The organism is Helicobacter rodentium ATCC 700285 (assembly GCF_000687535.1).
GTDB lineage: Bacteria > Campylobacterota > Campylobacteria > Campylobacterales > Helicobacteraceae > Helicobacter_D > Helicobacter_D rodentium.
In genome coordinates this window covers 1-56,210 of sequence record NZ_JHWC01000011.1, presented here as the reverse complement: position 1 = coordinate 56,210, position 56,210 = coordinate 1, and the positions used below count along the sequence as shown (strand labels likewise).

Below are 56,210 nucleotides of genomic sequence, written 5' to 3'. Positions count from 1 at the left end.
TCAATATAGTGCTTAATCCTCGACATAGCGGTTTGTGTGCCGACAGATTCTGCCCAAACTTTGATTTTACCCTCTTGCGCGATAGTGCCAGATAGCACCTTATCGCCTTTGCTTTTTTGCACGGGCGTCGCCTCTCCTGTCATTGAGATTTGATTGACTAACGCCTCTCCCCAAACAATATGCCCATCTACAAGAATCGTATCCCCTGCACCAACCACGACAATATCGCCGACTTTCAAAGATTCGCTTGGAATCTGCTCTAGCGTATGTTTGCCATTTTCTATATGTTCCACCCACGCCAAACCACTCTTTTGTTTCGCAAGTTCTTTAACTAAATCATCGCTTTTATACATTGCAATTTCCTCAATGTATTCGCCAAGTGCCAACATAAAATTCGTAGAATTTGCGGTCTTAAAGTCTTTTAAATACAAAGAAATCGCAACCGCCATTGCTTCTAGTGAGCGGGAGTTAATCCCGTGTTGCAAGGTTTCTTTCACTCCGCTAAAAAGTAGGGGTGCAGAGGCAACAAGGGAGAATCCAAATTGTGCTGTCGTGCTTCGCAGAAAGGGTGAGATAAGCAATGCGCTTAAAGCTCTAGCAACCTCCGAAGCACTTGGAATCTCATCTCGTAAAGCAAGATAACTTTCCTCTTTTTTGGACTTTTGCGACTCTAATAAAACAGATTGCAAGGTTTCATAAAGCGTTTGCCCTAAGGATTCCAAATCCCCTTCATAGCACACGATAATATTTTGCAAAATCGCATTGATACGCACATTGCTAATATTTGGCAAGCTCTCTAAAGCAATGCGCAATTGCAAGGGGTCAATGCGGAATCCGCATTCACAAACATATTTAAAACGTGCGCGTTTGGAAGTAGCGTGGATTAGGAATAATTGCATTTTAAAACCTAGTGGGATTCCGCATCGCTAACTTCTGCTTTTGCGTCCTCATATCGCTCTTTTAGCTCCTCCACACCCGCTTCAAAGAGATTAGTAATCTTTGCAAAGCTTTTAAAAATCGCTTTTTGTGCGTTTTCGTTGGTTAGAATAAAAGTCGCAGCTGCTCCAATGAGCGCACCTTTTAAAAAATCTTGATTAGAATTTCCAGAATTTAGCAAACCACCTAAGAAATTGTTTGACGCATTTTGTGTATTTTGCGTGTTGTTATCCGCATTATTTGTGCGGTTGATATAGGGATTGTTAGGGTTTGGTTGTGTCATATTAGTCCTTTTGAATTAATTTATTGTTTTTGTTGAGAATACAATTTTCTTTGCGTATCAGTGTTTGGATTCCATAAACGCTCGCAGCACCTACTGCCACAAATGTTGTAGCCTCCACTAAACTTTGCGCAGAAGTTTTTGCGCTATTGCCAAGTGCATTTGCTGCTGCCACTCCACAGGCGGTGATGATTCCACCCTCTAAAGTCGCCTTAAGTGTGTCTGTGATAGCTTCTTGCTTCGTAATTTTATTGTCTTTGTATTTCCTATATGCATACGCTCCGCTTAACATTAATGCGATGAATCCTCCGCTAATCGCGTGTCCTGTGATAGACCTAGGTGTTCCTGTGTTTATTATCATAGATTACCCTCCGTTATTTTTGTTTCTTGTGTCTTTTTTGTTGTTTTTGTTGCGCGTGGTTTTCTTGCTTTCTTAGTCGTTTGCGCTGCTTTGTTCGTGCGTTTGGATTCCTTTATGGAATCTCTTGCGCTCGTCAAAGAATTAAAATTGTCCTTTGCATATTGCAAGGCTTTTGTAGAAAATTCCTTGCCTCTATCCAAGCCTACTTGCACACTCTTTTGGATATTTTCACACACCGCGCTATTGTTTAGTGCCTCTTTTACTTTTTTGCGTTTTGTAAATAAAAGTGCAGCTCCTGCGCCCATTGCGATTCCTGCGATAAATGGTAACATACTCTACTCCTTGTTTTGATTTAAAAATTCATTTAAAACTGCTACACCCAATACACCCGCGACAACGCCACCGACGAGGGAATAATTCAGTCTCCCCAAAAAACTCTCCAACTGCTCTTGTTGCAATGTACCTTCTTTTAACTGCGTAATCATCGCGCCTGTTTCTTTTAAAATTTCCTTGCCATTGCTAAGAGCTTCCATTGCGTTTTGGATATTTTGTAAATTCTGTGGATTCTGCGTTTTTGTTAGCGCATTTTGTAATGCAGGAATGTGTTGATTAAAACTTGCCGCTTGTAAGCGATAAAAAGTATCTATAATAGTGGAATCCTGCTCGTTTGCAAGAAGCGCATTATAAAGCGCGACATTTTCATTTTCCCGCATTATCGCAGTTTGAATCACCTCCTCTAAGGAATTAGGAAGTATCAAAGTATTTAAATAAGGATTCTCTGGAATCGCGACATTCAGCCTTTGGAGATGAAACTTAAGGGCTTCAATATGCGAGGATTCCGCGCTTTGTAAATTTGCAAATATTTCTCCCAAAGCACTCGCTCCAAAAGAACTTGCAAGGGTATAGTAAGCATAGGCTCTACACTCGTCGTCCAACGCGTTTAACAGATTCTCTGCGCTCATACAATCTCCTTTAAATTAGTGTTGATAATCTCCGCAATTTGCTCCAAAGATTCGCCTTTGAGGCAATCCTCCCAAAGCTTTGGCTCAATGATATTAGAATCGTAATGAATCGTCAAAGACCCAATTAGCGCATTAAACTTGATAGAGAGAATGCAAGGGATTTTTTCCAAAAGCTTTAAAAGCTCTTGCGGATTGGTGGTTTTGGCGACTTCTTTAAGTTTCAAACTTGCCCTCAAGCGGATTCTACCCTTGGTGTGATGCACGATAGAGAAATAATCGCTTAAAATTTCTAAATCTTTAGGGGCAACTTTGAGTGTTTTTAATTGATTGACCAATTGCGATTCCATCTTTAAACTTTAAAAATAAATTGACTGCGATTCTAAAACAAAAAGAATAAAATTATCCTTAATAAAATAATAATGGTTTTTATATAAAGCGATTATAACCACATAAATTAAGATATTTTATACAATTAAAAAAATATTTAAAATAAATAATAATAATTAATAATTCTATTGATTCTCTGAATCAAAAAAACAAAATCTTTAGCATACTGCTTGAAGCTTGTCAATCTTAAAAATTTGTTTGGTAAAATAACACTATTTTATTGTTTAAGGCTTTTATGTTTTCAAAACTCAAGTTTATTCTCTCTAGTTACGATAGGCGTTACATTTATGGTTTGCTTTTGCTTTCCTTGCTTGTTTCTATGGTAGAGTTAATTGGAATCTCGGCGATTGCCCCTTTTATTGCTGTGGCAAGTGATTTTAACTTAATCCATAGTAAGGCTTATTTTTCCTTTTTTTACGAACTTTTAAACTTCCATTCCCCTTATGAATTTGTTTTTTGGTTTGGTATTGCTTTGCTCATATTTTATATTTTTAGAAGTTTTATTAATTTGCTCTACCAACATCTTTTGGCTCGTTTTACTTTTGGACGCTATCATCTCATCGTTAAAAAACTATTCCAAAATTATTTAAAAATGAATTATGAAGAATTTATCACAAAAAACACTAGCTACCTAACAAAAACCATTACAACTGAAGCGCATAACCTTACGATTCTACTTGCAGCCTTTTTGTTTATGACTTCTGAAGTTTTTGTTGTCCTTTTAATCTATGGCACTTTATTGTTTGTGGATTTTAAAATAACGCTTGGACTCACATTGATTTTGGTTACTTTGGGATTCCTTTTGGCGCGTTTTATCGCATTAAAAATCAAAAGGCAAGGCAGAGAAAAAGAATCACACCAAAAAGCCTTTTTTGAGACACTCTCCTCTAGCTTTGGTAACTACAAAGTTATTAAGCTTCAAGGCGATTGCGTTTCTATTTGGCAGAATTTTTCGGAATCTTTGTCCGGATATTCTTTGGCAAACATTAAAAATCAAACCTTTTTTCATATTCCACGATTGCTTTTAGAGGCGGTTGGGTTTTGTATGATGATTTTAGTTGTGCTTTACTTGTTTATCCAAAACCCTAACAATGTAACAAGTTATTTGCCATTACTTTCTATGTATGTATTGGCACTCTATCGTCTTTTACCTTCTATTAATCGCATTTTAGATTCTTACAATAAGATTCTATTTAACTTCCGCTCTTTAGAGATTATCTACCAAGATTTAAAAATACAAACACAGGAGCTAGGCGATAGTGTGGCGGAATTTAAAGAAGAAATTAAACTAGAGAATCTCTCTTTTGGTTATCAACAAAAACTTGTGCTAAAGGAAATTAATCTCACGATTCACAAAGGTGAGAAAGTCGCCTTTATTGGAGAATCTGGAAGTGGCAAAAGCACATTGGTGGATTGTATTATTGGCTTGCTTTCTCCAAAAAGTGGAACAATTTGTGCAGATAATGTTAAAATTAACGAAACAAATTTAAAAAGTTGGCGTAGCAAAATAGGCTATATCCCACAAAATGTCTATTTGTTTGCTGGAAGTGTGGCAGAAAATGTTTCTTTTGGGAGAGAATTTGATGAAGAAAAAATCATTACTTGCCTAAAAAGTGCGAAGATTTATGATTTTTTACAGGCAAAAGAGGGTTTGCAAACGCAAGTTGGAGATGGTGGTATTGCACTTAGTGGGGGGCAAAAACAGCGCATTGCCATTGCGCGTGCGCTCTATGGGGATCCTGAAATCCTTGTGCTAGATGAGGCGACAAGTGCGTTAGATATGGAAGTGGAGGCAAAGATTATGGAAGAGATTTATAGAATCGCCAAGGATAAAACATTGCTTATCATTGCACACCGACTAAGCACTATTGCGCATTGCGATTCTGTCTATCGTTTGCAAAATGGAAGTTTAAAAAAGGTTTCTTATGCAGAAATTTAAACATTTAGTTTTAAGATTTTTAGCCGATATTAATGTTTTTAAGAAAGGGGTTAAAGAATGAATCCTTCTCATACATTTGACATTAAAGACTTGCCACAAGAATTTAGCCAAAAACTATTAGATGAGGTTCCGCAGAATCCACAATTTCCAAAGATTAGCGTGATTTTAACGACTTACAATCGGGAGTATTTTTTCACAGAATCCATTGAAAGCATTTTGGAACAAGACTATCCAAATTTGGAGATTATCGTAAGCGATGATGGCTCTGAAGATAACACCTTTAACATTGCAGGGGAATACGCAAAAGACAATCCCTCAATAAAAGTCGTGCGCAATGCAAGGACACACGGAAGTGCTGGTAATCGCAATAATGGATTAGATTATGCAAGTGGAGAACTCTTGTTGCTTTTAGATGATGATGATTTGCTGTTTAAAGAGGCGATTTCGCAAATGGTAGAAGTTTATTTGCGCTTTGATAAACAATATGGCATTATTATCGCAAATTGCACAAGAAGTGATGATGGATTCCTCTCTGGACAAGGGCTAGATGAATCGCGTGAGATTAGCTTTCAAGAAGTACTTGCAGGTCGCCTAGATGGGGAGTTTGTAACATTGTTTGAGCGCAAACTGCTTGGGCAAAGGCGTTTTAATGAAAACCTGCAAAGGGGAAATATGGGGTTATTATGGCTAAAACTCCACAAACAACGTCCTTGCTATTATATTCATAAACCTTTGAAATTTTATAGAATCCACGCAGAATCGCTTACGCAAAGTCTCAAATATAAGCCTTTAGAAATGGTAAAAAACTATGAGCAAGACATTTTGCTTTTTTATAAAGAGCGTTTAAAGCATTGCCCAAGCCATTTAGCAAAGCTTTGCGCCATTGCAGCATTGCTTTATCGTCAAGGAGGAGACCGCAAAAAATCTTTTAAAAAAATCTTACAAAGTTTGGCAATTTATCCAAATTGGCTCGCAATACAAGCCTTTGCTTGTTTGTTTTTGCCCACTTCTTTCTTGCCAAAGTTAAAAATTCGTCAAAGGGTTGAGAAATAACCAATGAAACCAATTAAAATCTTATTAGCTATCCGTTCTTTAAATTTTGGTGGCGCAGAAAGACAATGGGTGCTTCTTGCAAAAGAACTTGCCAAATGCCCTGAAATAGAATTGCGGCTTTGCACACTTTATGGTGGCGGACGTTTAGAATATGAAATCGCAGGGATTCCGCATATTTGTTTGCACAAAAAAGGACGCAGTGATATAGGCTTTTTGTTCTCCTATCGCAAAGTTATTAAAGAATTCAGACCGCATTGCATTTATGCTTTTATGCCTGAAATGAATGTCTTTAGTCGGCTTTGTAGCCCATTTTTGGGAGCTAAAGTTATCTTTGGATTCCGTTCTAGCGCCATTGAGCTAAACAAGCTTGGTTTAGCCTCTAAGCTTTATTTTTATACACAGAAATTTTTAAGTCGCTTTGCTGATGCGATTCTTTGTAACTCTTATGATGCGCTAAGCTTTTATCAGTCCAAAGGCTACTATATGAAAAAAGCCCTTGTAGTTTATAATGGAATTGATACAGAGCGATTCCACAGAAGAGATATTCAGCGATTTAAAAAAGAGCTTGGATTTACAGAAAATACATTTGTTTTTGGAATCGTTGCGCGAATGGACAAAGTCAAGGATTATCCATTATTTGCGCATATTGCAAAAGGGTTTATAGAACAACAAAAGGCACAAGGAAATACAGAAATTGCTTTTGTTTCGCTTGGAAAGTGCGATGAGAAAATTTTAAAAGAATGTTTAAAGATTTTGGGTGAAACTCAACATCAAGTCCTGTTTCTAGGAGCAAAAAACGATGTGGAGGCTTATTACCCTCTTTTTGATTGCATACTTTCTACATCTTATACGGAGAGTTTTTCTAATTCCATTGCAGAGGGAATGTCGTGTGGTTGTGTGCCTATCGTTAGCGATGTGGGAGAGAGCAAAACGATTGCGGATTTTGGGCAAGATTCCTATTGTTTCTCCTTTTCTCCAAGAGATGATAAAAGCGCATTAAAATGCCTAGAATCTCTCTATTTGCTACACAACTCTAGTCAATTAGAATCTCTCAAAAATTCCGCACGAAAACACATTGTAGAGCAATTTAGCGTAGAATCAATGGTGAGTAAAACCTCGAAAATCTTAACGCATTTAGTGCAATCTAAAACTTTAGAATCCCTAAACATAGACAAACAAGATATTTCCGATAAAAACTCAAGGCAAGATTTATCGCAATGAAGCTTGTTGTGTTACTTTACTCCTTGGGCGCAGGTGGTGCAGAGCGAATCACCTCGCTTTTGTTGGAAAACTTAGTTAATGAGTATGAAATCACCCTTGTATTGTTGGAGGATATAAATAATTATTCACTTGCCAAAGGTGTGCAAAAGGTCATTTTAGGGCATAACACAACAAGAGAGAGTGGATTTAAAAAACTGCTTAAACTTCCTTTGCTTGCTTTTAAATATCGCAGAATCATTCAAAATAGTGATATTTCACTCTCTTTAATGACGCGTCCTAATTATATTAATATTCTAGCGGGTATGCTTTGTAGATTGACACACAAAAGCCCTAAAATTTTAATCTGCGAACGAAGCCACCCAAGCAAACAATATGGATACTCAAATCCCTCCTCTAAAATTAACCGATTCCTTATCTCCTTGCTTTACAACAAAGCGGACAAAATCAGTGCAAACTCTCCACAAAACTTGCTAGATTTAAAAGAAAATTTCGGAATCTTGGAGGATAAACTCACTTTACTAACAAACTTTTTTGATTTAACAAAAATCGCCACACAAAGCCTAGAAGATTCCTCCTTGAAAGAAAAAATTTTAGCAAAAAAGGCGCAAGGCAGATTTATCTTTATCAGTATTGGGCGACTAGATAGCGGAAAAAACCACCGCTTAATCATAGATTGTATGCGAGAATTTAAAGAAATGGCAGATTTGTTTATTCTCGGCGAGGGTGAAAAAAGAAATGCGCTAGAGGAGCAAATTAAAGCACTAGAGTTAGAATCCTGTGTGCATTTGCTAGGGCAAACTCCCAATCCTTATGCGCCCTTAAGTGTTGCGGATTGTTTTGTGTTTGCTTCCAATCACGAGGGCTTTCCTAATGTGCTTGTGGAATCTTTAAGTTTAAAAATTCCAATTATTACGACTAATTGCGCTCCGCGTGAGATTTTAGCACCACAAGGAGAATTTATAGATGCGCAAAAACATTGCGAAATAGGCAAGGGCGGAATCACAATCCCCCTAAACGATAAGGATTCTATGGTGTTTGCAATGCGATTCCTTTATGCAAAACCAAACTTTTTTGCCAAATCCTTACAATCTCAAGCGTGTAAGTTCTCCATAGAATCGCAACTACCCCATTATAAACAATGGATTTTTCAATGATTCCACACAAAGCCCCTTTGCGGAGCAAGGGTATTGATTTATAAAACTTTGATTCCTATTTTGGTTGCTATGTGTGAATGGGGCAAACAAAACAGAAACGCACTCCCCAAAAGCGTAGAATAAAGGAATGTGCTATAATTTTGCCTTTCATTGCTTTAATAGTCCAAAGAAACAGCAAGGCAACCTTAAGTAAAGGGACAAAATGGAATCGTATGGTTATGCCACAGAGTTAGAATATGTCAATGATTTTATCCCAGCACTCAATCCCCTATGGATAGATTTTTGCCTACTCCTTGCAGGATTTGACGCGCCCACGCACCACGATTCTACAAGTTTTGATTATTTAGAGCTTGGATTTGGCAAAGGCAATAGTCTTACTCTTAATGCAAGTTGTAGCGAAGGGAGATTTGTGGGAAACGATTTCATTCCTGCCCATTGTGAATATGCACAAAGTTTTATCTGTGCCGCAAAAGCAAACGCAAAAGTCTATGAAGACAATTTTGAACAATTAAAACAGAGGCTAGATAGAGAGAATCTTAAGTTTGATTATATCGTATTGCACGGAGTTTGGAGCTGGATTAGTCAAGAAAATCAAAGGGTGATTTTAGAAATTATCTCCACACACCTAAAGGAAAAAGGTATAGTTTATGTAAGTTATAATTGCTTTCCGGGTTGGGAGGGCAAATATTCTCTTCGCCATTTGTTAAAACTGGTGGAGCAAAACGCACAAGGCAACCAAGCACAAAGAATAGAGCAAAGCATTCATTTTGCTAAACAACTTTTTGAATCCAATCCTCTTTATATAGAACAGAATCCTCGCACACAAGAAATGTATCATACTTTGCAAACAAGAGAAACAAACTATCTGTGCCACGAATTTTTTAACAAAGATTGGCATTGTGTATTCTTTAGTCAAATGGCGCACTTTATGGCTGAAGTGCAATGCGCGTTTGCGTGTAGTGCGAAACTAATGTGGAATTTTGACCCGCAGACTTTCACGCAGGAGCAACAAGCACTCTTAACGCAAGTTAAGGATTCTACATTGCAAGAGCAACTCAAGGATTATTTTTTAAATGAATCCTTTAGAATGGATATTTTTATGAGGAGAGGGGAAAAGCTCACACAAAAAGAGCGCGACACAAGGCTTTTGCAAACCTCTTTTGTCCTGCTTAAGCCTCTTGCATTATTGCAATTAAGCATACCACCGATTCTACAAACGCTTTGTATGCAGATTTTAGAATTTTTTGCTAGGGATTCTTATGCGCCAAAGACTTTGCAAAACCTCATAGAATCCTCGAATCTTGAACAAGAAACCCTGTTGCCTATTCTTTGTGCGTTAATGACACAAGAGGCAATCCACCCCACAAGGACGATGACTTTAAAAGCCAAAGCACAAGCAAACGCCTACAATCAACTGCTTTTTGCGGAACAAACCACGCTTCTTAAGCCCTTTCTCGCTTCCCCTTTGATTGGGGGCATTTTTATAGAACCTATTACTTGGGTTTGTCTAAAGGGCTACACACAAGGAGTTTGCAAAAAGGAATCCCTAATGCAATTTGTCCGCAATGCAATTCCAAATTTACAAGAATCTTTTGAGGATTTAGTGGAGCAGTTTTTAAACGAACTTGCGCTTTACAAAACACTAGGGATTCTGCAAAATTAGCATAGGAGGACAGAGATGATAAATGTTATTTTTGATATGGACGGGACACTGCTAGATAGTGAAAATGCAATCTGTGAAGCCATTAACGCCATTAGGAAAGATAAAGGGCTTCCTATGCTCTCTCATAAAGACATCAAACACGCGATTCACACGCCCAATTTAAATTGTGCAAAGATTTTTTATCATATAGACAATTTTCCGCATAAAAGCTATAAAGTAGGTTTTGAATCCTATTTTGATAAATATTACGAAAGTGCGGTGCTGTTTGAGGGTGTGCGTGCAATGCTAAAAACTTGCAAAGAAAGAAATTACTTTTTAGCCCTTGCTTCTAATGCCCCACAATCCGCCTTAAAGCCTATTTTGCAAAGGCATAAATTGGAGGAATATTTTGATGCAATCATCGGCACAAACGCTACAATAGAATCTAAACCCAATCCAATGATGATTCATCTTATCTTGCAAAATGCCCCCTTTGCAAAGTCTGTATTTGTAGGAAATTGCATAAAAGATGAGGGAGCAGCACAAAATGCCGGGATTCCTTATCTCCAAGCTAAATGGAATGAATCCGCCTTAAAAGAGAATGAATTTACTAGCGCAGAGGAATTGTTGCAAAAGCTCAAAGAATCTGAATTATCTGTTTGATTGCCCTTGACAAACACTAAGTGTTAGGATTTATAATGCCATTTCGCAAACTTCAAACTTGGCTAAAACTTTTAAAAGGAGTTTAAATGACTTATACGATTTTAGAAGCAGAGCATAAAAGTGGCATTCCCTCACGCAGGATTCGTTTTTGGTTGGATAAGGGACTTTTTCCAAACATTTATAAGGATAAAAATAGTGTGCGGCTTTTTAATCAAAAAGATATTGATTGGCTGTGTTGGAAACCTTTATCGTGAGCTTGGAATGAGTATCAAAGAGCTTAAGTATTACAAAGATTTGTGTGAGAAAGGCGATGATACATTAAGAGAACGACTAAAAATCATTCAAGCTCAAAAGAAAAAGAATCTCGCACAACTTGCACAAGCACAAGAAAATATTGCAATGCTTGAATACAAAGAACAGCTTTATGTAGATTTGATTGAAAATGGAGCGGATTATCGGCATTCTAGCTTCAGTGAGTGCAAAAGGGCAATGAGAAAAAAGATAAATCTAAATTCACTTTCTTAAAATATGCAGATATTCCAAAGTGGAATCTTGCTTTTGGATTCGTTTAGAATCTGCCTTAAACCGCTGGTGCTTTTGGGTAACAAAAGAGTATTTGCCATATTTTTCAAAAATATCTTGAATCTGCCCTAAACCAAGCAATCCCTCATCATTATAGCTTAAAAAAATCCACTCAAAATTTGCATTTTTGATGAGATTTTCTAGCGCGTCCGCGACTTTTGCCTTTTTGCACCAAGCCGACTTTTCATACTCCCTCAAGCCTGTCTTGCCCTTTGGGATAAAGTCATCATACAAGGCAATCGTGTTTAAAAGATGATAATTCGCACCATATTCTCGCGCATTATAAGGCGGGTCAAGGTAGAGAATATCGCCCTTTATTTTGGTAATAAGTGTGTTTGCGTCCTCATTAAATACCAAATGTTCGTTTTCATTATATTCAAACTCTGCAGGATTTAAAACAAAGGCTTTGTGCGCACTTCTTTTAAGCCGCTTTAAAAACGCTCCATACACGGAAGCGGTGTTTGCAACCTTATCGGCGGATTCCAAAAGAGAGGCAAGGAGAAAATAATATTCTTGGTTGTTGATGAATTTTTCCTCTTTCCATTGCGCAATTTGAGAGCGCACAGCGTCAATCCTTTGTGCGTTTTCATCGCTAAAATATTGCCTCCCACTCCCAGAACCAAGCGCATAGTAAGTATAGATTTTGCCCTTTTGTGGTGGCGTTTGAATCGTATCATTAAGAATGCTTAGCAGCTCATTAGATCGGGCTAGTTTTTGATGATTGCCGATATAATTTTGCGCCAAGATAAAGCTATAATATTCCTTATCGTTGCTGATAATCTGCTTGACTTGTGCTTTAAAAAGCCTCCCAACTACTGCAGTTCCAGCAAACATATCACAAAAGATAGAATCTTTAAGGGGCTTTGCATTAGCTTTTTGCAGCGCGGATTCTATGCTTGTTTGCAAAAAGTGAGAGAGTTTGAATTTAGAGCCTATGTAGTTCATTTATTGCTCGTCTTGATAAAGTTTTTGAGCAATAAAATCTGCAGCTTCTTTTGCGATTCCACTTGCGCTTTCCTTGCGATATGCCACAGGGTCGTATTGATAACAGCCCACACAACCAAGTTCTTGTGTGTAATTTTCATCGCCTTGATAAAATGCGTAAAGATTACCCTTAATGTTTTTAGCATTCCATCGCTTATTTGTTTCTCTGCAAACTTTGCAAATTTGTCTTTTTACATCATTTGCCGCTTTACATAAAGGCTGAAAATCCTCTAATTTTTGCGTTTGCTGATTGGATATTCTCAAATCATTTTTGCGTCCATCTTTGTGGTCGATTTCTATCTTTGTATTTTCGCTTTTGCCACAGATTCCTAACATTACACAATTTTGATTTTTATAAAAATCTTTAATATCTTTTCTTATGGCTTGATTGAAAGTTTTTTGTGTATTAAATCCCTTTAGCCTTATTGCGTCAATGGCATTCCCCGCACTCTTACTTTTATCAAATTCTAAAATATATTTTTTTGCTAACGCACTACTTGCGCGACACCAACTCCCACCATTACCAAGCGCAAGTGCTTTATATTCTCCTATAAACTCACTCACGCTTACCCACCTTGAAATACCATTTTTATCAGGCTTGGCTAATTCTAAAAAATTTCTGTCTTTGATTTTCTCACTTGCACATCCTTAAAGTCATCAAATTATAGCACAACCAAGATAAGCGAAGTTTTCCATTTTATTCATTCTGCCCTTGACAAACACCAAGTGTAAGGCTTTATAATACCATTTCATCTTTTCAATAAAGGAGGTGTAATGCAGAACAATAAAGAATCCCTAGAGCGCAGGAAGTTTCTCAAAACCTCTGCAAAGTTTGGCGCAATGGCAAGTCTAGCAAGTTTGAGCGGATTTGCCTTAAGCGCGTGTGATTCTAAAGCGGACAAAAAAGATTCCACACAAAATCTACAAGACACAAAAAACGCGGGAGAATCCAAAATGCAAAATCATTTACAAGGAGACACAATGGAATTTGTAACTTTAAACAATGGCATTAAAATGCCTATCTTAGGCTATGGAGTTTTCCAAATTGACCCCAAAGAAACGCAAAGGTGCGTAGAGGACGCAATCAGCGTGGGATATAGGAGCATTGATACCGCACAAGCGTATTTCAACGAAGAGGGTGTGGGCGCGGCGATAAAAACAGCCCTAAATGGTGGAGTGAGGCGCGAAGAGCTTTTCATTACAACAAAGCTTTGGATTAACAACTACCCCGAAGAAAAGGCACTCAAAACGTGCGAGGAATCTTTGCGCAAACTAGGCTTAGATTATATAGATTTAATGCTGCTTCATCAGCCCTTTAGCGATACTTATGGGGCGTGGAGAGCATTAAGCAGATTTTATAAAGAGGGGAGATTCAAAGCCATTGGTGTGAGTAATTTTTGCCCCGATAGAATCGCAGATTTTTGTTTGAATAATGAAATCAAACCCGCCCTCAATCAAATAGAATGCAACCCGCTCCACGCGCAGTTTGAAGCACAAAAAGTCTTGCAAGAATATAATGTGGCTATGGAATCTTGGGCACCTTTTGGCGAGGGCAAAAACAATATGTTTAGCAATCCCACATTAAGCGAAATTGGTAAGAAATACAATAAAAGCGTGGCGCGGGTGATTTTAAGGTGGCAGATTCAAAGGGGGATTATCGCGATTCCAAAAACGACAAGAAAAGAGCGAATGATTGAAAACTTGAGTGTGTTTGACTTTGCCTTAAGTGCGCAAGATATGCAAACTATTGCGGCACTTGATAACAAAACAAGCTTGTTTTTGAACCATCAAGACCCCCAAACCGCGAAATTTTTGATTGAGATTCATAAAGAGAAGTTTTAAAGGAGAATCAATGCAAAACACAAGATGAGAATTTTTAGGCAAAAGTGCAGCCCTAGCAGGAATGGCATTTTTCGCGCCCAATTTATTGTTTGGTGCGCAAGGAACAGAGACAAAATCCATTTTAAAGGACGATTTTATGCTAAACGATGGCAAGGAGATTCCAAAGCTTGGGCTTGGGACTTGGCGCATTGCGGATAATGCGGTGGAAGCAGCGGTGCAAGAGGCTCTTAAGGTAGGCTATCGCCACATTGATACCGCACAAGCCTATGGCAATGAAAGAGGCGTGGGCGAGGCAGTGCGTAGCTCCAAGATTCCACGCGAGGAGATTTTCATCACAAGTAAAATCCGCGCAGAATACAAGGATTACAAAAGCGCGAGGGGTTCCATAGATACAACACTTCAAACAATGAAGCTAGATTCCATTGATTTAATGCTCATTCACAGCCCACAGCCTTGGAATAGCTTTAGACAAGGCGATTATTTTAAAGAAAATGTAGAAGTCTATAACGCGCTAGAGGACGCACAAAAGGCGGGTAAGGTGCGCTCCATTGGAGTGAGTAACTTTTTACAAAAAGATTTAGAAAATATCCTCAAAAATTGCAAAGTTAAACCCGCAGCAAATCAGATTCTATGCCATATTGGCAACACGCCTTTTAGTTTGCTAGATTACTGCAAAAGTCAAAATATCCTCGTAGAAGCGTATTCGCCCATTGCGCACGGAGAGCTTTTGAAAGACCCTCGTGTGATAGAGTTAGCAAAAAAATACAATGTCAGCCCCGCGCAGATTTGTATCCGCTATACTTTGGAGCTAGGGCTTGTTTCTTTGCCAAAGAGCAAAACTCCCAAATACATTGCAGAGAATGCACAGGTGGATTTCACATTTTCAAGCGCAGATTTAGAGGCACTTAAAAAGCTCACCTTTAAAGATTGTGGCACACATTCGTATTTTCCTGTATTTGGCGGGAAGTGAAACAAAAAGAGAGAAAGTTTAAATCCCCTTGACAAAGTGTTGGGATTTATAATTTATGCAATCTTTTTAAGATTCCATCCATAAAAGGAGTAAAAATGAAAAACTTAGTTGTATTTTTTAGCGCAAGTGGAATCACAAAGGAAGTTGCGCAAACTTTAGCAAAAGCCGCAAATGCGGAAATTTTTGAGATAATCCCCGTGATTCCTTATTCTCAAGCGGATTTGGATTGGCGCAATGAGCAGAGTCGTAGCACCTTAGAGTGCAAGGACAAAGCCTCGCGTCCAAAAATTGCTAAAGACATAGAGATTTCAAGCTACGATACAATCTTTATTGGATTCCCTATTTGGTGGTATAGTGCGCCACAGATTATTTTTACCTTTTTAGAATCCCACGATTTTAGTGGCAAAGTCATCGTGCCTTTTTGCACAAGCGGTGGGAGTGATTTGAGCAATGCCCCGCGTGATATGGCAAAGTGTGCTCCTAATGCGATTTTTAAAGAGGGCAAATGCTTTAACTTTGGCACAAGCAAGGCAAAACTCACAAAATGGCTTGAAAGCTTGAGAGTCTAAAAAACACTCATAGCATAAGATTTTAATTTATTTTAAGATATAATCCGTGCCTTAAGTTGCAACAAAGGAGCAAAGAATGGTATTTGGGAGCATTCTTATCATTGTTGGTATTATTGCTTTTGGAGTGATATGGCTTATTAGTGCTTATAATTCTCTAGTAACCTTAAAAAACCGCGCACAAAATGCTTTTTCGCAAATTGATGTGCAGCTCAAACGGCGATATGATTTAATCCCAAATCTCATTGAAATCGCTAAAAAATATCTAAGCCACGAGCAAGAAACCTTGATGAAAGTCATAGAGGCAAGAAACACTGTAAAAAGCGCACTAGACAATGTTGCAAAAAATGCACCCGATGCTATCAATGCACTGAATAGTGCTGAAAAATCCTTGCAAAATGCCTTGATGAATTTCAATATGACAATGGAAGCCTACCCTGACTTAAAGTCGAATACTACGATGATACAGCTAAGTGAGGAGTTAGCTTCCACAGAGAATAAAATTGCTTTTGCGCGTCAAGCCTATAATGATAATGTAACAAACTTCAATACCTGCAGACAAATCTTTCCAAATAACCTTATTGTAGGATTCTTTTCGCAATTTGCGAAAGATTTACCTCTGTTAGAGTTTGAGGAGAATCGCGAGGTATTAAACCAAGCACCCAAAGTGCAGTTTTAAGGTTTTTTGCAATCTTATAGGGTGTGCTTATGGATTTAGTAGATTCTATTTTTTTGGATAATCATTTTCTTTTAGCCTTGCCTCTAAGCGTTAAGGCTTTGCTTATGGCATTTATCATTGTGGTGTGGATAGTTACCTATAATAAACTTCCCAAAAAAAGTGGTATTTCGTTTGAACTTCTTTCTGTTTTCTTTCTGATCTTATTTGCGGGTGTGTTGCTTAATTCTTCTTCACAAATTGTAGATTTCCTAAATTCTTGCACAAGGTTTTTTGCAGACATACGCACATCTCTAGGTTTTGATGCGCCCACTCGGTATTTTTTTAATATCAAAACCCTCATTGCACTTCTTGTCTTTGTCGCATTCTGCACACTCATTTTATTCTTTATCACACGCACTATTTTGGGTAGGGAAGTGAAGCTATCCAATACATTTTGGGAGCATAAAGACGCTGCACAATCTAAGATTTTATGGTGCAACGCTCTCTTTTTCATAATGCTTTTTTTGATTTTTTTGACTGCTTTTTCTTGTTTTGGGCTCATTTTTACTTTGCTAGATAATCCTAGTCAGTTTAATGTGGCTGTGCCATCTTCTTTTGATTTGCCACCTAGAAAAATGGTTCTTGTAGCGGATAATTCTTCTGAAAATTTTCTTATTTCTCTAGCTTTAGCATTTGTCTTAGTTGCGGTGATTTTTTGCGCCTTTGTTTTTCAAAAATTCTCTTTGGCAAAGCACAGCATTGACAAACTCGCAAAAACACTCAATGCCACAGAAATTACAGAATCTAGTAATTTAGAACAAAAAGAACGAGTGCTTTTAAATGTGATTGCAGAAATGGCAATTGCCTCCTCTTGCCCTATGCCACGCGTGTTTATTCTCAAAGAAGAGAAAGGTATCAATGCAATGTGTAGCGGAGAATATTTTGGCAAAGAGAAAGAAAAAATAGCAATTTTTGTAACGCAAGGTGCGCTAGATATTCTAAGTCGTGATGAGCTTCAAGGCGTAATAGGACACGAATTTTCACACGCTTTTCATCGTGATGTTGCACTCAATCTTAGAATCTTCGCGCTTGTATTTGCATTAAGTTGCGTAGTGGTAGCGGGTGAAATATTGCTTGAGGCGATGTCCAATAGCTCTAAAAGAACTTCTCGCTCTAAAGATGATGGCAAAGGCTTTGCCGCACTTGCTGCCATTGCATTTGTATTTTATGCGCTTGGATATGTCGGTATGTTCTTTGCGCAAATCATTCAAGCGGCAATTTCGCGTCAAAAGGAATTTTTAGCTGACGCCTCAAGCACACAATACACACGCAATCCTCAAGGCATAAAATCTGCCCTGCAAAAAATCGCACAGGTTTCAAGCACCTATGAAGCAAGTGAAGATTCTCCCAAAAAGCCCACCTATCTTACCAATCCCAAAGCAAGTTCTTGCGCACATATGTTTTTCCTGCCTTGCCGTGCTATGATTTTTGCTACGCACCCACCCTTAGAGCAGCGAATCCTCCGCCTAGAACAAATGGGCGCAAAGTAATAGAATCAATTTTTATTATTTTTCGCTTATTCCCTTGACAAACACCAAGTATCAGGCTTTATAATGTCAATTTATCTTTTATTCTAAGGAGTGAATATGCAAAATAAATCTCTTAATAAAACACGCAGAAATATTCTAAAATCTGCAAGTATTGGCGCGGGTATAGTGGTGCTTAGTGGTGCTTTTAGCGTGATGAATGCAAAAGATTCCAAAGTGCGCGACTTGCCAGAAAAACTTGTCAAAGAGTGGGATAAAACTTTTCTCAAAAGCGATAAGGTTACGCATAGCAAGGTTACCTTTCATAATCGCTGTGGAATCACACTCGTAGCAGATATGTATGTGCCTAAAAATGCAAAAGGCAAACTTCCTGCCATTGCGGTGAGTGGTCCCTTTGGCGCAGTCAAAGAGCAATCTAGCGGACTTTATGCGCAAACTTTGGCAGAGCGCGGGTTCATCACCCTAGCTTTTGACCCAAGTTTCACGGGAGAGAGTGGAGGTGTGGCAAGATATGTCGCCTCACCCGATATTAGCACAGAGGATTTTAGTGCAGCGGTAGATTTTTTAAGCACACAAAAGAATGTGGATAAAGAGAGAATCGGCATTGTTGGAATTTGTGGTTGGGGTGGATTTGCCCTCAATGCAGCGGCAAATGACCCACGCATTAAAGCAATCCTAGCTTCCACAATGTATGATATGAGCCGCGTGAATGCAAAGGGTTATTTTGATAAAGAAGATAGCAAAGAAGCAAGAGCGCAAAAGCGCAAAACTCTAGCAGAACAAAGAATCAAAGACTATGAAAGTGGCAAATATGCACTCGCTGGGGGTGTGCCTGAAACCCTGCCTAGTGATGCGCCGCAGTTTATGAAAGATTATCACGCCTATTACAAAACTCCGCGTGGCTATCACAAACGCTCACTTAATTCCAATAGTGGGTGGAATCTCACTTCCTCTCTAAGCTTTCTTAATATGCCCATTCTTGCATACAGCAATGAAATAGAGAATGCAGTTTTGATAATCCACGGGGAAAATGCGCATAGCAGATATTTCAGCGAAGATGCCTACAAAAAACTTAAGGGTAAAAATAAAGAGTTATTGCTTATCAAAGACGCAAATCATACAGACTTATATGACAATACACAAAAGATTCCTTTTGACAAAATAGAAGCATTTTTTAATGCAAATTTGAAGTAAGAAATGCGAAGGAACAATATGCGCAAATACACTTTTCTTTGTTTGTTGTTTGCGCTGCTAACGCAATGTGCTTTAGGCAAGGACTTAAGGGGGGAATTGGAGGAACAAATGCAAATACAAATGCAATTTCAAAGCAAAAGCTTTATTTTGTCTTTAGAAAATAATGCAACCGCAAAGGACTTTTACGCGCTTTTACCTTTAGCTTTAAGCTTTAGCGATTATGTAGGCAAGGAAAAGATTGCTAGGCTTGAAGAAAGCCTAAGCACACAAGAGAGTGGAGAATACAACCCGCAAAGCGGTGATTTTTTCTATTTCGCCCCTTGGGGCAATGTCGGAATCTTTTACGCCAAACAGCCTCCCTATAAGGGCTTAATTAAATTGGGCGCACCCAAGGCAGAAAAAGAATCTTTTATTGCACACCTAAAAGCCCAAAAGCAAGATTTTATCCTCACGATAGAAAAATATCCTAGAGAGGAGTAAAGATAACTTAGTGCTTTTTAGGTATTTTGGGATAAAGGTTGGATACCAAAAAAAGAACCATCGTTTATATTGTGTAGAAGTAGTGATATGAGATTTGCAAATTCAACCCCCTTGACAAACACCAAGTGTAAGGCTTTATAATATCATTTTATTTTTCAACAATAGGAGGCGCGATGCAGACAAATAAACAATCCCTAGAGCGCAGGAAGTTTCTAAAGACTTCACTAAAAACTGCGGCAGGTTTAGGAGTTTTAGGTATCAGTGGCGTATATTTAACGCAAAACAGCGCGAATGCGACAAATCCAATCCAACTAAAGGAACAAACAATGAATCTTACCCCCAAAGCAAAACAAACCTTTGAAAAACTCTTTGGCAACATTAATGTGCCACTTGCAAAGAGCGACCCCGAGTTTTTTACCAATTATGTGAATTTTGCCTTTGATGAAGTCCCCGCAGAATCCAAGCTTGAGCTTAAAGAAAATTTGATGATTATCCTTGCTTCACTTGTGGCGATTCCGGCTTTGAGTGAGTTTAAAACGATTCTAAAGGCAGCTTTGAAAAATGGTGTTGAACCTGTGGCAATCAAGGAAATTCTCTACCAAGCCACGCCTTATGTGGGTATGGGAAAAACCATAGACTTCATTAATGCAAGCAATGAAATCTTTACACAACAAGGAATCGCACTGCCTTTAGAATCTCAAGGCAAGATAGAATATGCCCAAAGGAGAGAAAAGGGGCTTGAAACCCAACGCGCACTTTTTGGTGAAGCCATTGATAAAGGCAATGCAGCAGCACCAAAGGATTATCAACATATCCGCACCTTTTTAAGCGCAAACTGCTTTGGGGATTATTACACGCGTGGTGGGCTTCCTTTAAAATTTCGTGAGCTTTTAACCTTTGTATATATTCTCTCAATGGGTGGGGCGGATTCTCAAGTGAGAGCGCATATTGCAGGGAATCTAAGAATTGGCAACGATAGAAACAAACTCATTGCAGTTGTTACTGCACTTGTGCCTTATATCGGCTACCCTAGAAGCCTAAATGCCCTAAGTGCGCTTGATGAGATAGCACCTTTACGCTAGAAAAAGTGGTATTATAGACTCCTTTTTGCTTGAGAGAGGGGTAGAGTTTGAAAGCTATGGCAAGGACGGCTGGAATTTTTTGCATCGTTGTGCCAATAAGCAAGAAATAGAAAAACTAAAAATTGCTTGTAAATATGGTGCAAACATTGATTCAAGGACGCAGATTCAAATAGGCAAACATAAGATTTCCCAAACGCCCTTGATGATTCTACTTCTCTCTAGCTCCTCCCTAAAATACAAGCAATAAAAGCCCTCATTGCGCTTGGTGCAGATGTGAATGCGACCGATAAACAAAAAAGTGTTTTGGATATGGCATTAAACGATAAAGAGAGCCTAAAACGAGCAGGGGCGAAAAGCTATAAAGAACTTTGTGCTTTGTGAATCTAGGCGGTGGCGTTTGTAAGGAATCCCCCTATTTTACTCTTTGCTTTTTTTAAATGACTAGGGGAATAATCAAAAATTTTTAAAAATTTCTCATTCACTAAAGAGGAATCTAGTAAATTCAGCCCCCCCACCAATCTCATAGCAAAGGAATCAAGCAAAATCTTATTTTTTTATATTCTCCTCAAATTCCCTTGACAAACACTAAGTGTCAGGCTTTATAATTATAAAATCCATTTGATAAGGACAGATATGCGAACCCTCATCCATAAACTTTTTAGCCTTAAAGAGGGGGAATTTAAGATTCTAGCTCTTTCTTGCGGATTTATCTTTATGCTCTTTAGCTCTTATGCGATTTTGCGTCCTATGCGCGATGCTTTTGGGCTAGAGGGAGGGCAAGAGGAGCTAAAATGGCTCTTTTTGGCAACTTTTATTTCCTGTATCCTTGCGTCTTTGCTTCTAATGTGGCTAAGTGGCAGGATTAAGCGGAGATTCTATACGGATTGTGTCTTTATCTTTTTTGCGCTCAATCTGCTTATTTTCTATGCGTTAATGCAAGTTTTTGCGCCACACACACCCGAATTTATTTGGCTTTCTCGCGTGTTTTATGTGTGAATTAGCGTCTTTAACCTCTTTGCTTTTTCTTCTGCTTGGAGCTTACTTGCCGATGTTTTTAGCAAAGAGGCAAGCACAAGGCTTTTTGGCATTATCTCCGCAGGGGCAAGTCTTGGGAGCATTGCGGGGGCAAGTAGCGTAAGCGTTTTGGTGGCAAATTTTGGTGTGGCGAATCTCGTCTTTCTCTCTGTTGCTCTGCTTCTTATTGGAATCGTGCTAAAGAATCTTATTTTGCGTGAATTGCGGCATTTTGAAAATGCGGAATCGTTAGAGCGATTTGAACACACCATTGGTTCAAGCAATCCCTTTGTGGGGTTTAAGCTCATCATTGCTTCTAAATATTTGTTGCTACTTTGCGCCTTTATTCTCTTGCTTACAAGCGTTTCTACCTTTTTGTATATGGAACAAGCAAGGATTGTCCGCGAAGTTTTCCCCACGCGAGAGGCAAGAATCGCAGCATTTGCGAATATTGACCTCATTGTGCAAGTTTCTGCATTGCTGATTCAAATATTCCTCACTGCAAAAATTGCAAAATTTTTTGGAATCACGAGCCTTTTAAGTATTCTTGGTTTTGTCATTGCGCTAGGATTCATCGTCCTTAGCTTCACGCACCCTGCATTTTTGCCTTTGGCTGTGGTGATGAGTATCCGCCGTGTAGGCGAATATGCGCTCGTCAAACCCGGACGCGAAATGCTCTTTGTGCCACTTGATGCGGATTCTAAATATAAAGTCAAAAACTTCCTTGATGCTGTCGTATATCGCGGAGGAGACGCACTCTCTGCTCAAGTAGAAAGCCTACTTGCAAACATTGGAATCTTGTGTGTGCTGCTAAGTGGTGCTGCGATTTCTTTTGTTTGGGGGTTGCTTGGAGTGTTTTTAGGCAAGAGTTATGCAAAAATAAAATAAGTGCGCTTCACGAAGCCTTTACACTTATGAGATATAATTACAGCTTTTGTTTAAGAGGATAGGATTAGATTAATGTTTTCAAAGTTTTTTATTCATCGTCCGGCTTTTTCTGCTGTAATTTCTATCATCATTGTAATTGCTGGGCTTATTTGCGCTTTTAATCTCCCCATAGAACAATATCCAAAGCTTGTCCCCACTCAAGTGGTTGTGAGCGCAAATTATCCCGGAGCTAGTGCAGAGACAATTTCTACAAATGTTGCAAGTATTTTAGAAAATAGCATTAATGGAGTAGAGGATATGATTTATATCCAAACCTCTACGACTTCTAGTGGTACAATGAATCTTAGTGTTTTTTTCAACAATGAGGCAAATCCAGATATGGCGGTTGTTAATGTGAATAATCGTGTGCAAGCTGTGTTAAATCAGCTTCCTACCGAAGTGCAGCGGCTAGGTGTTACCGTACGCAAACGCTCCACTGCAGTAGTAGGAATGTATCATATCTATTCGGATAATCCGCAACACACGCAACTTTATTTGGCAAATTATGCGATTCTCAATGTGATTGATGAATTAAAGCGAATCTCTGGAATTGGCGATGTGGATTTGTGGGGACGCTCGGATTATGCAATGCGAATTTGGCTTTTGCCTGATAAATTAGCCTCTTTGGATTTAACACCCTTAGACATTATTGACAAAGTCCAAGAGCAAAACTCGCAGTTTGCACCCGGAAAACTTGGTGTAGAACCCATAATGCAAGCTGACTTTGCCTATACAATCACTGCTAAAGGTTTATTCTCTAGCCCACAAGAGTTTGAAAATATCATTATTAAAGCAAACCCCGATGGCTCTGCACTTAGATTAAAAGATGTTGCAAGAGTTGAGCTTGGAGCGCAAGAATATCTCACTTCTTACTTTTATAACAATACCCCCTCCATTCCCATTAGAATCACTCTACAACCCGGCGCAAACATTCTTAATGTTGCTAACAATGTGCAAAAGACAATGGAAAGACTAGCATTGAAGTTTCCTGAAGGAATGAAATATTCTAATCCTTTTCGCCCGACAGAATTTATCGTGGAATCTATGAAAGAAGTAATGAAAACCTTTGTGGAAGCCATTATTCTAGTTGTTTTAATTATCTATCTTTTCTTGGGTAGTTTTAGAGCAACGATTATTCCTTGCATTGCGATTCCTGTTTCGTTAATTGGGACATTTATTGGACTTTATCTCTTTGGCTTTACAATCAATCTTTTAACGCTTTTTGGGTTGATTTTGGCGATTGGAATCGTGGTAGATGATGCAATCATTGTCATTGAGAATGTAGAACGCATTATGCATCAAGAGCATTTAAGCGCGAAAGATGCCACAATAAAATCTATGCAAGAAATCACAACTCCCGTGATCGCTATTGTGCTTGTTTTGAGTGCAGTCTTCATTCCTGTGGCGTTTATGGGAGGATTTAGCGGAGAAATTTATCGTCAATTTGCAATCACCATCGTAATTTCAGTCGTAATTTCCGGCTGTGTCGCACTCACACTCACGCCTAGTCTTTGTGCAATGTATCTTAAAAAACAAGAAAAGAAACCCGCCCTTATTGCTAAATTTGACGCACTCTTTGAAAAATTTACTTTAAAATTCTCTTCACAGACTGCAAGAGTGCTAAAAAGAGGGTTATTGTTTATGTTGCTTTGGGTGGGAATGCTTGTAGTTACTTACGATTTATTTAGCAGAGTTTCCCGCTCACTTGTGCCATCAGAAGATATGGGAATCGTCAATATCAACACTCTTTTGCCTGAAGGAGCTTCCCTTTCTCGCACAACGCAAGTGCAAAAGGATTTGATTGCTATTTTAGAGCAAAACCCCCTCATTGCAGAAATGACAACGATTGCGGGATATAGCCAATTATCTCAAGGGCTTAAAAGTAGCGGTGGAACAGGATTTTATCGCCTCATTGATTGGAGTGAGCGCAAAGAATCCTCCCAAAGCGACAAGGCTTTTATACGCGAGATTACCCAAAGATTACAGAATTATCCTAATGCGCGTTTTATCGCAACTCCTTCACCAACAATTATCGGTTTAGATGCTAGTGGTGTAAATATTTATATTCAGAGTAAAGAGGGTGGAAGCCTAGAAGACCTTAAAAAATATGCCGATTTAATGGTGCAAGAAGCCCTCAAGCGCAAAGAGATTCGTCATATCTTTACAAATTTATCTGTCAATACTCCGCAAGTTGCCATAGAGTTAGACAGGGAAAAGGCGTCTGCCCTTAATGTCAATATTAACGAAGTTTTTAGGACAATGCAGGTAACTTTTGGGAATTATTATATTAATAATTTTGAGCTTTTTAATCGCACCTTTAGAGTGATTGCGCAATCCGAACAAGACTTTAGAAAAACTCCAGAAAACTTAAATTCTGTTTTTGTGAAATCAAGAGATGGAAACTTTGTGCCTTTAAGCACTCTTATAAAATTCCATTATACCATAGGTGCAGAAATCGTCAATCGCTTCAATCTCTTTCCTGCGGCACAAATCGTTGGCTATCCAAATGAAGGTTATTCTAGCGGAGATACAATCGCCATAGTAGAAGAAATTGCTCAAAAGATTCTACCTCAGGGTTACGACATTGCCTATTCAGGCTCAACCTATCAAGAAAAAGTCAGTCAAAGCAGTGGCGCAACAGCCTTTGTTTTTGGGCTAATATTTGTTTTCTTGATTCTTGTTGCACAATATGAGCGTTGGCTTATGCCGCTATCTGTTCTTAGTGCCGTTCCTTTTGCGCTTTTTGGGGCAATTTTAGCAACCTTTTTAAGAGGTTTAGAAAATGATATTTATTTTCAAGTTGGATTACTTGTCTTAATCGCCCTTGCAGCAAAGAATGCTATTCTTATCGTAGAATTTGCCACACATTTAAGGGAGCAGGAAAAGAAAAGCATTGTGGAATCCGCTATTGGTGCAGCAAAACTCCGATTCCGCCCTATTGTAATGACTTCATTAGCTTTTAGCATAGGCGTTTTGCCTCTTGCGTTAAGTAGCGGGGCAGGAGCTTTAAGCCGACATTCTATTGCCACAGGTGTGCTTGGTGGAATGCTTGCCGCGACTTTTTTGGCAGTCTTCTTTGTACCTTTATTTTATATGTATCTTGCGCGTTTTAGTGAGTGGATACAACAAAAATATGGAAAAAATATAGAATCTTAAAAAGCAAGATTCCATTGTAAAAGCTTGTTTTGCCATATTTAGATTGCCACGAAAACTAGGGATTTCTTGCAGTGATAGAAAGTCAGCCACCTTGTCATCGCGAGCAAAGCAATCCATAATCTAGTATGCAGAAACCTTTTTGCGATAGAATCTTTATAGATGAGATTCTGTGAATCTTCCGCTAAGGGCAAGGTAGTGATTCCGTTTCTTGATATAGCTTGACGAAATATTTTAAAAATCTTCACAAAAACTTGACAAAATCGCTATAAACTTTTGCATAATTTAATCTTAAAGGACACATAATGGATGCTAAACTTTTATCTCTGTTATTTTTAAGTTCTGCCTTGTTGGCAAATCCTAATCCCCCCGCAGAAGAAACTATCAATCTATCACAAACCCCACAATATGCTACTATGTCAGCACAGAATCAGGCTCCAACCCAACCAATGCAACAAACACTTTCTGCACAAGGGAATAATGCAATTCAGCAACCTGCTCCAATGCAGCCAATGCATAATATGTCCTATCCCAATAATATGGCAGGAGGCTATGGTGGTGCTTCCTTGCAAAAAGTTTTTGCTAAAGTTCAGCAAATGTATCCCGGCTCATTCGTTACCGATGTGGATTATAAGGGTTTTGGTTATGAGATTGAAATTAATGATAGTTTGGAGTTATTATTTGATATGGGTGGAAATTTATTGTGGCAAAAATGGGATTAAGCCTTTAACTTTTGTCTTTTTATTGAGTAAAATGCACTTTAATATTTAAAGCCTTTTAACTTTTATAAGGATAGAACACAGACTTTTAATCAAAGCAAACAAGAAATTAGGAGGGTTGATTGCTACATTATTATCTTACAAATCCTAAGCGGACAGGTGCTGTATGCTCTAGTTCTAGGTATCTCGCAGAAATGATTACACAAAATATCGGCATTGAGAAAGCCTCTACTATTATTGAAATAGGTCCCGGAATGGGGGCTTTTACAAAAGTTATTTTGCGTAAAAAGTCAGATTCCGCGCGTTTGTTTGCTGTTGAAATCAATCCTAAAATCGCAGAAAGGTTGCATACAAAATTCCCAAGTTTAGATATTGCATTAGGCTCTGCGGAATCCTTACAGGCAATGATGAAAGAGAGGCAAATAGAATCTGCTGATGTGATTGTGTCAGGGATTCCTTGGGCTCTTCTAAGCAAAGTCGCACAAAAGCGCATTTTAGAAAATATTTATGAAGCCCTCAAGCCCGGCGGATATTTTGCTACTTTTGCTTATATTTTGCCTACAATGGGCGCAAAGAGATTCCGTAAAAGAATCTATGGAGATAAAATATTTAGTGAGATTAAAAAATCTAAAATTGTATGGAATAATATTCCCCCCGCGTTTGTGTATTATTGCAAAAAATAATTTGATTCCATCTCTCTTGTTTTACTATAGTATAATCTTTGCAAGTGTATTTTTGCAATCCAATTAAGTGAGATTTATAAAATAAAACTTAATTTAAGGAAAAAATTATAAAAGTATGTTATAATTCTAACTTTTTTGAAGCAAATTATAATGAAAGGTAAAATTATGAATATTACCAAAATGGCAAAAGCCAATGAAATTAAACGCGATTGGGTTGTTTTGGACGCTGAAGGTAAAACATTTGGTCGTCTCATCACTGAAATTGCTACTCTTTTAAGAGGTAAGCACAAACCAATCTATACTCCCAATGTGGATTGTGGCGATTTCGTGATTGTTGTAAATGCGCCTAAAGCAAAATTTAGCGGAATGAAACTAGAAGATAAAGAATACTTCACGCATTCAGGATATTTTGGTAGCACCAAATCAAAAACTCTTCAAGAAATGTTACAAAAGCACCCAGAAAAGCTTTATAAACTAGCTGTTCGTGGTATGCTTCCTAAAACAAAACTAGGACGCGCAATGATTAAAAAACTAAAAGTCTATTGCGATGCAAATCACCCGCATAGTGCGCAAGTTTCCAAAGAATCAAAATAAGGATTAAAGAATGGCAAAAATTTATGCAACAGGAAAAAGAAAAACAGCTATCGCAAAAGTATGGTTAGCCCCGGGTAGTGGCAAATTAAGTATCAATGAAACAAGTCTTAACGATTGGCTAGGGGGACACGAAGCGATTAAAATGAAAGTAATGCAGCCATTGCTTTTAACAAAACAAGAAAAAAGTGTGGATATTGTGGCAGTTGCTTTTGGAAGTGGATATTCTGCTCAAGCAGAAGCACTTAGACACGGAATCTCTAAAGCATTGGCACTTTATGATACAAATTTTAGAGCAATTCTTAAGCCTAAAGGCTTATTAACTCGCGATTCAAGAGTGGTAGAGCGTAAAAAATACGGAAAACGCAAAGCAAGAAGAAGCCCACAATTCTCAAAAAGATAATCAAATTTTTATTCCAAAAGCTCCTTGTTGGCTTTTGGATAGATTAGTTTCTATTATTATCTATACTTTTGCTTTGATAGAATATTTGGCAATCATTGGAAAGATTCTACAAGCATTTACAAAAACCAAAGAGAATAATGAATGCTCAAAACTCTCAAAAAATATCTAAGCACTCAAAGCACAAATTTTAATCTAATTTTGTTTTTTCATTTCTTTTTTATTGCGGTGTTGTGTGGGATTCATTTTGTATTCCATTTTATAGATTTTTTACACTTGCAAATACCTCAAAATTTTTTTGAAGGGACATTGATTCTTACTTCAATGGACGCTTACCATTATGCAAAAGGTGCGCGAGATTTCCTTGATTTGTTAAATACTGACCCTAAATTGGGGGAGATATTGAGGGCATTTAACACTTTGCACCCTCTTGCAATTCTTGGTGGAATCCTTGCGTTTTGCACAAATTTAGGATTTGTTTTGACTTGGAGCAGTGTTTTTTTTAGTGTAAGCACAGCTGTTGGGCTTTATTGGTTGGTCTATCAAATTTCTATCAAAGTTTTACGCAATGATTTATGGATTTCCCTAAAATTGCAATCACAGAGTCAAGATTTACTCTCTCTAGCCCCATTTATCCCCTTGTTATCGTTTTTGGCGAGTTTAGTTGCGATTCTTTCTCCTAGTTTTTATCAGCGCGTAGGAGTGGGATATTTTGATACAGATATGTTATTGCTTACATTTCCTTTGTTTGCCCTACTTTTTTTATTGCAATTTTTAAGCACACCCCGCTTGTCTCTAAAGCACCTTGTGCTTTTTGCGCTTTTTGGTTATTTGGCGATTGCTTGGCACAATGGAATCCAAAATTTATTGCTTTTGGGATTTTTATTTTTTCTGTGCTTAGAGCTTATAAATTTCTTTAAAATGCGAAGAATCACACCTAAGAGCATTCTATTAATTTCTGTTTTTTTGGTGATTCTTACACCCTCCCCTTTTGGTTTCCTTGTATTAATTTTTCTCCTTTTTGGAATTGCAAGGTTTCCGCAATGGTTTTGGGTTTGGCTACTTTTTGCCGTAGTGTATGCAGTGGCTTTTGGATTGCTTAACCCATTGTTAGCGCAAATCAATGCTTATATTTTTGGCGCAACACAATATGCAAAGACTTATGTTTATGCCTCTGTGGTCAATGGAATTTTAGAAACAATGCCCTCTAATTTGCCAACACTCATAAGTCGCAGTGGAGGGGTTGGAATCTTTAGCTTGGCACTTTTTGGATTTATGTCCTTTGGAGTTGTGAGTGTTTTCCCAAGATTTAATCCCTATCGTTTAAGATTGTTGGGGTGGAATCTAAAAACTTCTTTGGATTTTGCTAAGTATGGTGAGAAATTTAAGGAGTGCAAATTTCTCTTTTTTTTGCTTTTGCCCTTTTGCTTCTTGGGCTTGGCTTCCATTCAACTAGGTATGCGTTTTAGTTTTTTCTTAACTCCCATTATTGCCTTAGGTATTGCATTTTTTTTGTTGAAATTTTTAAGTCTTTTTGCAAGATTCCTTGTCCCAAGTTTGCTTGTGGTAAGTGCTATATCTGCTCTTTTTATTGCAAATTTAAATTATAGAATACCACAGCCGATTTTAACGCATACAGAAGTTCAAGCATTGAAAGATTTGGATTCCAAGTTAAATCCTCAAGATATTTTACTTTCTTGGTGGGATTATGGATATGCTTTGCGTTATTTTACAAAGGCGCAGGTCTTGCTTGATGGCGCAAGACATTCGGGAGCTATAAATTTTCCAATTGCAAAGATTCTATTTAGTTCCTCGCCCACATTGTTTTATAATTTTTCTTTACAACTTGCCACCGCAATGCAAACTCACCCCTCAAAAGAATGGAATAAAATCTTTGAAATCCTTGCAAGAGACAAAGGTGCAGAGGATTATTTAAAGGAATTAGAATCGGAATCTACACCCATAACATTGGTTAAGGGAGCAAAAGTATATTGGATTCTACCCTTGCGCATTTTGCCTCTATTGGCAAATGTTTATAGTTTTGCTAATGTGGATTTAAAAAATGGAAAACCTCTGCATTCCAACACTTTTGTCTTTTGGGATTCTAAACAGAGTCCTCCTAATTCAACACCTCAAGCGATTATTAACCTTTATGACAACTTTTACACGCAATACACGATAGGGCAAAATCAGATATTATTAACTCAAGTTAATTTTGGTAAAAACTCCCTTTTGTTAAGCGATTGTTATTTAAAAAGTAATATCATTCAAATTTTACTTTTTGCAAATTATCCCAATCGCGTTAGTGTTAGTGGGGACATTGTGCGCATATTGCGATTGGATTAAGGAGTGTAGAATGTGTGGAATTGCGGGTGCTTTAAATTGTTCAAAAATTTCTTTAGATGAAGTGTATGGATTAATGCAGCATCGCGGACCTGATGATAAGGGAATGTTTTACGATTCCACACAAGGCGGTTTGTTACAGCTTTTTCACGCGCGTCTTAGCATTCAAGATTTAAGTGCTTTAGCGCACCAACCGATGGTTTATCAGGATCTGTCTCTGATATTCAATGGGGAGATTTATAATCATCTGACATTGCGCGAGGGTTTGGAGTTTGACTTTAAAACACATAGCGATACAGAGACGCTTCTTGCTTTATTTGCCAAGTTTGGAGAGGATTTTTTGGAGCATTTAAATCGGCTAGATGGAATGTTTGCGTTTGTGCTTTATGATAAAAAGAATCAAAAACTTTATTTTGCTCGGGATAGAATGGGCAAAAAGCCACTTTTTTGTTACAGGAAAGATTCTAAACTTGTTTTTGCGAGTGAATTAAATACGCTTTGTGGAATCCTCAAGCTTTTAAAATTGCCTTTAGAAATAGATTTTGATGCGATTAATTTTTATTTGCAAAGCGGTTTTTTCTATCAAGATGGCGCACCTTATCAAAATGTGTTTGCGATTCCAAATGCGCATTATGGCATCTTGGATTTGGATACTTTTTCTTTAACATTAAAACCTTATTTTAAGTTAGAATCCTGCTATAAAATGCCAAAAATAAACGATGAAAAAGAGGCGTTAGGTATTTGTGAGAATTTGCTTAAACAAAGTATTCAAATGCGTATAGAATCCTCTGATTTGGAAGTGGGGGCATTTTTAAGTGGCGGGATTGATAGCTCTCTCATCGTGGCTTTAGCTTCCCAAATGAAGCCCAATTTGCGCACTTTTACAATCAGTTTTGAAAAAACTGCATTGGACGAATCGTCTTTAGCGCAAAATACGGCAAGGAAGTTTGGCACTTCTCATCAAGTTTTAAGGATAAGCACGAATTTAACCCAAGATGTGCCAAAAATTTTACAAGCTTATGGGCGTCCATTCTTTGATAGTTCTGCGATTCCTAGTTTTTATGTGGCAAAAGCAGCAAGAGAGCATTTGAGTGTTGTCTTAAATGGAGATGGAGCAGATGAGTTGTTTGGTGGTTATAGGCGGTATGTTGGGCATTTGTTAATGCCTAAAGTTTTGCCTTTTGTTTTTGTTAAAAATTTTCTTCCAAACCCTCAATCCAAGCAATCTTTATATAATTATTTCTACCGACTTTTACAAATGGCTGGAGCGTATAAATGCGATGTGAGTGAATATTACTTGAGTGCAAGTACAGATATTTTTACAGGATTCTATTCTTTTAAAAGTGAATCTTTACGAGGATTTCAAACAGAGGTAAAAGCAGTTTTTGAGGGTGGATATTCTCCTCTTTCGCAAATGTTGCTCCTAGATTCTTCGCATTTGCTTTTGTGTGATTTGTTGCCCAAAATGGATATTGCTACAATGTCGCATTCTTTAGAGGCGCGTTCTCCCTTTTTGTCTAAAGGTTTAGTGGAGTTTGCACCAACTTTGGCGGATAATTTAAAAGTGCGCGGGAAAACAACTAAATATTTATTGAGGAAATTAGCGCAAAAATATTTAGCCAAAGAAGTTGTGAATGCTCCTAAAAGGGGCTTTGAAGTTCCTCTTAGTTCTTGGGTAGATGGGGAGCTTAAGGAGTGTATTTTAGATAGTTTGCAAAATCCTAAAATTTCTCACGAATTTTTGCCTAAAAGTTTGATAGAATCGCTTTGTAATGCGCCACAAATTTATCCTAGAGAAAAACGCGCAAAAATGCTGTGGAGCTTATTTGCTCTTGAAATATGGAATCAACATTTAAAGGAAAATCAATGGAATTAAAGAAAGAGGAATTAGAAAGATACCATCGCAATATTTTATTGAGCGGGATTGGAATAGAGGGACAAAAAAAGCTTAAATCTGCAAGTGTGCTTGTAGTCGGGGCTGGTGGGTTAGGTTCTAGTGTGCTTTATTATCTTGTGGCGGCTGGAGTGGGGAATCTTGGTATTTGCGATGGAGATGTTGTGGATTTAAGCAATCTTCAGAGACAGGTTTTGCACAATATGCAAGATTTAGGAAAAAACAAGGCAGATTCTGCATTTCAGAAGCTTACTGCATTGAATCCAAATTTAAATTTGCAAGTTTATAGAAATCGGTTGAATGCAGAGAATATTCAAGAGGTTATTAAGCCCTATGATTTGGTAGTAGAAGCCACAGACGCCTTTACCTCCAAGTTTCTTGTTAATGATGCGTGTATCTTGTCTAATAAGATTTTGGTGCGCGGAAGTGCCTTGCATTTTGGTGGTCAGGTAATGAGTGTGAAGCCAAGAATAAGCGCGTGTTATTCTTGTTTGTTTGATTCTCCGCCAACAACTGAAATGCCAACGGGTGCAAGTGTGGGGATTCTGGGTGCCACAGCTGGATTGTTTGGCATATTAGAAGCAGCAGAGGTTATTAAGATTATCACAGAAGTGGGTGAGCCTCTTTTTGATAAACTGCTTACTTGTGATATTCGCTCAATGGATTTTCGTAAAATTGCTATTAAGCGTAATCCAAATTGCCGAGTATGTGGAATAAATGGAATCAAGAAATTGGAGAGCGCTTTGTATGCATAGTGGTGCAATGGAATTTGTTTGGAATAAATCCTCACGAATAAAAGCTTAGCTTTAATTTAGCTAAATTTAAATAATTTTTTAGTAAAATAAACACCTTTTATTTTATCAAATTTCACACACGCTAATCCTAGTTTAGGTTGCGCAATGAATTTAAGCGTTTAAGGAGCGTGGAGGGAAAACCAAAACAAATAGGAGAATACTATGGTAACAATGAAAGATCTTTTGGAATGCGGTGTGCATTTTGGACACCAAACAAGACGATGGAATCCAAAAATGAAAAAATACATTTTTGGTGTGCGCAAGAATATTCATATCATTGATTTGCAAAAAACCTTGCGTTATTTTCGCTACACTTATAATATCGTGCGTGATGCAGCAGCAGAGGGTAAGACAATTATGTTTGTAGGGACGAAAAAACAAGCAAGTGAGACACTTAAAGCTTACGCGGATAGTGTGAATGCGCCTTATGTGAATTATCGTTGGCTTGGTGGAATGCTCACAAACTTTTCAACCATTAAAAAGTCCATTCGTAAGCTTGAAATCATTGAGGAAATGGAATCTAGCGGACAAATTGATTTGCTAACAAAAAAAGAAAAATTGATGATTCAGCGCAAAAAAGAGAAATTAACGCAATATCTTGGTGGTGTGCGTCATCTTAAGAAAGCTCCAGATATGATTTTTGTCATTGACGCGGCAAAAGAAAAAATCGCTGTGGCAGAGGCTAGAAGACTTGGAATCCCTGTGGTTGCGCCGTTGGATACAAACTGCGACCCCGATATGGTGGATTATCCAATTCCCGGAAACGATGATGCGATTCGTTCTATTCAACTATTCTGCAAGGAAATGGCAGAGGCTATTACAGAAGGACGCGCAATCGCAGGTGGTGAAGCACCGGTATCTGAAGTGGTAGAACCTGCGAGTGAAGAGGAGAAACAAGAAGTGCTTGAGGAAGCAATGAGCGAAGAAGATTTCGCCAAAAGTGTAGAAGCAGAATAAGGAGAGGCAATGGCAGAGATTAGCGCACAACTCGTAAAACAACTCCGCGATATGACAGATGCGGGAATGATGGATTGCAAAAAAGCCCTTGTAGAAGTGGGTGGCGATTTAGATAAAGCTGTAGAATACTTAAGAGAAAAAGGGCTTAGCAAAGCAGCAAAAAAGGCTGATAGAGTAGCAGCAGAGGGTGCAATTAGCCTTAAAGTTTCTCCTGATTTCAAAAAAGTGAGTATGGCAGAGATTAACTCCGAGACAGACTTTGTTGCTAAAAATGACGGCTTCAAAGAGCTAAGCGCAAAGACGATTGCATTGGTGCAGGATTCTGATGTTTCCAGTGCAGAGGAGCTTCACACTTTAACCCTTGAGGGAGCGACATTTGAGGAATACTTAAAGTCTCAAATTGCAAAAATTGGTGAGAATATTGTTGTGCGTAGAATCGCAAAGATTAAAGCACAAGGTAGTGGAATCGTGAATGGTTATGTGCATTCTAACGGGCGTGTGGGCGTGATTATTGCACTCAAATGCCAAAACGAAGCTAATGCAGCAAAATTAGCGGACTTTACAAAGAATCTTTGTATGCACGCAGCGGCAATGAAACCTCAAGTGATTTCTTATCATTCCTTTGATAGAGACTTCATTAAGAGTGAAAAAACAGCAATCATTGCGGAACTTGAAAAAGAAAATGAAGAGCTAAAAAGACTTGGAAAGCCTTTGCATAAGATTCCACAATACATTAGTCAGCTAGAGCTAACAGATGAGATTCTAGCAAAGCAAGAGGAAGCTTTGAAGGCAGAATTGAAAGCGCAAGGCAAACCCGAAGCGATTTGGGATAAGATTTTGCCCGGACAATTAGAGAGATTCAAAGCAGATTCTACAATTTTAGACCAAAGGCTTACGCTACTTGGACAATTCTTCGTAATGGACGACAAGAAAACAATCGCACAAGTTTTAGCGGATAAATCCAAAGAACTCGGAGATTCTATTGAAGTCGTGGAATATGTGCGCTTTGAGCTTGGCGAGGGAATCGAGAAACAAGCTTGTAGCTTTGCAGATGAAGTAGCGGCACAATTAGGCTAAGCTTATAATGCTTGTTGCCAAGAATTTATCCTTTGCGTATGACCGCCCAATTTTAGAAAATGTTTCTTTGGAATTAGGAGCTGGAGAAACACTTTCTATTATGGGTGTGAGCGGAAGTGGAAAAAGTACACTTCTGCATATTCTTTCTGGATTCCAAAAGCCCCAAAGTGGCGAAGTAATGATATTGGGTAATGATATTTATCGTTTGCCTGCAGATAAGCTTCTTGCATTAAGGCGCAATGATATTGGTATCATTTTTCAATCCCATTATTTGTTTTCCGGATTTAACGCACAAGAGAACTTAGAGGTTGCGTCCCTCTTGAGTGGCGAAAAAATAGACCACGAACTCTTAAGCTTGTTTGGAATCTTAGAGATTCTCCCTCAAAACATTGGCACATTAAGCGGAGGGCAGCAGCAGCGGCTTTCTATTGCTAGGATTCTCACTAAAAGACCCAAAATTATTTTTGCCGATGAGCCAACGGGGAATTTAGATAGAGAAACGGCTTTTAGTGTAATGGAACTTTTGTTTGATTATGCGAAATTAACACAATCCTTGCTTGTTTTTGCAACGCACGACCCGATTTTAGCTAAAAAGGCAATGTATGCTTACAGGCTTGAGAATGCCACATTAAAACGGGCTGATTAGGCTGCAATGGGATTTGCTCACAGAGATTCTTGATTAATGGAACTTCTAGCTTATTTGACAGAGGGTAATGTTGCAAACTTTTTGTTGCTACTCTTGCGTTTTGCGGGAATCATTGCGTTTTTTCCTTTTTTTGAAAACCAAATGATTAGCAATTCCATTAAGGGTGCGCTCATTTTTTGGCTTACGATTGTTTTTATCCCCCTCTTAGATGTTGTGCCACCTGCAAATTGGACAATTTTGCGCTTTATTGTTGCAGGACTTTCAGAAATTATGCTCGGATTCCTTGCTTCTATGGCATTGCAAATTGTCTTTGGTATGATTTCCTTTGGTGGGGAGTTGATTTCTTTTGCAATGGGATTGACGATTGCCAATGCGTATGACCCCATCACTGGTGCGCAAAAGCCTATCGTGGGGCAACTGCTTACACTTCTTGCTCTGCTCATTGCTTTGGGGCTTGATTATCACCATTTGTTCTTTTATTTTGTGGGAGAAAGTATCAAAGAGATTCCGCTTGGCGGGTTTATGTATTCGCAAAATTATATAGAATACATTGTCAAGTCTTTTGCGCACCTTTTTGTGATTGGGCTTACGATGTCTTTTCCTATTATCGCCTTAATTTTGTTAAGCGATATTATTTTTGGTATGATTATGAAAGCGCACCCGCAATTTAACCTGCTAGCCATTGGATTTCCTGTGAAAATTGCGGTGGCTTTTGCTGTTTTGATTGTTATTATTCCTGCAATCATCTTGCATTTTAAGCGCGAATTTTTAAGCGCATTTGACGCGCTAACGATTCTATTTCAAACTACTTTTTAGCTTTTTTTGAATCGGGGCAATGACAAAACGCTAACTGCTACGTTATTCCCCCTTGTGTCATTACAAGGAATGTGCAAAACGAAGGACGAAGCAGTCCATAATGCAAATTTGCCTTTAAAGCATATTCTTCCGTCATTGCGAGATTCTGCATTGGTAGAATCGTGGCAATCCATAATCTTGCATAAAATAAAAGCCAACTATTCCGTCATTGCGAGAAACACGCAGTATTTCGTGGTAATCTACAATTTTGGATTGCTTTAAGGATTCTACTGCTTTAAAGATTCCATTGTTAGCGTTTTTGGTTGCTTAGATTATGGATTGCTTCATTTTGCTACACTTCATTTGCAATGACTGCTGCGTCCTTAGTGCATTTAATCCATTGTTCAAAATGGAATCCCCAAAACAAAAGGTTGATTAATTTTTTCCTAAAATTTTAAGCATTATAATCGTTTTTTAAAATGAGAAAATTTAGGATTTTCTATGCAAAAAGTTACAACTTATCAAGGTTTTGCAAAGACGAAACTCATCATCATTTTAGCCTTTATGTCTAGTCTTGCTCCTTTGACTACGGATATGTATTTACCAGCACTTGGGGAGGTGCAGAAAAGCTTTGCAACCACGCCCTTTTATACGCAACTCTCTCTTGCCGTCTTTTTCATCGCTTTTGCGTTTGGGCAGTTAATTTATGGACCTTTAAGTGATGTTTATGGACGCAAAAAACCTCTTTATGTTGGAGTTACACTTTTTATTGTCGCAAGTATCGCGTGCATTAGTTTTGATTCCGTGGATAGTTTTATCTCTTGGCGTTTTTTACAGGCACTTGGCGGTTGTGCGGGAGTGGTGATTGCGCGTGCAATTATCAATGATAATTTTGAGCTTAAAGAAGCCGCGAGTGCCTTTGCGTTAATGATGGTTGTTTCTAGTTTAGCACCGATGTTAGCCCCTGTATTTGGGGGATTTTTGCTAGATTATTTTCCGTGGCAAAGCATTTTTGTAACGCTTTTTGCGCTTGGGATTCTGCTTTTAATTTTTATCATCTTTGGGATTAAAGAGCAAAAATCCGCACAGAGTGTGAAACCAAACTTTAAAGCCATTATGCTAAATTATTTTCATATCTTGCAAGACCGCAGATTTCGCATTTATGTCTTATCTTTTAGCTTTGTTATGGCAACGATTTTTGCCTATATTACAGGCTCATCGTTTATTTTCCGAGAATATTTTGGTTTAAGCGAAAAAAACTATGGAATCCTTTTTGGTGTGAATGCCCTTAGTTTTATGATTTTTGCCAATATTAATGCAAGAATTGTGCGTAAATATTCGCCTTATGCGGTGTTGCCTTATGCGTTTGTTGTGATGCTTGGTATTGCTTTAGCATTGATTGTAGTGGGTTGGTTGGATTTGGGATTCTTGCCTTTTGAGATTCTTTTGTTTTTAATGCTTGGAATGAATGGTTTTATCGCACCCAATACGACAACTTTGGCAATGGCGCGTTTTAAGCAAATGTCTGGGAGTGCTTCAGCGGTTTTGGGAATGGTGCAATTTGTGTTTGCGGGGGCGATTTCCTTTATTGTGGGGGCTTTAGAGGCAAACACGCCTTTTCCTTTGGCTTTGATTATTGCGTGTTGTTTGCTTTTGGCTTGTGGAATCTACTTTTCACTCAATGCTAGAGAAGTACGCAGATATAAAAAGAAATTCTTAGGCTTTATTCTGCGAAAATAAGCTTTGAGATTCTTTTGTGATATAGTCTTGAATGCTTTGTTTGATTGCAGGGTTAATCTTGATTTCCAAATGTAAAATAGAAAGCGGTAGCCCAAATTCTTCAAGTTTGGTTGCATCTTTTGGCGTAACCAATAAGGAGGTTGCATTTAGCTTTGCGTATTCTTCTAAGATTGTGGTTTTATCAAAAAAGGAATGGTCTTTTAAGATAATTTTTCCTACCACATTGGGTAGATAATCGTCCAGTCGGGAAGGATTTGCGATTGCTGTGAGAAGCAACATTCTTTTTGTGGGAGAGAGTAGTTGCACTTTGCGCTCATAATCTATGCTTTCTTTGGCTAAAATATCCGCGCTTTTATAGGCACTTTTGCGTTCGCGATAGCCACCACTTGGGATACAAAAATCAAAGTAAGGTTCTAGCTTTGGTTGAAGCAAAATATTTAATTTTTTGAAATTAAAGCGGAATCCATCATCTAAAAAAATTACTTTAGCTCCTAATTCTTTAGCCTTTAAAATGGCTTGTTTGCGATTCTCACTCACGATAACGCTAGAATGATTTAAGGCTTTAGCGATCATAATTGCTTCATCTCCTGCGTTTTGCACATCGGCTTGAATATCGCCTTGAATGCTGACAATTTTTAATCCCTTGCTCTTGCGCCCAAAACCTCGTAAAATCACACAAGATTCTTGATAATCCTTTGCAATTTCTATAATAAAGGGAGACTTGCCACTACCACCTAAAACAAGGTTTCCTACGCTAATAATTGGAATCTCAAAATCATAAAAACGCGCAAATTTACGCTTTAAAGTAGCGATAGCACAATAAAGAACGCTAAAAGGCAAAAGGCAAAAGGCAAGGATTTTTTGTGGGGTGCTTGGTGCAAAAAAATATCGTTCAATCCCACGCATTAAACACGCTCACTCGCAAGACGCAAAACCTGTCTGCAAACATAGTCTATATCTTCCTTTTGCATTGCGCTATAAATTGGCAAACTTAAAATCTGCTGATAATTTTTGAGTGAAATAGGAAAATCGCTAATCTTGTATTTATATTTATTTTTATAGTAACTTAATAAATGCAATGGCACGAAATGCAATGCGCTTTCTATGCCGCACTCTTTTAGCTCACGAGCAAAATGATCGCGATTTTTATCTATTTTAATAATAAAATGAAAAAAGATATGCTCGGATTTAATGCTTGGCATAAAGAGATGAGGAGCATCAGATAATGTTTGAATGTAGTATTTAGCGATTTCTTGACGCTTTTTAATAATGCAATCAATCCGTTTTAATTGACTTAAGCAGAGTGCCGTATCAAGAAAGCTGATGTTGTATTTGTTTCCAATCCCAACTACATCATAAAGATATTGTGGGCGTGTGCTAGTAATTTTTTCGCTTACGATTCCGTGATAACGCAATAGTATTGCTTGTGAGGCGAGTTTTTCATCTTGTGTTGTGAGCATACCCGCTTGTGCAACTGGGTTTGCAGAATCTAACACAATACTAAAAATAGTCGCAAAGCTATAACGAGAACCTATTTTAAAACCATTTTGGGTTAATCCCAATGCCATTGTGGCATCTTCAATGATTTTAATATTATAATGTTCTGCAAGTTGGTAAAAAGGCTCTATATCACAAGCTTGTCCCGCAGTGTGGCTCACAATAATGGCGCGCAATTTTTTATTCCCAACTTTTTCCAAAGTTTCTTTGCATTTTTGTAGAGAAATCAAAAAGGTATCCTCTTCAATATCTACAAAAATAGGTTCTGCATCAAAATGCCGAATCATCTCTGGAAAACTAGGATGGCAATTTACGGGACACAAGATTTTATCACCACGTTTTAAATCCATTGCAAACAGGCATAAATGAAAAGCCGCTGTTCCACTAACTGCAGCAATGGCGTATGGAACGCCTATGTATTGTTTAAATTCTTTTTCAAGCTCTAAAACGATATTATGGCTTGGGTTTTCTAACACATTTAAAATTGCTTGTTTCTCTACTTCTGTAATGTCTGGAATAAAATAGGGGATATTTCGCATAGTTTTTCCTTATATTTGAGCAATTTCTGGCATTTTGCGCTTAAATCCAAAACGCAAAATTCTATCTTTAACTAACTTTAATGCGTCTTTGGGTAGCTTTTGTTGTAGAATCTCCTCTTCATCTACATTTCTCTCTAATAGTAACATAATTTTATCCAACACTTCATAAGAGAATCCCAACTCTTGTTCATCGGTTTGTCCCTCGTATAAATCTGCACTTGGTGCTTTTTCTATAATATTTTTTGGGATTTTTAAGCAGTGCGCTAGTCCATAGATTTCTGTTTTATAAAGATTGCCAATTGGATTGATTGCACAGGCTAAATCGCCATAAATTGTGCCGTAACCAAGCAAGATTTCACTTTTGTTGCTTGTCCCAATTACTAAAGCATTATTGGCAAAAGCATAATCGTATAAATATACCATTCGCAGTCTTGCGCAAAGGTTTCCTAATCGTAAGGGCGTGGAATCTAATCCTTGCAAAGTAGATTCAAAGGCGTTTTGAAGTTGATTGAGAGGGAGAATTTGATAAGAGATTCCAAACTTTTGACACAACTCCAATGAATGGGTTAAACTTGTTTTAGAGGATTGTTTAGAGGGCATTAAAAGTGCTTGATGACTTTTAGGAAAAGCAAGTTGGCAAAGACGCGCAACGACCGCAGAATCAATCCCGCCACTTAACCCAAATACAACAGAATCAAAGCCCTTTTCTTGAACTCTTGCGATAAGAAATTGGATAAGGTTTTGCTTGATTGCCTCAAAATCTCTCATTTTAAATTGCCTTTATTTTGGATAATGTTTATTTTTGGATTTAAAAATAAATATAAAATTTTCATCAAACCTATATTATATCTCATTTTTTAGATATAATATAGGTTTTAATTTTGCTTAAAGGAGAAAAATATGAAAAAGTTTCTTGCACTTTCACTTGTGCTAAGTGGCTCACTTTTTGCGGCTAATAATTTGTTTGAAATTACACCACAGGTTGGTGGCACTTTCCATATTGATAATGACCGCTATAAAGATAGTGCAGAATTAAGTTATGGCTTAAAATTTGCTAGTCGTATTGCGCCAAGTGTGCTTGCAGAGATTGGTTATGATCGCGCAGATAGCGCAAAAGGTAGCGAAAGAAATCAATCTACAGATATTAATCGTTATTATATGAATCTCGTTAAAGAGTTTGATGTATGGGACAAAACTTCCCTCTATGTTTTGGGAGGTCTTGGGTATGAGGATTTAAGTAGCAATTTCCAGAATATGGACAGCGACTTTTTTGGGCAATATGGTGTGGGATTACGACACGAAGTTGCGCAATACCTTCATTTAAAAACAGAAATTCGCCATTTGGCTAGTTTTGATGGACGCAGTGATGTGATTGCAATGGTTGGATTTACGATTCCATTTGGAGTTTATGCACAAGCAGAAACACCAGCACCAACTCCAGAACCAGCATTATCTCACATTCATACATTCTCTGTTCAATTCCCATTTGATTCTACAAATATTGCACCAGAGTATAATGCAGAGATTGCAGATTTTGCAGAGTATATGAAGCAAAATCCAAATCAAACAGCAATTATTAATGGGCATACGGATTCCACAGGAAATCCAGCTTATAATCAAAAATTATCTGAACGTCGCGCAACAGCAGTTAAGAATAAAATCATAGAAGAGGGAATTGCTGCTGATAGATTAGATGCTAGAGGTTATGGCGAGACAAAACCAATCGCAGATAATGCCACAAAAGAGGGCAGAAAGCAAAACAGAAGAGTTGAGGCAGAAGTCTATACTAAATAAAGTTTAAGGGGATTTTAGGGTTGAGACCTGTTATCAAACACGATATTGCTGTTTATGCACCAGATGTGTGCTTAGAAATGAAGGAAGCCAAAGAAATTTGTGGAGTGCTTATTTCCAATAGCGCAACGATTCGTTCGCTTGCGCTAAAGGCTGTTTATTTTTCATTTGAGCATATCGCGCAGTTTGATGAAGGAGCCACAATTCTTGTCGCTAAAGCCTTGCTTGCAATGCAGAATAAAGTCAGTATTGCAGTGGCGTTTGTAGGCTATAATGATGCGCAGTTTCCTAAATTGAAATCTTTGTTTCCAAACAAGAGTTTGCCACTCTTTCGCACTGAACATATGGCAAATCTTTTACTTGGACTAAAAATTCCTCCATTGAATCAGAGTATCATCTATTACGATGTTGATGGTATGATGCAAACACTTATTTCGCGTGAGCTTACCGCTAAAGGGTATGATGTTATTTGTGTTAATAGTGATGAAGAATTTATGGATAAACGGCGTCAATATCTTGACAAAGCCATTTATTTGTATGATATTTATTTTGATGTAACCAATAACTTTATTCCTATTACTATCAAGAATGGAATCGTAACTTACACACTCTATAAAAAAGCGGATAAAAATATTTCATTATTTTTTAATATCCAAGCGCATAATGCGCGTTTAAGAGATGGTTATAAAGTATTTATTTTTGATGCAAGTGATACAAAAGACTTCAATGTGGCAGTGATTGACTTTATTATGTCTTTGGCACTGAATAATGCAAAATTTGAAGCTTGTATTGCAATTTGTGGGTTAAAAGTTCCTTTAGACCACAGCAAACAAGAGCTTTGTGCGCGTAGTAATATTTTGTTTTTTGAGAGTGTGGATAAATGCACTAATGATCCAAAAATTAAAGAGTTCGCTAAAGCCCACCAGTCTGCTACAAAGAAAACCCAAGGATTAACCAAGCATTTGGTGGCTCAATTACCCGTTTTTGTTAATGCAGCAATTGAAACATTGTCTTCTTTAACAGGTGGCGAAGCAAAGCGCACGGATTATAAAGTAACAAAATATAATAAAAGCAATCAAGCGGATATTATGGCGGCAATGATTGCTTTTGAGGGCGATGTGAATGGAATCGTAGCTTTGTGTTTTAGCAAAGCAATCGTGAAAGAGGCAAGTATGATGCTTTTGGGTGAAGAATCCCAAAGTGATGAAGAGTTGTTGGATGTAATCTCGGAATTTACAAACATTATCGCAGGTCGCTCTAAAGCAGTTCTTGCTGAACACGATATTTCCATTGGAATCTCCTTGCCAAAAGCCTTTAGAAACGAAGATGAGATTGAACAAATGTTATCTGGGAAACAAGGTGTGCAAATCAATTTGCTTTTAAACAATAAATCCTTAGTCTTATTTTTGGCACATTAATAAAATATTTTTATGGAATCTTAAAGGTTGTCATTAGTTTTTTTATGGTTCTAGTGTGAGTGTGCTCCATTTTTGCGTAAGCTTTTGCTTTCCTCTTAAAATATCCCATAGCATTTTTTTCTTTGTTTTGCTGTGAATTGCAGATGTACGGACAAACGAACCGGTAAGAAAACTAATGCAAATAGCAATTTCTCTTTTGCAGCATTCTTGGAAAGTTTCTTTATCAAAATTTTCACTCTCTCCACCCCAAAAGATTAATTTCCTACCCAAATAATCTATGTTGTGTTGCAAATAGAACGCTAGATTTGATGCGATTCCACTGCCTTTTTCGTGAAATGCTTGTAGATTGCAATTTCCAAAAATGCAAAAAGGAGAATCCAAATTATTTTTGACAATATAAGGCTTTTTGTCTTTAAGAATAGTTTGCTTTGCTGTTTCTTTTAAGGCTTGTAGATTCTCGTTGGGAGCGAAATCACTCGTTTCTTTAATATGGTCCGCAACTGCTTGAGCAACAATTCTAGCACCCTCTTGCGAAATATTGTGCGTGAGGTCAAAAAGAGGAATTGAAGAATCCTATTTTGCCTTCATAAAAGTTGGGAAAAAATCTATTACTTCTACACCTTCTTGCAAAAGCTCCAAGTACATTTGCCTGAATTGTGGCAAAGTGGAAGCACCCATTAAAAAGGTAGAATCTCTTGCTACCAATTCAGGATAAACACTAAGTTTTAAAGGGAGAGAAACATAAATAAAGAGCATTTGATTTGTTTTGAGGGCATTACTAAGCCTAACAATATGTTCCACAGGGCTTCTTTTGCCCCCCCCCCCAACTTTTTGCTTGAAAGCAAAAAGGAGCAAAATAAGCTGTAATATGGTGGTCTATAAAATCTCCAGATTTGATTTTTTGTTCCTGTATCCTACAAATCTATCCCATAATTTCCACCTATAAAAGGGCTTAAGCTCCTGCCTAAAGGATTGTAAGAGTTGGAATTGATTTTTGAAAGTTACCAAACTTTTCTTTTTCTTGCAAGAGGGCGTGGATTTGTTTTTGTTGGAATTGTTGAATCGCCTTTATATCGTTTGTCTTCATCGCATTCTTTGTTTTTTTGTGGAATTTTATCCAAATTTTCAAAAAAAATTAAGAATTAAGGTGATTGCGTTCTAAAAACCTTTCTAAAATCACAAGAGCGGCTAGGGAATCCAAGCTCCCGTCTTTGCTATGTGCTTTTTTGCGAGATTTTTTATCCTCTAGCCTTTGCAATGCTTCAAAGGAGCTGAAGCTTTCGTCCCAAAAGACAATTTTAAGATGAGGTGGAAGAGTAAGTAGGCTAACAAAATGTTGAATCCTACGTTGCATTGTTAAAATAGAATCGTTGGAATCAAAAATGGAAGTAGAATCTTGTATAGGGATTCCAACAACTAACACATCGGCTTTAGATTTTACAATCAGATGATTTACTTCTTGTGCTGCTTGGTTGCGATTTTTGCGAAAAATTGGAGGCAGGGGTAAAGGGATATTTTGGATTGCTTTTGCTACTCCAATTCTCTTTAAGCCTATGTCTAAAGCTAAGATGATTTGCATTTGTTTTTCCTATTATTAACTGACAAATAAGGCAATTTCATCACCCAAGAAATAATCTTTTGCATATATTCTTTCCCCCCTCTTTTCTACCTTATGCTCCTCTAGCAAAATTTTGAGATTCTGTGTATTGGGGACTTTTTCTCTTTTAACGCCAACGCAGGAGCGGAATCCTAACAACAAATGCTCCAAGAGTTTTTCTTGCGTATTTAAAACCTCTTTTTCTTCATAGAATCCTGACAAAAATTTTTCAATATTTTTTGGCATTGTCGTGCGCACACCTTTTGCATAGCCTACTGCACCAGCCCCGATTCCCAAATATTCTTTGCCTTCCCAATAGCTAAGATTATGATAAGAGGGGTGAGTTTTGGTGTAATTGCTTACTTCGTATTGTGTAAAGCCTTGCTTTTGCAAAAAAGATTTTACAAAATGTCCTATGCTTAGGAATTCACCAAATTCCTCATCGGAATCCATTAAACCACCAAAGGATTCCTTGTTTGCCTTTTGATAAAATTTACTTCCCTTATCTAGGCTTAAGTGATAAGCTGAAATATGGTTAATAGGCAAAGAACAAGCAGTTTCTAATTCATACTCTAAAAGCTCTACATTGCATAAAGGCGTTCCGTAGATTAAATCAATATTGAGATTTGTTAAACCCGCCTTTAATGCTGTTTCCATAGCGTTATAAGTGGATTCCATTTTGTGGTTGCGTTCCAAAAAGATAAGTTTTTTGTCATTGAAGCTTTGCACGCCTAAGCTTAAGCGATTGACTCCAAAGCTTTGGAGTGTGTTGAGCCATTCTTGGCTTAAAGAGTTGGGATTGGCTTCAATGGTGATTTCGGCTTTTGGTTGTAAGAGGGGCAAAAATTCTTTAAATATTGGTTCATAAAGATGAGATTCTATTGTGCTTGGAGTCCCGCCACCAATATAAACAGAAGTGATTTTAATTTTTGTTGTTTCTTTTAGAGTTGCTAATTTATAGGATAGGTATTTTGCTAAAGTTTTCATATAGGTTGTTTTTAGATGATTCTTGCTCGTTTGAGAGTTGAAAGCGCAATATCCACATTTGCTATCACAAAAGGGAATGTGCAAATAAAGAGAAAATTCAAAAGACTTAATGTGTGATTCCTTATAAAAGTTGTTCTATTCTGTCTTTTTTTGGGGCAATTTCGGTGATTTGGATTCCAAAGTTTCCATCTACGATGACAACCTCGCCTTTAGCAATCACTTTGTCATCTACTAACACTTCTAGCGGGTCATTAGCAAGTTGATTTAATTCCACAACGCTTCCTATATCCATCGCAATGACATCTTTAAGAAGCATTTTTTTCTGTCCGATTCTCACTTTTACTTGTAGGCGCACATCTAAGAGCATTGCCATATTTTTCATTTCAGAATTATTTAGCTCTACTTTTGCGGGTCTTTCGCTGCTGTTTGCACCACCTGCGGTATCTGTTGGAGCAGGACTTGCTGCTGCATTTGGGTTGAAATGATTTTCAAATGCGCTAGAAAATGCAAAATATAAATAGTCTTGCACAGAACCAATATGGAAGCCAAAAGTATAGAATCCCCTAAATTGAGAAAGACCCAAATCACCATCAGCTAAGAAGTTGATATTGTTAAGGGTAAAACTAAGCTTTGGTAGCTCTTTTTGTCCTCCAAGCGATGTAGAGATTGCCCCAAAAATATTGGAAGCAATTTCTTTTGTGGCATCCAAATCGTCTGCACTCATAGAGTCTTGACTCTCTCCCTCGCCCCCTAACATCATATCCGCTAGAGCTGTGGCAACTTTGGGAGAGATAAAGAGAGCAAGTGTTGCACCATCATCTGTGCTAATATCAATCTTTGCCATTGGGGGTTTAATGGAATCATTTTTGCCATCTTGCGCCTCAATATGGCTTACTTCTGGTGCTTGTCCGAGCAAACCCTCAATGGTTGCGCTTGTTTCTTGGATAATGAGTTTTAAAAAATCATTTAGCATATTGACTCCTAATCTTCTTCAATTTCATTAGCCCTAGATTTGCGTTGTGTTTCAAGCATCTCTAGGATTTCTTTTACTTGATCTTTTTCTGTTTTAATCATTTCTTTCACTTCTATGGTTTTGCGGTAACGATGTAGCCCGATACTTGCCAAAAACTTCTCGCGTCCATCTACATTAATGATGACGGTGTCATCTGCCGGGCGGTCAAGACGCACAATATCGCCCACTTCTAAATCCAAGATTTCGTGCATATTGAGTTTTGTCTCACCAAGCATTGCTGCAACATTCACCTTTGCGCCCCCTAAAAGTGCTTGCAATTCTTTGTTGCGGGATTTTTTAGAGCTTGTTTCGCTTAGCATAATATCCCGACTTGCAAGACGCGAAAGCACGGATTCTAGGGAAATAACAGGATAACAGAGGTTCATCATACCACTACTATGTCCGATGATAATTTCCATAACCACCATAATAACGATTTCGTTTTGTGCAACAATTTGCACGACATTGGGGCTAGATTCTTTCACATCTACCGTTGGAAAAATCTCTGTAACAGGACCCCAAGCCTCTTTGAGATTCTGCATCATTTGACGCAAAATTGTGTCTAGCAAGTTTAATTCAATATCACTAAATTCACGCGTGGATTCATAGGGATCGCCTTTACCGCCCAAAAGCCTATCAATCATTGGAAATGCAATGCTTGGGTTAATCTCCAAAACCCCTGTGCCATCAAGTGGCTTCATAGAAAAAACATTGAAGCTTGTAGGGCTTGGCAAACTCATCAAAAATTCTCCATAAGTCATTTGATCCACGCTGTGAAGCTGAATCTCTACAATGGAACGCATAATCGCAGAGATTTGAGAGGATAAGGAACGCGCCATTTTATCGTGGATTCCACGAAAAGCCCTTAATTGCTCTTTGCTAACGCGGTTTGGACGCTTGAAGTCATAGAGTGTAATTTGATGTTGTTGGACGACATTTGTCGGCTTTTCTATTGTTTCTGGCTCTGTACCATCATCATCTACAACTTCTAATAACGCATCAATTTCTTCTTGACTTAGAATATCAGCCATTAAATCCCCCTTCCTCAAGGTATTGACGAATCTTGCGAATCACAGCCTTGTGTAATTGTGAAACTCTTGATTCTGTAATTTCCATCACTTCACTAATTTCTTTGAAGTTTAATTCCTCAAAATAATAAAGTTGAATCACGAGCTGTTCATTTTCTGTGGCTTGCTCTAAAATTTGCTCTATGATTCCAATTAATTCTTCTTTTTCTACTCGTTCTAATGTTTCTTCGCTTCCTAAACCTAATTGGTCATCTAAGGGCATTACTCCATAGATTTCTCCAGCAATTCTTGCTTCTTTGATTTTGTCTTCATCTTCTTCTAAAATCTTGCTCAAATAAGCGTTGTCTGGCTCCTCTTGATGTTCATTATAATAAACTGCAACTGCTTTGTCAATGCGTTTAATCAATGTGCGCGTTTGACGTGAAATGTTATCTAAACTGCGCAAGTAGTCTAGCATAGCCCCTTGCACACGCGGTTTTGCATAGCCCCAAAAAGAATCATTGATTTTATTGTCGTATTTACGCGCTAGTTTGATAAGCTCCTCTGTGCCAACAGATACCAAGTCAGAAAAATCCACACTCGCAGGCAATCGCTCTTTGAGGCGAAACGCCATAGCCTTGAGGGCAGGTAGATAGTCTAGTGCTAGAGAATCTTGGGATTGCTTTAATGCGGTTTGGTAGCCATTAGAAGTCATCAACATAGGTGGTCTTTTCTGTTTCGTGCTTTTTGTTTTTATGTGTTCGTGCTTCCTCCTCCTCGTCTTCACGCATTGTTTTTTCCATTGTGCGCAAGAATCCACGAATCTTGTTGGTAATCTTTTCGCGTTTATCAAACTCATCAATGTATTCTTCTAGCAAGTCGTTGTAAGCAGGTTTTTTAATCGTATGTTCTTGATCGCCTAAGAATCGCACAAACAATGAAACACTTACGAGGGTGATTAAGTAAAATCCAATCGTAGAAACGAGTGTGCCTACTACAATCATTTCGGGGTCATCAAATTTCAAAAAGGATAATAAGAGTCCGATAAAAAATCCATTTACAATCGCAAAACTTAAGAAATTATCCATTTTTAAAGACATTTTGTTTCCTTCTGTTTCCTAAAAATGACCTAGAATCTTTTTTAAGAATCTACCAAATCGTTTATCTTCTTGCACTAGCACATTTCGTTCCAATTTTTTCGCAAGGTTTCTTGCAATCTCCTCAATTTCTAAAGAGGGTGCAGCGTTTGGCTCCATTTTCACAAAGATTCCGCGATTCTTGCTGTAATAATTAATGAGGTTTGTTTTAGTTAGCTTTCCAATGAGTTCTAGCTTCACATTGCCGATATTTGTTTGGGCGATTTTTTGCACTTTTTGAAAAATCATTTGTGCTTCCTCGTTGTTTTTTGCCATATTAATGAGCATAAAAATGCGCTCTTTAAAGTTTGCCGCAAGTTTAATGGTTGCGTATGCGTCTGTGATTGCTGCAGGATCTGGAATCGTAATGACAATCGCCTCATCACTATTTTTCAAAAAGGTTTGTGTGTATTCCCCAATTCCTGCTCCTGTATCAATAATGACAAAGTCCAATCCGTCCAAAAATGCAGAATCCTCAATGAGTGTTTCAAACATAAATTCGCTTTTGTAGCGAAAAATATCCGTGCCTGAATCGCCCGGAATCAAATAGAGATTCCGCTCTATGGGGACAATAATATCCTTAAGCTTTGCTTGGTTTTTCAAGACATGCAAGAGGTTTTTTTCGCAACGCACTCCAAACATAATATCCAAATTTGCAAGTCCAATATCCGCATCAAAGATTCCAACTTTAAAGCCTAATTGCCAAAGCTTGTAGGCAAGATTCGCACTAAAAGTGGATTTTCCCACCCCACCTTTGCCGCTTGTAATCGTGATAAACTTTGTGCTAGAAGCTTTTGGGGATTCCACAAGAAGATCTAAGTTTGCCGCTTGGTTTTTCATCTTAGCCCTTAATTAAACCATCAAGCAAACAATCAATCAAGAAATCGCTGGTTGCAACATTCAAATCATTAGGCACTTCCTGCCCGATAGAGAAGTAACTCACCGGCTTTTTGGTGTCATAAATTAAAGAGAAAATATTTCCATAACTATGCGTTTCATCAAGTTTTGTAAAGAGTAAAGTATCAATCCCAAGCATAGAAAAAGTATGGTAAATGTCCTTTAAATCCTCATATTTTGTTGTCGCGCTCATTACAAGGCTGACATCAATCTTTGTATTTGGGTCGGCATTGACAAAGCTTTTTAGGGATTCTAACTTTGCTCTATCGTGCTGGGAGCTACCCACCGTATCAATCAAGATATAATCACAATATTTCAAGGAATCTAGCGCATTGACAAACTCCTCTGTATCCACCACCGTATCAATGCTTAGTTTCATTTTTTTTGCATAAAACATTAGCTGATCCACCGCACCGATTCTATAAGTATCTAATGTGATGATTCCCACTTTGTAGTTTTTATTCAGCAGCCTAGAATAACGCGCGGCAAGTTTTGCAAGAGTGGTTGTTTTTCCCACACCTGTGGGACCCACTAGCATCATAATATTTTTTGCATTGCTGCTTAGATTCTCTGCCCTTGCATACACCATTTTGCGCAAAACCTCTCTAAAATATCGCTTGATAAGCACAGAGTTTTCACGCATTTTAATCGGCATTAACTCTAAGGTGAGTTGCATAATTTTCTCCAAATGCTCCTTTGCCATACCACTTGCTTTGGTGATTCTGTAAATCTCTGCAAATTCGTGCGGGATAATCAAACCATCGCGTTTAGGTCCTCTCTCCTCCCAAAACATATTTTGAATCAATTTTAGCTTATCGTTTAGCCTATCAATTTCGCCGCGTATAATGCGCAAATCATTGGATTCTAATGTGGAATCTTTCTTTTTGTTTTCTGTTTGGGATTCTTTGTTTTCCTTTGATTTTTGCTCTTTTTCTTTTGGGGCTTCTTTGTTGGCAGGATTAGTGGAATCGGATTCTTTAGTGATTTGTGGATAGGGAGATTTTGGAGGAATCTTACTAGCAACACCCGCAATTTGTGAGATTTGACGCACCGCATCGGAGAGTTGCAAGGAAACATCTTCTGGAAGCGTGGGTGCATTTTGCGCAAGCCGTTTGCGCTCAATCTCTTTTTGTGCGATGAGTTCTAGGCGGTCTGCAATATTGTTGTTTTTTGTAACCAAAGCATCATTTCTTTGTTTTTCTTGTTCAGCTTTAGCTTGTGCTTCTTTCAAGTCTTCCTCACTGATGGCAACAGAAATTTCATAACTCCCATCATTTAATTTTTTTTGTGAGATGATTGAAAACTCATCGCCAAGTTCTTTCTTTGCTAGTGCTAGTGCTGCAGTTGAGCTTTCTCCTGCGTAAGTAAATAACTTCATACTCTCCTCTCTAATAATGGAATCCTAACGCTTAGTCTTTGAGACCACGCAATATGCGGAATTTGCAAATGTTTAAATTTGAGATATTGATTTTTAAAACCAATAATATCAATATCTAGTGTGCGCGGTGCATTTTTAAAGGGGCGTTTGCGATTCCGTCCAAAGCTTCGTTCTAAATATGCACACAAGCTCCAAAAATCCGCATAACCAAGCCTAGTTTTTATCCATAAAATCGCATTATAAAAATCTGCTTGTGCAGTATAACCAAAAGCCGGATTTTTTAAGATAGATGAAATAGAAATTATAGCATTTTTATTTTTTAACTTGTAAAAAAGCTTCCAAAATGTTACCAAACATTCTCCGCAATTTGCTCCAACTCCTAAAATGGCATAGTTTTTTAGTTTTTTATATGCTTTAAATGCACAATAAGGATTAGGGGAGCGCACAAAATAGAATCGTGGAATTTTATGCAATGCAAAAAATTGTGTTTTACACAAAGGAATCGCAGGAATAAAAGATGTCATATTAGAGCCTATTTTTATTTGTTGATAAGTTTTGATTCCAAAGTAATGGGAGCTTTTTTGGGCAATTTTTTTAGGACAATAGGATTTCCTTTTTGGTTTTATTGGCAAATCTGTATTGAAAGCAAAAGATTCCATTTTCAAATTCCAAGTATATGTGCGCCATTTTTATCTAATGCAACCAAATCTTCAATGCGCACACCATAAAAATCTGGAATGTAAATCCCCGGTTCAATGGAGAATACCATTCCCTCTTGTAGAATAGTTTGAGATTTTTGCGAAATGATTGGTAGCTCGTGAATATCAAGCCCGATTCCGTGTCCTGTGGAATGCACAAAGTATTTGCCATACCCTGCTTTATCAATCACATTACGCGCTAAAGAATCCACTTCAGAGGCTAACATTCCGGGCTTTGCACCCTTAATCGCTACTTCTTGCGCCTTTAAGACAATATCGTAAATTTTTTGCAGTTGCGCATTTTTAAATTTTTGTTCTTTTGAGAAATGGATTTCATTTTTTCTGAAATATCCTGTGCGCGTCATATCCGAGCAATAGCGTTTGTATTTTAACCCCGCGTCCAAAAGCAATAAGTCGCCTTTTTGCAATTTGTCATTAGAGGGTAAGGCGTGGGGCTTTGCTGCATTTTTGTTAATTCCAACAATGGGGTTAAAGCTCAAATCAAATGCACCTTTTTGGGTTAAATAGCCCTGTGCCTTGTAGTGCAAATACGATTCCTTGCAATGCAAGCCTTTTTGGCTCAAGAATTGTGCAAACTTGGCAAAAGCTTTAAAATTTAATTTTTGAGAGTGGTGAATTAAAGCAATTTCTGACTTATCTTTTATAATCCGTTTTTTTTGGTGGAAGTTTGGTTTGGGCAAAAAGTCTATCAAAAAATCTTTTGTGAGTTTTTCAAATGTCCAAACAGAAAACTCTAATGGATTGTAAATTACTTGCGTTTTGGGCGTTTGAAGCTTTTCGTATTTTTTTAGAATCTTACGCGCTGAACGCACCAAATCGCTAGAAATGAGAATTTCTACTGCAAATTTATCTTGTTTTATGTTTTCTTTGGCTTCGGTGGCATAGCGTCCATCGGTAATGAAATATCCTTCATCTCCAAAGGCTAAAAATAGCGCGTTATCACAACTATAACCCACTTCAAAATAAAGGGCATTTTCGTCTTTGATGATAAAATTTTCCATTTGCCCTCCTAAAAGATTTATTGTTGTGGCTGTGCGCTTTGATTGGTGGCTTGTTTGCGTGCTTCTTTTATTGCGTTTAGCTCTGTTAGAATTTGAACTAATCCCTGCAATGCAAGATGATAGCCCATTGGACCAAACCCTGCAATTACCCCTGCACAAACTGCTGCAGTTAAACTTTTGTGTCTGAAATCCTCTCTTGCGTGGATATTGCTAATATGCACTTCAATAGTTGGTAAATTCACTGCAGAAATTGCATCGCGGATTGCAACAGAAGTGTGTGAATACGCAGCGGGATTAATGATGATTCCATCGTATTGTCCCAAACATTCTTGAATTTTATCTACAATTTCGCCTTCAAAATTACTTTGGAAAAAATCTACTTCTAAGCCCATTTGTTCGGCGTGTTGTTTGATGTTTTGATGAATGGTTTCAAGCTTTGCTGCTCCATAGATGCGAGGGTCTCGGATTCCTAGCATATTAAGGTTTGGACCTTGGATTACCATTACTTTCATTGTTTGCTCCTTGTGTGCTTAAAAATTTTTAAATTATAGCAAAAAAGATTCTAAAATATAAATTTTTATACTTTATCTTTAGGCAAAAATTCTCAAATTTTTGTCAAGATTCCGCTATAATTGACAAAATATTTTAAGAAAATGGAACGCTTAAAGAGATGAAAATTGCACTCATTTGTGATTCTTTGTTGCTAGATAGAAGTTTGGAAATGTATTTAAAAGAATATTTAACCAGCTATAAGCTTTGTGATTTTGTTGTGGCAACACAGCCTGTGGAATCGCAAAAGCCGGTATTTTTAATCGGTGATTTTGAAGGTGCAAACCTTAAAATCCCCTTTACGCGAGAACTCTTATTGCAAGAGCTAGAAACTTTTGAGAGGCAAGTAAGGGGCAGAACAATGAAAGAATCAAGAAATGAAGATTCTGAAATTTATTCAGGGGAACAAGAAGAGAGATTTATCAAGGCAACAAATGTTTCAAGTGTTAGTTTTGATATTCCCAAAATAGTAGAATCTTCCCATTTTGAGGATGCGAGTTTCTCTAATGTCCCAACAAAAACTTCAAGCCAACTTACTCCTAGGGATTCTGTGTTGAGTGCTAAAATAGAAGAAGTTTTGCTCCGTTACGCTAGAGAAATTGAAGAGATAGTTTTAAAACATTATGGGGATAAAAAGATATGAATAAGCCTACGCTTAGAATATTGGGCGGAATCTACAAAGGGCGCAAATTGCAAATGGCTTCTTTAGAAACTACGCGTTCCTCCAAAGCGATTTTAAAAGAATCTTTTTTTGATACTTTAAGTCATAGTATTTTTGGGGTAAATTTTATAGAATTTTTTGCGGGAAGCGGTAGTGTAGGAATTGAAGCTATTAGTCGTGGAGCGCATTTTGCATTATTTTTTGAAAAAGACCAAGCCGCTTGCGATGTTTTAAGATTCAATTTACAAACCATTTGCAAGAATGGAGAAAATTATCGTGTCATTTTTGGCGATACCTTTCAGCACTATCCTTTTGCATTTAAAGATTTGCAATATCCTTGCATTGGCTATATTGACCCGCCTTTTCATTCGCGTGAAAATATGCAAGATATTTATGAAAAATGTTATCAAATGATAGCAAATTTGGATAAAAGCCTCTTTGAGTTGATTGTGTTAGAGCATATCTCATCACTTGCGATTCCTGCAAATATTGGTTCTTTTGGCTTGATAAAAAGTAGAAAATTTGGCAAAAGCTCCTTAAGCTATTTTGGATAAAGGGCGTAAAATGAGGATTAGAGATTTAGAAATATTTTTGGATTTATTGAAAAGTAAAAGCCCGACACAGACAGCCCAGAAATTTTCTATCACGCAACCTAATGTTTCAATGATTGTTAAACGTTTGGAGAGGCTTGTAGGAATCCAACTTTTTGAACGCATTGGCAAGAAGCTTGTACCTACTTCTAGAGCATTGTTATTAGGGGGAATGTGGCTTGAAGTGGTGCAAAGCTATTATGTAAGCCTTAAGGGCTTAGAGAGTATGGAGTCGCAAGAGATTATAGGAGAGCTAAATATCGTTGCAACGCATACAATCGGGGAATATTTTCTGCCTAGAATGATTTTTGAGTTTGCTAAGGCGCATACAAAAGCTAAAATAAAATTACAGATTTTTGATACAAAAGAGTGTTTTGAGTTAATCAAAAACGGAGAAGCAGATTTAGCCTTTGTTGAGGGTAAAATTTCTGCTGCATACGCAAAATCAGAAGGATTAATCAGTGAGATGGTATATACAGATTCTTTAGTGGTGGCAAGTAACGATTTTGTTTTAGCTTCACGCACTAGAAAGATTCAAGATTTATTGGATAAAACTTGGGTTTTGCGTGAATACGGATCAGAACAACGCAAGTTTTTTTTAAACGCTTTAGCAGAACAAGGGGTTGAGATTCCAATCTTTCTTGAGCTAAATTGCACAACTGCCATTAAAAATCTTATTATCTATGAAAATGCACTCTCTATATTTTCCAAAATTGCTATTCAAGAAGAGTTAGAAAATAAAATCCTCTTTCCCGTCCAAATCAAGGATTTTGCCTTGGATTATCATTTCTATTCCCTTAAACGTAAAAGCCAACCCCACAATGAGATGATAGCAAAATTTGAAGAATATGTATCCCCCCTTTAACCTCCCCTTAAGCTTTCTTAGATATAATTCCACTTCCTTTTTTGCAAATTTTTAACTTTCTCTTTCTTAAACGGGTTAAAAAGCTTGTAACTTGAAGTTTTAAAGTTTAAAAGATTTAAAAGCCTAATATAGGGTTTTAGGATTTTAAAAGTTTAATTGATAGAGTTTAAAAGTTTTTAGTCTTTAGTTTATAAAGCGTCAGTCTTAATGGATTTGTAAAAATGTTCTTTAACTTTAAATGATACAATCAGAAGTTAAAATGATCTTTGACAACTAAGCAGGAAATCATTAAGAACAACAAATATCTTAATGGATTTTCTAATTTCTTTA

At 37.7% G+C, this 56,210-nt stretch carries 63 protein-coding genes (1 of these 63 running past the window's edge); 38 read left to right on the top strand and 25 right to left on the bottom strand.

Annotated elements, in window-relative coordinates:
* The 6 genes in view from BS85_RS0108695 to BS85_RS0108670 are tightly spaced (at most 8 nt apart) and all read right to left on the bottom strand, a layout consistent with a single transcriptional unit that may run on beyond the window.
* Window positions 1-899, bottom strand: partial view of a heavy metal translocating P-type ATPase gene (locus BS85_RS0108695; RefSeq protein ID WP_026944442.1) — the start only. 1,207 nt of this gene lie to the left of the window's left edge; only the first 899 of its 2,106 coding nucleotides appear in the window; the start codon lies at window positions 897-899; its stop codon lies off the left edge, out of view.
* 8 nt (window positions 900-907) lie between these two features.
* A complete protein-coding gene (locus BS85_RS0108690) occupies window positions 908-1,219 on the bottom strand; it encodes a hypothetical protein (protein WP_026944441.1) in 312 nt (103 codons plus the stop codon).
* A 1-nt stretch (window position 1,220) separates the two neighbouring features.
* A complete protein-coding gene (locus tag BS85_RS10625) occupies window positions 1,221-1,577 on the bottom strand; it encodes a magnetosome protein MamC family protein (protein ID WP_051604761.1) in 357 nt (118 codons plus the stop codon).
* Window positions 1,574-1,909, bottom strand: a complete 336-nt coding sequence (locus BS85_RS0108680) for a hypothetical protein (RefSeq protein ID WP_026944440.1) — start codon at window positions 1,907-1,909, stop codon at window positions 1,574-1,576. Before BS85_RS0108680 ends, BS85_RS10625 begins: the two co-directional genes overlap by 4 nt.
* 3 nt (window positions 1,910-1,912) lie before the next feature.
* Entirely contained in the window at window positions 1,913-2,539 is a 627-nt protein-coding gene (locus tag BS85_RS0108675) for a ferritin family protein (protein ID WP_026944439.1), read from the bottom strand.
* Window positions 2,536-2,886 (bottom strand): HMA2 domain-containing protein, encoded by a 351-nt coding sequence (locus BS85_RS0108670; protein ID WP_051604760.1) that lies wholly within the window; start codon window positions 2,884-2,886, stop codon window positions 2,536-2,538. The genes BS85_RS0108675 and BS85_RS0108670 overlap by 4 nt, the downstream gene beginning before the upstream one ends.
* A 275-nt stretch (window positions 2,887-3,161) precedes the next feature.
* Here BS85_RS0108670 and BS85_RS0108665 point away from each other — a divergent pair, with 275 nt between their 5' ends.
* From BS85_RS0108665 to BS85_RS10930, 8 genes are all read left to right on the top strand, one after another.
* A complete protein-coding gene (locus BS85_RS0108665; RefSeq protein WP_026944437.1) occupies window positions 3,162-4,865 on the top strand; it encodes an ABC transporter ATP-binding protein/permease in 1,704 nt (567 codons plus the stop codon).
* Between the two features lie 57 nt (window positions 4,866-4,922).
* Window positions 4,923-5,918 (top strand): glycosyltransferase family 2 protein, encoded by a 996-nt coding sequence (locus BS85_RS0108660; protein ID WP_084310264.1) that lies wholly within the window; start codon window positions 4,923-4,925, stop codon window positions 5,916-5,918.
* Window positions 5,919-5,921: 3 nt separating this feature from the next.
* Window positions 5,922-7,139: a glycosyltransferase gene (locus tag BS85_RS10620; protein WP_084310262.1), complete on the top strand. Its 1,218-nt coding sequence runs from the start codon at window positions 5,922-5,924 to the stop codon at window positions 7,137-7,139.
* Window positions 7,136-8,293, top strand: coding sequence for a glycosyltransferase (locus BS85_RS0108650; protein WP_026944435.1), 1,158 nt, complete (start codon window positions 7,136-7,138; stop codon window positions 8,291-8,293). The genes BS85_RS10620 and BS85_RS0108650 overlap by 4 nt, the downstream gene beginning before the upstream one ends.
* A gap of 202 nt (window positions 8,294-8,495) precedes the next feature.
* Entirely contained in the window at window positions 8,496-9,956 is a 1,461-nt protein-coding gene (locus BS85_RS10615; protein WP_051604759.1) for a methyltransferase regulatory domain-containing protein, read from the top strand.
* 15 nt (window positions 9,957-9,971) lie between these two features.
* Window positions 9,972-10,598 (top strand): HAD family hydrolase, encoded by a 627-nt coding sequence (locus BS85_RS0108640; protein WP_026944434.1) that lies wholly within the window; start codon window positions 9,972-9,974, stop codon window positions 10,596-10,598.
* Between the two features lie 86 nt (window positions 10,599-10,684).
* Window positions 10,685-10,852 (top strand): MerR family transcriptional regulator, encoded by a 168-nt coding sequence (locus BS85_RS11110; RefSeq protein ID WP_084310260.1) that lies wholly within the window; start codon window positions 10,685-10,687, stop codon window positions 10,850-10,852.
* Window positions 10,794-11,123: a MerR family transcriptional regulator gene (locus tag BS85_RS10930; protein WP_169734705.1), complete on the top strand. Its 330-nt coding sequence runs from the start codon at window positions 10,794-10,796 to the stop codon at window positions 11,121-11,123. Before BS85_RS11110 ends, BS85_RS10930 begins: the two co-directional genes overlap by 59 nt.
* On the opposite strand, the gene BS85_RS0108630 is transcribed toward BS85_RS10930, so the two are convergent.
* Together BS85_RS0108630 and BS85_RS0108625 are read right to left on the bottom strand one after the other, a co-directional pair.
* Window positions 11,112-12,125 carry a DNA adenine methylase gene (locus tag BS85_RS0108630; protein WP_026944433.1) on the bottom strand — a complete coding sequence of 338 codons (1,014 nt, stop codon included), beginning with the start codon at window positions 12,123-12,125 and terminating at the stop codon, window positions 11,112-11,114. The genes BS85_RS10930 and BS85_RS0108630 overlap by 12 nt on opposite strands.
* Complete coding sequence (locus BS85_RS0108625; protein WP_026944432.1) at window positions 12,126-12,794, bottom strand: restriction endonuclease NlaIII; 669 nt, start codon at window positions 12,792-12,794, stop codon at window positions 12,126-12,128.
* 144 nt (window positions 12,795-12,938) lie between these two features.
* Between BS85_RS0108625 and BS85_RS0108620 the strand changes: the two genes are divergently transcribed.
* The 25 genes from BS85_RS0108620 (at window position 12,939) to BS85_RS0108500 (ending at window position 38,236) form a co-directional block, all read left to right on the top strand.
* Window positions 12,939-14,006, top strand: a complete 1,068-nt coding sequence (locus BS85_RS0108620; protein WP_245596325.1) for an aldo/keto reductase — start codon at window positions 12,939-12,941, stop codon at window positions 14,004-14,006.
* A 61-nt stretch (window positions 14,007-14,067) separates the two neighbouring features.
* Window positions 14,068-14,976, top strand: a complete 909-nt coding sequence (locus BS85_RS0108615; RefSeq protein WP_211246910.1) for an aldo/keto reductase — start codon at window positions 14,068-14,070, stop codon at window positions 14,974-14,976.
* 95 nt (window positions 14,977-15,071) lie between these two features.
* On the top strand, window positions 15,072-15,545 hold the full coding sequence (locus BS85_RS0108610) for a flavodoxin (protein ID WP_026944429.1): 474 nt from the start codon (window positions 15,072-15,074) through the stop codon (window positions 15,543-15,545).
* A gap of 76 nt (window positions 15,546-15,621) precedes the next feature.
* Window positions 15,622-16,221: a LemA family protein gene (locus BS85_RS0108605; protein ID WP_026944428.1), complete on the top strand. Its 600-nt coding sequence runs from the start codon at window positions 15,622-15,624 to the stop codon at window positions 16,219-16,221.
* 29 nt (window positions 16,222-16,250) lie between these two features.
* Window positions 16,251-17,750 carry a M48 family metalloprotease gene (locus BS85_RS10925; RefSeq protein ID WP_026944427.1) on the top strand — a complete coding sequence of 500 codons (1,500 nt, stop codon included), beginning with the start codon at window positions 16,251-16,253 and terminating at the stop codon, window positions 17,748-17,750.
* A gap of 192 nt (window positions 17,751-17,942) precedes the next feature.
* Window positions 17,943-18,941: an alpha/beta hydrolase gene (locus tag BS85_RS0108595; RefSeq protein WP_051604763.1), complete on the top strand. Its 999-nt coding sequence runs from the start codon at window positions 17,943-17,945 to the stop codon at window positions 18,939-18,941.
* An 18-nt stretch (window positions 18,942-18,959) separates the two neighbouring features.
* Window positions 18,960-19,421: a cyclophilin-like fold protein gene (locus tag BS85_RS0108590; RefSeq protein ID WP_026944425.1), complete on the top strand. Its 462-nt coding sequence runs from the start codon at window positions 18,960-18,962 to the stop codon at window positions 19,419-19,421.
* Window positions 19,422-19,594: 173 nt separating this feature from the next.
* On the top strand, window positions 19,595-20,503 hold the full coding sequence (locus tag BS85_RS0108585) for a carboxymuconolactone decarboxylase family protein (protein ID WP_084310258.1): 909 nt from the start codon (window positions 19,595-19,597) through the stop codon (window positions 20,501-20,503).
* Between the two features lie 25 nt (window positions 20,504-20,528).
* Entirely contained in the window at window positions 20,529-20,750 is a 222-nt protein-coding gene (locus BS85_RS0108580) for a hypothetical protein (protein ID WP_026944423.1), read from the top strand.
* Window positions 20,751-21,136: 386 nt separating this feature from the next.
* The gene (locus tag BS85_RS11960) at window positions 21,137-21,499 is read left to right on the top strand and encodes a hypothetical protein (RefSeq protein WP_245596324.1); all 363 of its coding nucleotides are present in this window, start codon (window positions 21,137-21,139) and stop codon (window positions 21,497-21,499) included.
* A complete protein-coding gene (locus BS85_RS10600; protein WP_245596327.1) occupies window positions 21,500-22,405 on the top strand; it encodes an MFS transporter in 906 nt (301 codons plus the stop codon).
* 72 nt (window positions 22,406-22,477) lie between these two features.
* On the top strand, window positions 22,478-25,600 hold the full coding sequence (locus BS85_RS0108560) for an efflux RND transporter permease subunit (RefSeq protein ID WP_026944422.1): 3,123 nt from the start codon (window positions 22,478-22,480) through the stop codon (window positions 25,598-25,600).
* A 302-nt stretch (window positions 25,601-25,902) separates the two neighbouring features.
* Window positions 25,903-26,319 carry a PepSY-like domain-containing protein gene (locus BS85_RS10920; protein WP_051604757.1) on the top strand — a complete coding sequence of 139 codons (417 nt, stop codon included), beginning with the start codon at window positions 25,903-25,905 and terminating at the stop codon, window positions 26,317-26,319.
* A gap of 119 nt (window positions 26,320-26,438) precedes the next feature.
* Window positions 26,439-26,999 (top strand): class I SAM-dependent methyltransferase, encoded by a 561-nt coding sequence (locus BS85_RS0108550; protein WP_026944421.1) that lies wholly within the window; start codon window positions 26,439-26,441, stop codon window positions 26,997-26,999.
* Window positions 27,000-27,164: 165 nt separating this feature from the next.
* Window positions 27,165-27,593: a 50S ribosomal protein L13 gene (gene rplM / locus BS85_RS0108545; protein WP_034551514.1), complete on the top strand. Its 429-nt coding sequence runs from the start codon at window positions 27,165-27,167 to the stop codon at window positions 27,591-27,593.
* 10 nt (window positions 27,594-27,603) lie between these two features.
* On the top strand, window positions 27,604-27,993 hold the full coding sequence (gene rpsI, locus BS85_RS0108540; RefSeq protein WP_026944419.1) for a 30S ribosomal protein S9: 390 nt from the start codon (window positions 27,604-27,606) through the stop codon (window positions 27,991-27,993).
* Between the two features lie 141 nt (window positions 27,994-28,134).
* Window positions 28,135-30,336 (top strand): STT3 domain-containing protein, encoded by a 2,202-nt coding sequence (locus tag BS85_RS0108535; protein WP_026944418.1) that lies wholly within the window; start codon window positions 28,135-28,137, stop codon window positions 30,334-30,336.
* Between the two features lie 10 nt (window positions 30,337-30,346).
* Complete coding sequence (asnB, locus tag BS85_RS0108530) at window positions 30,347-32,209, top strand: asparagine synthase (glutamine-hydrolyzing) (RefSeq protein ID WP_026944417.1); 1,863 nt, start codon at window positions 30,347-30,349, stop codon at window positions 32,207-32,209.
* Window positions 32,200-32,982 (top strand): HesA/MoeB/ThiF family protein, encoded by a 783-nt coding sequence (locus BS85_RS0108525; RefSeq protein WP_026944416.1) that lies wholly within the window; start codon window positions 32,200-32,202, stop codon window positions 32,980-32,982. The genes asnB and BS85_RS0108525 overlap by 10 nt, the downstream gene beginning before the upstream one ends.
* A gap of 201 nt (window positions 32,983-33,183) precedes the next feature.
* Window positions 33,184-33,978 (top strand): 30S ribosomal protein S2, encoded by a 795-nt coding sequence (gene rpsB / locus BS85_RS0108520; RefSeq protein ID WP_026944415.1) that lies wholly within the window; start codon window positions 33,184-33,186, stop codon window positions 33,976-33,978.
* A gap of 9 nt (window positions 33,979-33,987) precedes the next feature.
* Window positions 33,988-35,055: a translation elongation factor Ts gene (tsf, locus tag BS85_RS0108515; RefSeq protein WP_026944414.1), complete on the top strand. Its 1,068-nt coding sequence runs from the start codon at window positions 33,988-33,990 to the stop codon at window positions 35,053-35,055.
* A gap of 7 nt (window positions 35,056-35,062) precedes the next feature.
* Entirely contained in the window at window positions 35,063-35,701 is a 639-nt protein-coding gene (locus tag BS85_RS0108510; protein WP_211246909.1) for an ABC transporter ATP-binding protein, read from the top strand.
* Between the two features lie 36 nt (window positions 35,702-35,737).
* The gene (gene fliR, locus BS85_RS0108505) at window positions 35,738-36,517 is read left to right on the top strand and encodes a flagellar biosynthetic protein FliR (protein ID WP_026944412.1); all 780 of its coding nucleotides are present in this window, start codon (window positions 35,738-35,740) and stop codon (window positions 36,515-36,517) included.
* A gap of 6 nt (window positions 36,518-36,523) precedes the next feature.
* Window positions 36,524-36,778 (top strand): hypothetical protein, encoded by a 255-nt coding sequence (locus tag BS85_RS11615; RefSeq protein WP_169734704.1) that lies wholly within the window; start codon window positions 36,524-36,526, stop codon window positions 36,776-36,778.
* A gap of 219 nt (window positions 36,779-36,997) precedes the next feature.
* The gene (locus BS85_RS0108500) at window positions 36,998-38,236 is read left to right on the top strand and encodes a multidrug effflux MFS transporter (RefSeq protein ID WP_026944411.1); all 1,239 of its coding nucleotides are present in this window, start codon (window positions 36,998-37,000) and stop codon (window positions 38,234-38,236) included.
* Here BS85_RS0108500 and BS85_RS0108495 read toward each other — a convergent pair.
* The 3 genes from BS85_RS0108495 to BS85_RS0108485 are packed head-to-tail and all read right to left on the bottom strand — an operon-like array spanning window position 38,213 to window position 41,040.
* Complete coding sequence (locus BS85_RS0108495; RefSeq protein WP_026944410.1) at window positions 38,213-39,142, bottom strand: tetraacyldisaccharide 4'-kinase; 930 nt, start codon at window positions 39,140-39,142, stop codon at window positions 38,213-38,215. The genes BS85_RS0108500 and BS85_RS0108495 overlap by 24 nt on opposite strands.
* Entirely contained in the window at window positions 39,142-40,272 is a 1,131-nt protein-coding gene (locus tag BS85_RS0108490; protein ID WP_026944409.1) for a DegT/DnrJ/EryC1/StrS family aminotransferase, read from the bottom strand. Before BS85_RS0108490 ends, BS85_RS0108495 begins: the two co-directional genes overlap by 1 nt.
* Before the next feature lie 9 nt (window positions 40,273-40,281).
* Window positions 40,282-41,040 carry an NAD+ synthase gene (locus BS85_RS0108485; protein ID WP_026944408.1) on the bottom strand — a complete coding sequence of 253 codons (759 nt, stop codon included), beginning with the start codon at window positions 41,038-41,040 and terminating at the stop codon, window positions 40,282-40,284.
* Between the two features lie 132 nt (window positions 41,041-41,172).
* On the opposite strand from BS85_RS0108485, the gene BS85_RS0108480 reads away from it, so the two are divergent.
* Entirely contained in the window at window positions 41,173-42,066 is an 894-nt protein-coding gene (locus tag BS85_RS0108480) for an OmpA family protein (RefSeq protein ID WP_026944407.1), read from the top strand.
* 20 nt (window positions 42,067-42,086) lie between these two features.
* The gene (locus BS85_RS0108475; RefSeq protein WP_026944406.1) at window positions 42,087-43,481 is read left to right on the top strand and encodes a chemotaxis protein CheX; all 1,395 of its coding nucleotides are present in this window, start codon (window positions 42,087-42,089) and stop codon (window positions 43,479-43,481) included.
* A 42-nt stretch (window positions 43,482-43,523) separates the two neighbouring features.
* Here the strand turns inward: BS85_RS0108475 and BS85_RS0108470 are convergent, their stop codons facing one another.
* The 14 genes from BS85_RS0108470 to aroQ form a co-directional block, all read right to left on the bottom strand.
* Window positions 43,524-43,772, bottom strand: coding sequence for a hypothetical protein (locus BS85_RS0108470; protein ID WP_156938115.1), 249 nt, complete (start codon window positions 43,770-43,772; stop codon window positions 43,524-43,526).
* A 282-nt stretch (window positions 43,773-44,054) separates the two neighbouring features.
* The gene (locus tag BS85_RS0108465; RefSeq protein ID WP_156938114.1) at window positions 44,055-44,282 is read right to left on the bottom strand and encodes an alginate O-acetyltransferase AlgX-related protein; all 228 of its coding nucleotides are present in this window, start codon (window positions 44,280-44,282) and stop codon (window positions 44,055-44,057) included.
* Between the two features lie 163 nt (window positions 44,283-44,445).
* Complete coding sequence (locus BS85_RS12105; RefSeq protein ID WP_281173582.1) at window positions 44,446-44,568, bottom strand: hypothetical protein; 123 nt, start codon at window positions 44,566-44,568, stop codon at window positions 44,446-44,448.
* Window positions 44,569-44,616: 48 nt separating this feature from the next.
* Window positions 44,617-45,060, bottom strand: a complete 444-nt coding sequence (gene ruvX / locus BS85_RS0108455; RefSeq protein WP_026944403.1) for a Holliday junction resolvase RuvX — start codon at window positions 45,058-45,060, stop codon at window positions 44,617-44,619.
* A gap of 15 nt (window positions 45,061-45,075) precedes the next feature.
* The gene (gene hemW, locus BS85_RS0108450) at window positions 45,076-46,149 is read right to left on the bottom strand and encodes a radical SAM family heme chaperone HemW (protein WP_245596323.1); all 1,074 of its coding nucleotides are present in this window, start codon (window positions 46,147-46,149) and stop codon (window positions 45,076-45,078) included.
* 37 nt (window positions 46,150-46,186) lie between these two features.
* Window positions 46,187-47,038, bottom strand: coding sequence for a flagellar motor switch protein FliY (gene fliY / locus BS85_RS0108445; protein WP_026944401.1), 852 nt, complete (start codon window positions 47,036-47,038; stop codon window positions 46,187-46,189).
* Between the two features lie 8 nt (window positions 47,039-47,046).
* Window positions 47,047-48,108 carry a flagellar motor switch protein FliM gene (fliM, locus tag BS85_RS0108440; RefSeq protein WP_026944400.1) on the bottom strand — a complete coding sequence of 354 codons (1,062 nt, stop codon included), beginning with the start codon at window positions 48,106-48,108 and terminating at the stop codon, window positions 47,047-47,049.
* Complete coding sequence (locus tag BS85_RS0108435) at window positions 48,101-48,805, bottom strand: RNA polymerase sigma factor FliA (protein WP_026944399.1); 705 nt, start codon at window positions 48,803-48,805, stop codon at window positions 48,101-48,103. Before BS85_RS0108435 ends, fliM begins: the two co-directional genes overlap by 8 nt.
* Window positions 48,789-49,184 carry a hypothetical protein gene (locus BS85_RS0108430; RefSeq protein WP_026944398.1) on the bottom strand — a complete coding sequence of 132 codons (396 nt, stop codon included), beginning with the start codon at window positions 49,182-49,184 and terminating at the stop codon, window positions 48,789-48,791. The genes BS85_RS0108435 and BS85_RS0108430 overlap by 17 nt, the downstream gene beginning before the upstream one ends.
* An 18-nt stretch (window positions 49,185-49,202) precedes the next feature.
* Window positions 49,203-50,060, bottom strand: a complete 858-nt coding sequence (locus BS85_RS0108425) for a P-loop NTPase (protein WP_026944397.1) — start codon at window positions 50,058-50,060, stop codon at window positions 49,203-49,205.
* Window position 50,061: 1 nt separating this feature from the next.
* Window positions 50,062-51,495 (bottom strand): flagellar biosynthesis GTPase FlhF, encoded by a 1,434-nt coding sequence (gene flhF / locus BS85_RS0108420; protein ID WP_026944396.1) that lies wholly within the window; start codon window positions 51,493-51,495, stop codon window positions 50,062-50,064.
* Window positions 51,492-52,019: a 2-amino-4-hydroxy-6-hydroxymethyldihydropteridine diphosphokinase gene (folK, locus tag BS85_RS0108415; protein ID WP_084310266.1), complete on the bottom strand. Its 528-nt coding sequence runs from the start codon at window positions 52,017-52,019 to the stop codon at window positions 51,492-51,494. The genes flhF and folK overlap by 4 nt, the downstream gene beginning before the upstream one ends.
* Window positions 52,020-52,156: 137 nt before the next feature.
* Window positions 52,157-53,215 (bottom strand): M24 family metallopeptidase, encoded by a 1,059-nt coding sequence (locus BS85_RS0108410; protein ID WP_026944394.1) that lies wholly within the window; start codon window positions 53,213-53,215, stop codon window positions 52,157-52,159.
* Window positions 53,216-53,232: 17 nt separating this feature from the next.
* A complete protein-coding gene (gene aroQ, locus BS85_RS0108405; protein ID WP_026944393.1) occupies window positions 53,233-53,727 on the bottom strand; it encodes a type II 3-dehydroquinate dehydratase in 495 nt (164 codons plus the stop codon).
* 158 nt (window positions 53,728-53,885) lie between these two features.
* Here aroQ and BS85_RS0108400 point away from each other — a divergent pair, with 158 nt between their 5' ends.
* The 3 genes from BS85_RS0108400 to BS85_RS0108390 are packed head-to-tail and all read left to right on the top strand — an operon-like array spanning window position 53,886 to window position 55,880.
* Window positions 53,886-54,407: a hypothetical protein gene (locus BS85_RS0108400; protein ID WP_026944392.1), complete on the top strand. Its 522-nt coding sequence runs from the start codon at window positions 53,886-53,888 to the stop codon at window positions 54,405-54,407.
* On the top strand, window positions 54,404-54,979 hold the full coding sequence (gene rsmD, locus BS85_RS0108395) for a 16S rRNA (guanine(966)-N(2))-methyltransferase RsmD (RefSeq protein WP_026944391.1): 576 nt from the start codon (window positions 54,404-54,406) through the stop codon (window positions 54,977-54,979). The genes BS85_RS0108400 and rsmD overlap by 4 nt, the downstream gene beginning before the upstream one ends.
* Before the next feature lie 10 nt (window positions 54,980-54,989).
* Window positions 54,990-55,880, top strand: coding sequence for a LysR family transcriptional regulator (locus tag BS85_RS0108390; RefSeq protein ID WP_026944390.1), 891 nt, complete (start codon window positions 54,990-54,992; stop codon window positions 55,878-55,880).
* The last annotated feature ends 330 nt before the right edge of the window (window positions 55,881-56,210 follow it).

What these genes read in the sequence shown, in the direction of transcription:
- BS85_RS0108495 (WP_026944410.1), bottom strand. Translation starts at nt 39,142, where the DNA reads ATGCGTGGGATTGAACGATATTTTTTTGCACCAAGCACCCCACAAAAA.
- BS85_RS0108630 (WP_026944433.1), bottom strand. Translation starts at nt 12,125, where the DNA reads ATGAACTACATAGGCTCTAAATTCAAACTCTCTCACTTTTTGCAAACA.
- ruvX (WP_026944403.1), bottom strand. Translation starts at nt 45,060, where the DNA reads ATGCAAATCATCTTAGCTTTAGACATAGGCTTAAAGAGAATTGGAGTA.
- BS85_RS0108590 (WP_026944425.1), top strand. Translation starts at nt 18,960, where the DNA reads ATGCGCAAATACACTTTTCTTTGTTTGTTGTTTGCGCTGCTAACGCAA.
- BS85_RS0108605 (WP_026944428.1), top strand. Translation starts at nt 15,622, where the DNA reads ATGGTATTTGGGAGCATTCTTATCATTGTTGGTATTATTGCTTTTGGA.
- folK (WP_084310266.1), bottom strand. Translation starts at nt 52,019, where the DNA reads ATGACATCTTTTATTCCTGCGATTCCTTTGTGTAAAACACAATTTTTT.
- BS85_RS11110 (WP_084310260.1), top strand. Translation starts at nt 10,685, where the DNA reads ATGACTTATACGATTTTAGAAGCAGAGCATAAAAGTGGCATTCCCTCA.
- BS85_RS0108620 (WP_245596325.1), top strand. Translation starts at nt 12,939, where the DNA reads ATGCAGAACAATAAAGAATCCCTAGAGCGCAGGAAGTTTCTCAAAACC.
- BS85_RS0108650 (WP_026944435.1), top strand. Translation starts at nt 7,136, where the DNA reads ATGAAGCTTGTTGTGTTACTTTACTCCTTGGGCGCAGGTGGTGCAGAG.
- BS85_RS0108680 (WP_026944440.1), bottom strand. Translation starts at nt 1,909, where the DNA reads ATGTTACCATTTATCGCAGGAATCGCAATGGGCGCAGGAGCTGCACTT.
- BS85_RS12105 (WP_281173582.1), bottom strand. Translation starts at nt 44,568, where the DNA reads ATGAAGACAAACGATATAAAGGCGATTCAACAATTCCAACAAAAACAA.
- tsf (WP_026944414.1), top strand. Translation starts at nt 33,988, where the DNA reads ATGGCAGAGATTAGCGCACAACTCGTAAAACAACTCCGCGATATGACA.
- BS85_RS0108500 (WP_026944411.1), top strand. Translation starts at nt 36,998, where the DNA reads ATGCAAAAAGTTACAACTTATCAAGGTTTTGCAAAGACGAAACTCATC.
- fliR (WP_026944412.1), top strand. Translation starts at nt 35,738, where the DNA reads ATGGAACTTCTAGCTTATTTGACAGAGGGTAATGTTGCAAACTTTTTG.
- BS85_RS0108660 (WP_084310264.1), top strand. Translation starts at nt 4,923, where the DNA reads ATGAATCCTTCTCATACATTTGACATTAAAGACTTGCCACAAGAATTT.
- rpsB (WP_026944415.1), top strand. Translation starts at nt 33,184, where the DNA reads ATGGTAACAATGAAAGATCTTTTGGAATGCGGTGTGCATTTTGGACAC.
- BS85_RS10925 (WP_026944427.1), top strand. Translation starts at nt 16,251, where the DNA reads ATGGATTTAGTAGATTCTATTTTTTTGGATAATCATTTTCTTTTAGCC.
- BS85_RS0108480 (WP_026944407.1), top strand. Translation starts at nt 41,173, where the DNA reads ATGAAAAAGTTTCTTGCACTTTCACTTGTGCTAAGTGGCTCACTTTTT.
- BS85_RS0108675 (WP_026944439.1), bottom strand. Translation starts at nt 2,539, where the DNA reads ATGAGCGCAGAGAATCTGTTAAACGCGTTGGACGACGAGTGTAGAGCC.
- asnB (WP_026944417.1), top strand. Translation starts at nt 30,347, where the DNA reads ATGTGTGGAATTGCGGGTGCTTTAAATTGTTCAAAAATTTCTTTAGAT.
- rpsI (WP_026944419.1), top strand. Translation starts at nt 27,604, where the DNA reads ATGGCAAAAATTTATGCAACAGGAAAAAGAAAAACAGCTATCGCAAAA.
- BS85_RS10920 (WP_051604757.1), top strand. Translation starts at nt 25,903, where the DNA reads ATGGATGCTAAACTTTTATCTCTGTTATTTTTAAGTTCTGCCTTGTTG.
- BS85_RS0108615 (WP_211246910.1), top strand. Translation starts at nt 14,068, where the DNA reads ATGGCATTTTTCGCGCCCAATTTATTGTTTGGTGCGCAAGGAACAGAG.
- BS85_RS0108610 (WP_026944429.1), top strand. Translation starts at nt 15,072, where the DNA reads ATGAAAAACTTAGTTGTATTTTTTAGCGCAAGTGGAATCACAAAGGAA.
- BS85_RS0108560 (WP_026944422.1), top strand. Translation starts at nt 22,478, where the DNA reads ATGTTTTCAAAGTTTTTTATTCATCGTCCGGCTTTTTCTGCTGTAATT.
- rsmD (WP_026944391.1), top strand. Translation starts at nt 54,404, where the DNA reads ATGAATAAGCCTACGCTTAGAATATTGGGCGGAATCTACAAAGGGCGC.
- BS85_RS0108400 (WP_026944392.1), top strand. Translation starts at nt 53,886, where the DNA reads ATGAAAATTGCACTCATTTGTGATTCTTTGTTGCTAGATAGAAGTTTG.
- BS85_RS0108670 (WP_051604760.1), bottom strand. Translation starts at nt 2,886, where the DNA reads ATGGAATCGCAATTGGTCAATCAATTAAAAACACTCAAAGTTGCCCCT.
- BS85_RS0108640 (WP_026944434.1), top strand. Translation starts at nt 9,972, where the DNA reads ATGATAAATGTTATTTTTGATATGGACGGGACACTGCTAGATAGTGAA.
- BS85_RS0108595 (WP_051604763.1), top strand. Translation starts at nt 17,943, where the DNA reads ATGAATGCAAAAGATTCCAAAGTGCGCGACTTGCCAGAAAAACTTGTC.
- BS85_RS0108535 (WP_026944418.1), top strand. Translation starts at nt 28,135, where the DNA reads ATGCTCAAAACTCTCAAAAAATATCTAAGCACTCAAAGCACAAATTTT.
- aroQ (WP_026944393.1), bottom strand. Translation starts at nt 53,727, where the DNA reads ATGAAAGTAATGGTAATCCAAGGTCCAAACCTTAATATGCTAGGAATC.
- BS85_RS0108490 (WP_026944409.1), bottom strand. Translation starts at nt 40,272, where the DNA reads ATGCGAAATATCCCCTATTTTATTCCAGACATTACAGAAGTAGAGAAA.
- flhF (WP_026944396.1), bottom strand. Translation starts at nt 51,495, where the DNA reads ATGAAGTTATTTACTTACGCAGGAGAAAGCTCAACTGCAGCACTAGCA.
- fliY (WP_026944401.1), bottom strand. Translation starts at nt 47,038, where the DNA reads ATGCTAAATGATTTTTTAAAACTCATTATCCAAGAAACAAGCGCAACC.
- BS85_RS0108525 (WP_026944416.1), top strand. Translation starts at nt 32,200, where the DNA reads ATGGAATTAAAGAAAGAGGAATTAGAAAGATACCATCGCAATATTTTA.
- BS85_RS0108485 (WP_026944408.1), bottom strand. Translation starts at nt 41,040, where the DNA reads ATGAGAGATTTTGAGGCAATCAAGCAAAACCTTATCCAATTTCTTATC.
- BS85_RS0108410 (WP_026944394.1), bottom strand. Translation starts at nt 53,215, where the DNA reads ATGGAAAATTTTATCATCAAAGACGAAAATGCCCTTTATTTTGAAGTG.
- BS85_RS0108690 (WP_026944441.1), bottom strand. Translation starts at nt 1,219, where the DNA reads ATGACACAACCAAACCCTAACAATCCCTATATCAACCGCACAAATAAT.
- fliM (WP_026944400.1), bottom strand. Translation starts at nt 48,108, where the DNA reads ATGGCTGATATTCTAAGTCAAGAAGAAATTGATGCGTTATTAGAAGTT.
- BS85_RS0108510 (WP_211246909.1), top strand. Translation starts at nt 35,063, where the DNA reads ATGCTTGTTGCCAAGAATTTATCCTTTGCGTATGACCGCCCAATTTTA.
- rplM (WP_034551514.1), top strand. Translation starts at nt 27,165, where the DNA reads ATGAATATTACCAAAATGGCAAAAGCCAATGAAATTAAACGCGATTGG.
- BS85_RS10620 (WP_084310262.1), top strand. Translation starts at nt 5,922, where the DNA reads ATGAAACCAATTAAAATCTTATTAGCTATCCGTTCTTTAAATTTTGGT.
- BS85_RS11960 (WP_245596324.1), top strand. Translation starts at nt 21,137, where the DNA reads ATGCGAACCCTCATCCATAAACTTTTTAGCCTTAAAGAGGGGGAATTT.
- BS85_RS0108435 (WP_026944399.1), bottom strand. Translation starts at nt 48,805, where the DNA reads ATGTTGATGACTTCTAATGGCTACCAAACCGCATTAAAGCAATCCCAA.
- BS85_RS10615 (WP_051604759.1), top strand. Translation starts at nt 8,496, where the DNA reads ATGGAATCGTATGGTTATGCCACAGAGTTAGAATATGTCAATGATTTT.
- BS85_RS0108665 (WP_026944437.1), top strand. Translation starts at nt 3,162, where the DNA reads ATGTTTTCAAAACTCAAGTTTATTCTCTCTAGTTACGATAGGCGTTAC.
- BS85_RS0108425 (WP_026944397.1), bottom strand. Translation starts at nt 50,060, where the DNA reads ATGAAAAACCAAGCGGCAAACTTAGATCTTCTTGTGGAATCCCCAAAA.
- BS85_RS10625 (WP_051604761.1), bottom strand. Translation starts at nt 1,577, where the DNA reads ATGATAATAAACACAGGAACACCTAGGTCTATCACAGGACACGCGATT.
- BS85_RS0108390 (WP_026944390.1), top strand. Translation starts at nt 54,990, where the DNA reads ATGAGGATTAGAGATTTAGAAATATTTTTGGATTTATTGAAAAGTAAA.
- BS85_RS0108430 (WP_026944398.1), bottom strand. Translation starts at nt 49,184, where the DNA reads ATGTCTTTAAAAATGGATAATTTCTTAAGTTTTGCGATTGTAAATGGA.
- BS85_RS0108585 (WP_084310258.1), top strand. Translation starts at nt 19,595, where the DNA reads ATGCAGACAAATAAACAATCCCTAGAGCGCAGGAAGTTTCTAAAGACT.